This window comes from Streptomyces specialis (genome assembly GCF_001493375.1).
In the GTDB taxonomy this organism is placed as follows: Bacteria; Actinomycetota; Actinomycetes; order Streptomycetales; family Streptomycetaceae; genus Streptomyces; species Streptomyces specialis.
On sequence record NZ_LN929893.1, the window covers coordinates 286482 to 342970 of the forward strand.

The 56489-nt window shown below is 73.1% G+C and carries 49 protein-coding genes and 1 tRNA gene (2 of these 50 cut by a window edge); 19 read left to right on the forward strand and 31 right to left on the reverse strand.

Going from position 1 to position 56489, the window contains the following annotated elements:
* The 5 genes from BN2279_RS11085 to BN2279_RS11105 form a co-directional block, all read right to left on the reverse strand.
* Window positions 1-580, reverse strand: partial view of a helix-turn-helix transcriptional regulator gene (locus tag BN2279_RS11085; protein WP_059008527.1) — the 5' portion only. The gene continues 374 nt to the left of window position 1, outside the view; only the first 580 of its 954 coding nucleotides appear in the window; its start codon is at window positions 578-580; its stop codon lies off the left edge, out of view.
* A 91-nt stretch (window positions 581-671) separates the two neighbouring features.
* On the reverse strand, window positions 672-1046 hold the full coding sequence (locus BN2279_RS11090) for an FKBP-type peptidyl-prolyl cis-trans isomerase (protein ID WP_059008528.1): 375 nt from the start codon (window positions 1044-1046) through the stop codon (window positions 672-674).
* 52 nt (window positions 1047-1098) lie between these two features.
* Entirely contained in the window at window positions 1099-2082 is a 984-nt protein-coding gene (locus tag BN2279_RS11095) for an FKBP-type peptidyl-prolyl cis-trans isomerase (RefSeq protein ID WP_059008529.1), read from the reverse strand.
* Window positions 2083-2189: 107 nt separating this feature from the next.
* On the reverse strand, window positions 2190-3551 hold the full coding sequence (gene pafA / locus BN2279_RS11100; protein WP_059008530.1) for a Pup--protein ligase: 1362 nt from the start codon (window positions 3549-3551) through the stop codon (window positions 2190-2192).
* A 9-nt stretch (window positions 3552-3560) separates the two neighbouring features.
* Window positions 3561-4823, reverse strand: coding sequence for an MFS transporter (locus tag BN2279_RS11105; protein WP_059008531.1), 1263 nt, complete (start codon window positions 4821-4823; stop codon window positions 3561-3563).
* 61 nt (window positions 4824-4884) lie between these two features.
* Between BN2279_RS11105 and BN2279_RS11110 the strand changes: the two genes are divergently transcribed.
* Window positions 4885-5952, forward strand: coding sequence for a LacI family DNA-binding transcriptional regulator (locus tag BN2279_RS11110; RefSeq protein ID WP_079032065.1), 1068 nt, complete (start codon window positions 4885-4887; stop codon window positions 5950-5952).
* 66 nt (window positions 5953-6018) lie between these two features.
* Here BN2279_RS11110 and prcA read toward each other — a convergent pair whose 3' ends face one another.
* From prcA to arc, 5 genes are all read right to left on the reverse strand, one after another.
* Window positions 6019-6753 (reverse strand): proteasome subunit alpha, encoded by a 735-nt coding sequence (prcA, locus tag BN2279_RS11115; RefSeq protein WP_059008533.1) that lies wholly within the window; start codon window positions 6751-6753, stop codon window positions 6019-6021.
* A gap of 55 nt (window positions 6754-6808) precedes the next feature.
* The gene (prcB, locus tag BN2279_RS11120; protein WP_059008534.1) at window positions 6809-7654 is read right to left on the reverse strand and encodes a proteasome subunit beta; all 846 of its coding nucleotides are present in this window, start codon (window positions 7652-7654) and stop codon (window positions 6809-6811) included.
* 140 nt (window positions 7655-7794) lie between these two features.
* Entirely contained in the window at window positions 7795-8013 is a 219-nt protein-coding gene (locus BN2279_RS11125; RefSeq protein ID WP_049567989.1) for a ubiquitin-like protein Pup, read from the reverse strand.
* A gap of 122 nt (window positions 8014-8135) precedes the next feature.
* The gene (dop, locus tag BN2279_RS11130; protein ID WP_059008535.1) at window positions 8136-9647 is read right to left on the reverse strand and encodes a depupylase/deamidase Dop; all 1512 of its coding nucleotides are present in this window, start codon (window positions 9645-9647) and stop codon (window positions 8136-8138) included.
* Window positions 9648-9815: 168 nt separating this feature from the next.
* Window positions 9816-11600: a proteasome ATPase gene (arc, locus tag BN2279_RS11135; protein ID WP_407702226.1), complete on the reverse strand. Its 1785-nt coding sequence runs from the start codon at window positions 11598-11600 to the stop codon at window positions 9816-9818.
* A gap of 226 nt (window positions 11601-11826) precedes the next feature.
* Here arc and BN2279_RS11140 point away from each other — a divergent pair, with 226 nt between their 5' ends.
* Window positions 11827-12138: a ferredoxin gene (locus BN2279_RS11140; RefSeq protein WP_059008537.1), complete on the forward strand. Its 312-nt coding sequence runs from the start codon at window positions 11827-11829 to the stop codon at window positions 12136-12138.
* A gap of 23 nt (window positions 12139-12161) precedes the next feature.
* On the opposite strand, the gene BN2279_RS11145 is transcribed toward BN2279_RS11140, so the two are convergent.
* The 3 genes from BN2279_RS11145 to BN2279_RS11155 all read right to left on the reverse strand — a co-directional run bounded on the left by BN2279_RS11145 (window position 12162) and on the right by BN2279_RS11155 (window position 14993).
* Window positions 12162-12764, reverse strand: coding sequence for a hypothetical protein (locus BN2279_RS11145; protein WP_059008538.1), 603 nt, complete (start codon window positions 12762-12764; stop codon window positions 12162-12164).
* Window positions 12765-12892: 128 nt separating this feature from the next.
* Window positions 12893-13813 carry a tRNA (adenine-N1)-methyltransferase gene (locus BN2279_RS11150; RefSeq protein WP_059008539.1) on the reverse strand — a complete coding sequence of 307 codons (921 nt, stop codon included), beginning with the start codon at window positions 13811-13813 and terminating at the stop codon, window positions 12893-12895.
* 25 nt (window positions 13814-13838) lie between these two features.
* The gene (locus tag BN2279_RS11155; protein ID WP_234347775.1) at window positions 13839-14993 is read right to left on the reverse strand and encodes a site-2 protease family protein; all 1155 of its coding nucleotides are present in this window, start codon (window positions 14991-14993) and stop codon (window positions 13839-13841) included.
* A gap of 159 nt (window positions 14994-15152) precedes the next feature.
* Between BN2279_RS11155 and BN2279_RS11160 the strand changes: the two genes are divergently transcribed.
* On the forward strand, window positions 15153-16088 hold the full coding sequence (locus tag BN2279_RS11160) for a RecB family exonuclease (RefSeq protein WP_059008541.1): 936 nt from the start codon (window positions 15153-15155) through the stop codon (window positions 16086-16088).
* A gap of 59 nt (window positions 16089-16147) precedes the next feature.
* A complete protein-coding gene (locus BN2279_RS11165; RefSeq protein WP_059008542.1) occupies window positions 16148-16816 on the forward strand; it encodes a response regulator in 669 nt (222 codons plus the stop codon).
* Between the two features lie 18 nt (window positions 16817-16834).
* Here the strand turns inward: BN2279_RS11165 and BN2279_RS11170 are convergent, their stop codons facing one another.
* From BN2279_RS11170 to metH, 3 genes are all read right to left on the reverse strand, one after another.
* Window positions 16835-18430, reverse strand: coding sequence for an ABC transporter substrate-binding protein (locus BN2279_RS11170; RefSeq protein WP_059008543.1), 1596 nt, complete (start codon window positions 18428-18430; stop codon window positions 16835-16837).
* A gap of 42 nt (window positions 18431-18472) precedes the next feature.
* Complete coding sequence (locus BN2279_RS11175; RefSeq protein WP_059008544.1) at window positions 18473-19216, reverse strand: HAD family hydrolase; 744 nt, start codon at window positions 19214-19216, stop codon at window positions 18473-18475.
* Between the two features lie 126 nt (window positions 19217-19342).
* The gene (gene metH, locus BN2279_RS11180; RefSeq protein WP_059008545.1) at window positions 19343-22855 is read right to left on the reverse strand and encodes a methionine synthase; all 3513 of its coding nucleotides are present in this window, start codon (window positions 22853-22855) and stop codon (window positions 19343-19345) included.
* A 220-nt stretch (window positions 22856-23075) separates the two neighbouring features.
* On the opposite strand from metH, the gene BN2279_RS11185 reads away from it, so the two are divergent.
* The 5 genes from BN2279_RS11185 to BN2279_RS11205 all read left to right on the forward strand — a co-directional run bounded on the left by BN2279_RS11185 (window position 23076) and on the right by BN2279_RS11205 (window position 29224).
* A complete protein-coding gene (locus tag BN2279_RS11185) occupies window positions 23076-23840 on the forward strand; it encodes an IclR family transcriptional regulator (protein WP_059008546.1) in 765 nt (254 codons plus the stop codon).
* Window positions 23841-23989: 149 nt separating this feature from the next.
* A complete protein-coding gene (locus BN2279_RS11190) occupies window positions 23990-24802 on the forward strand; it encodes an MIP/aquaporin family protein (RefSeq protein ID WP_059008547.1) in 813 nt (270 codons plus the stop codon).
* Window positions 24803-24841: 39 nt separating this feature from the next.
* Window positions 24842-26386 carry a glycerol kinase GlpK gene (glpK, locus tag BN2279_RS11195; RefSeq protein ID WP_059008548.1) on the forward strand — a complete coding sequence of 515 codons (1545 nt, stop codon included), beginning with the start codon at window positions 24842-24844 and terminating at the stop codon, window positions 26384-26386.
* A 46-nt stretch (window positions 26387-26432) separates the two neighbouring features.
* Entirely contained in the window at window positions 26433-28031 is a 1599-nt protein-coding gene (locus tag BN2279_RS11200; RefSeq protein WP_059008737.1) for a glycerol-3-phosphate dehydrogenase/oxidase, read from the forward strand.
* A gap of 194 nt (window positions 28032-28225) precedes the next feature.
* Window positions 28226-29224 carry a PAC2 family protein gene (locus tag BN2279_RS11205; RefSeq protein ID WP_059008549.1) on the forward strand — a complete coding sequence of 333 codons (999 nt, stop codon included), beginning with the start codon at window positions 28226-28228 and terminating at the stop codon, window positions 29222-29224.
* 54 nt (window positions 29225-29278) lie between these two features.
* Here BN2279_RS11205 and mshC read toward each other — a convergent pair whose 3' ends face one another.
* From mshC to BN2279_RS11230, 5 genes are all read right to left on the reverse strand, one after another.
* Entirely contained in the window at window positions 29279-30508 is a 1230-nt protein-coding gene (gene mshC / locus BN2279_RS11210; protein ID WP_059008550.1) for a cysteine--1-D-myo-inosityl 2-amino-2-deoxy-alpha-D-glucopyranoside ligase, read from the reverse strand.
* 63 nt (window positions 30509-30571) lie between these two features.
* A complete protein-coding gene (locus BN2279_RS11215) occupies window positions 30572-31453 on the reverse strand; it encodes an SCO1664 family protein (protein WP_059008551.1) in 882 nt (293 codons plus the stop codon).
* Window positions 31414-32007 carry a DUF3090 domain-containing protein gene (locus tag BN2279_RS11220; protein WP_059008552.1) on the reverse strand — a complete coding sequence of 198 codons (594 nt, stop codon included), beginning with the start codon at window positions 32005-32007 and terminating at the stop codon, window positions 31414-31416. Before BN2279_RS11220 ends, BN2279_RS11215 begins: the two co-directional genes overlap by 40 nt.
* A 73-nt stretch (window positions 32008-32080) precedes the next feature.
* Window positions 32081-32773 (reverse strand): MSMEG_4193 family putative phosphomutase, encoded by a 693-nt coding sequence (locus BN2279_RS11225; protein WP_059008553.1) that lies wholly within the window; start codon window positions 32771-32773, stop codon window positions 32081-32083.
* A gap of 37 nt (window positions 32774-32810) precedes the next feature.
* Window positions 32811-33860, reverse strand: coding sequence for an LLM class F420-dependent oxidoreductase (locus BN2279_RS11230; protein ID WP_059008554.1), 1050 nt, complete (start codon window positions 33858-33860; stop codon window positions 32811-32813).
* Between the two features lie 106 nt (window positions 33861-33966).
* Here BN2279_RS11230 and BN2279_RS11235 point away from each other — a divergent pair, with 106 nt between their 5' ends.
* Complete coding sequence (locus BN2279_RS11235; RefSeq protein ID WP_059008555.1) at window positions 33967-34953, forward strand: aldo/keto reductase; 987 nt, start codon at window positions 33967-33969, stop codon at window positions 34951-34953.
* Window positions 34950-36887, forward strand: a complete 1938-nt coding sequence (locus BN2279_RS11240) for a helix-hairpin-helix domain-containing protein (RefSeq protein ID WP_059008556.1) — start codon at window positions 34950-34952, stop codon at window positions 36885-36887. The genes BN2279_RS11235 and BN2279_RS11240 overlap by 4 nt, the downstream gene beginning before the upstream one ends.
* Here the strand turns inward: BN2279_RS11240 and BN2279_RS11245 are convergent.
* On the reverse strand, window positions 36884-37570 hold the full coding sequence (locus tag BN2279_RS11245; protein WP_059008557.1) for a hypothetical protein: 687 nt from the start codon (window positions 37568-37570) through the stop codon (window positions 36884-36886). The two genes, BN2279_RS11240 and BN2279_RS11245, sit on opposite strands and share 4 nt — an antisense overlap.
* A 47-nt stretch (window positions 37571-37617) precedes the next feature.
* On the opposite strand from BN2279_RS11245, the gene BN2279_RS11250 reads away from it, so the two are divergent.
* Window positions 37618-37806, forward strand: a complete 189-nt coding sequence (locus BN2279_RS11250; protein WP_059008558.1) for a DUF5703 family protein — start codon at window positions 37618-37620, stop codon at window positions 37804-37806.
* Window positions 37807-37873: 67 nt separating this feature from the next.
* Here the strand turns inward: BN2279_RS11250 and BN2279_RS31180 are convergent, their stop codons facing one another.
* The 3 genes from BN2279_RS31180 to BN2279_RS11265 all read right to left on the reverse strand — a co-directional run bounded on the left by BN2279_RS31180 (window position 37874) and on the right by BN2279_RS11265 (window position 40571).
* Window positions 37874-38692, reverse strand: a complete 819-nt coding sequence (locus BN2279_RS31180; protein WP_059008559.1) for a chaplin — start codon at window positions 38690-38692, stop codon at window positions 37874-37876.
* 145 nt (window positions 38693-38837) lie between these two features.
* Window positions 38838-39077: a chaplin gene (locus tag BN2279_RS11260; protein ID WP_059008560.1), complete on the reverse strand. Its 240-nt coding sequence runs from the start codon at window positions 39075-39077 to the stop codon at window positions 38838-38840.
* Window positions 39078-39221: 144 nt separating this feature from the next.
* Window positions 39222-40571 (reverse strand): M20/M25/M40 family metallo-hydrolase, encoded by a 1350-nt coding sequence (locus BN2279_RS11265; RefSeq protein WP_059008561.1) that lies wholly within the window; start codon window positions 40569-40571, stop codon window positions 39222-39224.
* A 127-nt stretch (window positions 40572-40698) separates the two neighbouring features.
* On the opposite strand from BN2279_RS11265, the gene BN2279_RS11270 reads away from it, so the two are divergent.
* Window positions 40699-40783 (forward strand) — tRNA-Leu (locus BN2279_RS11270).
* Window positions 40784-40828: 45 nt separating this feature from the next.
* Here the strand turns inward: BN2279_RS11270 and BN2279_RS11275 are convergent.
* A complete protein-coding gene (locus BN2279_RS11275) occupies window positions 40829-41332 on the reverse strand; it encodes a DUF4188 domain-containing protein (protein ID WP_059008562.1) in 504 nt (167 codons plus the stop codon).
* 88 nt (window positions 41333-41420) lie between these two features.
* On the opposite strand from BN2279_RS11275, the gene BN2279_RS11280 reads away from it, so the two are divergent.
* Window positions 41421-42062, forward strand: coding sequence for a MerR family transcriptional regulator (locus tag BN2279_RS11280; RefSeq protein ID WP_059008563.1), 642 nt, complete (start codon window positions 41421-41423; stop codon window positions 42060-42062).
* Between the two features lie 38 nt (window positions 42063-42100).
* Here the strand turns inward: BN2279_RS11280 and BN2279_RS11285 are convergent, their stop codons facing one another.
* A complete protein-coding gene (locus BN2279_RS11285) occupies window positions 42101-43315 on the reverse strand; it encodes a cytochrome P450 family protein (RefSeq protein ID WP_059008564.1) in 1215 nt (404 codons plus the stop codon).
* Between the two features lie 143 nt (window positions 43316-43458).
* Window positions 43459-44604, reverse strand: a complete 1146-nt coding sequence (locus BN2279_RS11290; RefSeq protein ID WP_199827706.1) for an ROK family transcriptional regulator — start codon at window positions 44602-44604, stop codon at window positions 43459-43461.
* 144 nt (window positions 44605-44748) lie between these two features.
* On the opposite strand from BN2279_RS11290, the gene BN2279_RS11295 reads away from it, so the two are divergent.
* The 4 genes from BN2279_RS11295 (at window position 44749) to metX (ending at window position 49229) form a co-directional block, all read left to right on the forward strand.
* Complete coding sequence (locus BN2279_RS11295; RefSeq protein WP_059008565.1) at window positions 44749-45918, forward strand: Tm-1-like ATP-binding domain-containing protein; 1170 nt, start codon at window positions 44749-44751, stop codon at window positions 45916-45918.
* Between the two features lie 181 nt (window positions 45919-46099).
* Entirely contained in the window at window positions 46100-46588 is a 489-nt protein-coding gene (locus tag BN2279_RS11300) for a beta-class carbonic anhydrase (protein ID WP_059008566.1), read from the forward strand.
* Between the two features lie 188 nt (window positions 46589-46776).
* Window positions 46777-48096: a bifunctional o-acetylhomoserine/o-acetylserine sulfhydrylase gene (locus tag BN2279_RS11305; protein WP_059008567.1), complete on the forward strand. Its 1320-nt coding sequence runs from the start codon at window positions 46777-46779 to the stop codon at window positions 48094-48096.
* The gene (gene metX / locus BN2279_RS11310) at window positions 48093-49229 is read left to right on the forward strand and encodes a homoserine O-acetyltransferase MetX (protein ID WP_079032092.1); all 1137 of its coding nucleotides are present in this window, start codon (window positions 48093-48095) and stop codon (window positions 49227-49229) included. The genes BN2279_RS11305 and metX overlap by 4 nt, the downstream gene beginning before the upstream one ends.
* Window positions 49230-49618: 389 nt before the next feature.
* On the opposite strand, the gene BN2279_RS11315 is transcribed toward metX, so the two are convergent.
* Window positions 49619-52744 (reverse strand): AfsR/SARP family transcriptional regulator, encoded by a 3126-nt coding sequence (locus tag BN2279_RS11315; RefSeq protein WP_159037190.1) that lies wholly within the window; start codon window positions 52742-52744, stop codon window positions 49619-49621.
* 262 nt (window positions 52745-53006) lie between these two features.
* Between BN2279_RS11315 and BN2279_RS11320 the strand changes: the two genes are divergently transcribed.
* Window positions 53007-55361, forward strand: coding sequence for a tetratricopeptide repeat protein (locus BN2279_RS11320; RefSeq protein WP_199827707.1), 2355 nt, complete (start codon window positions 53007-53009; stop codon window positions 55359-55361).
* A 62-nt stretch (window positions 55362-55423) separates the two neighbouring features.
* On the opposite strand, the gene BN2279_RS11325 is transcribed toward BN2279_RS11320, so the two are convergent.
* Window positions 55424-55957 (reverse strand): hypothetical protein, encoded by a 534-nt coding sequence (locus tag BN2279_RS11325; protein WP_159037191.1) that lies wholly within the window; start codon window positions 55955-55957, stop codon window positions 55424-55426.
* Window positions 55954-56489: the 3' portion of a hypothetical protein gene (locus tag BN2279_RS11330; RefSeq protein WP_059008570.1), read on the reverse strand. 604 nt of this gene lie beyond the right edge of the window; the window shows 536 of its 1140 coding nt (coding positions 605-1140); its start codon lies off the right edge, out of view; its stop codon occupies window positions 55954-55956. The genes BN2279_RS11325 and BN2279_RS11330 overlap by 4 nt, the downstream gene beginning before the upstream one ends.

Genomic DNA, 56489 nt, shown 5'->3' on the forward strand with positions numbered 1-56489 from the left:
CCGCCAGGTACCAGTGGCCGCGCCAGCACTCCAGGGCCCACGGCTCGACCTGCCGGGTGTCGGCACGGACCGCGTTGCCCTTGCGGTAGGCGAACGTGACGGGCCGCCGGTCGCGGCAGGCGATCATCAGGGGCTCGAACGCCGCCTCGCCCGCGGGCACCCGCGGCTCCAGCGCGCTGTAGGTCTCCCGCTCCTCCTCGGCCAGCGGCATGCCGGCCGCCCGCAGCTTCTGCAGAGCGCCGCTGGCGGCCCCGGCGAGCCTGGCCTGCTGCCAGACACGGGCGGCCACGCCGAGCGCGGCGGCCTCCTCGGCGTCGAGGGTGACGGGCGGAAGCTGATTGCGGTCACGGCGCGCGACATAGCCGACATCGCCGTCGAGGCTCTCGACGGTCTCGATGATCATGCCCAGCTCGCGCAGGTCGTCCTTGTCGCGCTCGAACATCCGGTTGAACGCGTCCTCGGAGGCGACCTCGATGTACGCCTCGATGGAGGTCCGCAGCTCCCGCTTGCTCAGGGGGCGGCCCGTGCCCAGCAGGCACAGGGCAAGATTCATCAGCCGCTCGGCCTTGGCAATCGCCATCGGCGCGTCGCCCTCCCTCCTCAACTCCCCGCTGCGCGAACGCGGTGGGCCCATCCCGCAGGGGATGGGCCCACCGTACCGCCTGTCCGGATCAGGCCGAGACCAGATCGCAGACGAAGATCAGGGTCTCGCCCGGCTTGATCCGGCCGCCACCGGCTCCCGCGTCCCCGTACGCCAGGTGCGGGGGGATGGTGAGCTGCCGCCGGCCGCCGACCCGCATGCCCTGCACGCCGCGGTCCCAGCCGGGGATGACCTGGCCGGCGCCGAGCTGGAAGCGGAGCGGGGTGCCCCGGTTCCAGCTCGCGTCGAACTCCTCGCCGGTGCTGAAGGCGACGCCGACGTAGTGCACGGAGACCTGGGCGCCCGCCTCGGCGGCCGGGCCCTCGCCCTCCCAGATGTCCTTGATCTCCAGATCGGCCGGGGGCTCGCCACCGGGGAAGTCGATCTCGGGCTTGTCGATGCTCACGGGAAACTCTCCTACGACTGTCGCTGTGTGACGGGCCGCCGAGGGGCGGCCGTTAGACCGTGCCGACGATGTCGACGACGAAGACCAGGGTGGCGTCGCCGGGGATGCCGCTGTTCCCCTCGGCGCCGTAGGCCAGGTCGGGCGGGATGACCATCAGCACCCGGTCGCCCACGTGCTTGCCGACCAGCGCCTGGTCCCAGCCCGCGATGACCGAGCCGGTGCCGATCTGGAAGCCGGAGGCCGCGCCCCGGTCCCACGAGGAGTCGAACTTCTCGCCGCCGTCCCACAGGACGCCGGTGTACTGGGCGACCAGGCCCTGGCCGGCCTCGACCTCGGCGCCGTCGCCCTCGATGAGCACCTGCTCCTGGAGCTCCGCCGGCGGGTCCTGGTCCTCGGGGATGGTGATCGTGGCCGGCTCCTCGGCGGGCGCCGCCCCCTCGGGCAGGCCCTCCTCGGCCGCCGCCTGCTCGCCCTCGGCCGAGCCCTGCGGGTCGATGGCGGCCGTGGCCGCGATGTCGAAGACCCAGATCACGCCGTCGTCCCCGGGGATGCCCGCGTCCTCGGCCCCCGCGCCCAGCATCTCGCTGACCCGGCCCTCGACGAGGATCCGGCTGCCGACCTTCTTGCCGACCAGGGACTCGGTCGCGCTCTGCGGCAGCGACGACTCGACACCCGGCTGCACCACGTACTGCGTGGGCGGGGCGTCGGCGCCCGCGCCCTCGGCGGCCCAGGTGTTGACCAGTTCCAGATCGGCGTTGGCGATACGGCCGACGACGCCGAGGCGGACGAAGTCCCCCTCGGCCACCTTCGCGCCGTCGCCCTCGGTGACGACCTCGGTGACGGTCTCCTCACCGAACTCGGCGTCCTCCTCGACCGTGATCTCCGGCTGCTCGCCGAGTTCACCCGAGACGGAGGCGACCGGCTCGCCGGACGGTGGGGAGGAGGAGTCGTCGGAACCACAGGCGGCGGCCCCCGCGAGGAAGGCGGGTACGGCCAGCACCGCGACGATGCGGCGCGCTCGTTTGGTGAGGATCATCAGTCCAACTTGGCGGTAGGCACGGCCGGGGCGGGACCCCGCTGGTCCCGCCCCACCCTACGGCCTCCGCCGCCCCGCACGGCGGGCGGCTTCACCCGGACCGCCCGTCACATGCCGGCGATCAGCTTCTCCACGCGCTCGTCCACCGACCGGAACGGGTCCTTGCACAGCACGGTGCGCTGCGCCTGGTCGTTCAGCTTCAGGTGCACCCAGTCCACGGTGAAGTCCCGCCGCTGCTCCTGCGCCCGGCGGATGAAGTCGCCCCGGAGCCTGGCCCGCGTGGTCTGGGGCGGGACCGACTTGCCCTGGAAGATCTTCAGGTCGTTGCACACCCGCTGGGCCTGGCCCTTGCGCTCCAGCAGGTAGTACAGCCCCCGGCGGCGGTGGATGTCGTGGTACGCGAGGTCTATCTGCGCGACGCGCGGGTGCGACATCGTCAGGTTGTGCTTGGCCCGGTACCGCTCGATGAGCTGGTACTTCATGACCCAGTCGATCTCGGTGTTGATCTTGTCCAGCTCCTGGGCGCGGATGGACTCCAGCGCCCGGCCCCACAGCTCCAGCACCTGCTCGGTGACCCCGGTGCGCATGCCCCGGCGCTCGCAGAAGTCGAGTGCCTTGTCGAAGTACTCCTGCTGGATCTCCAGCGCCGACGCCTCCCGCCCGGTGGCGAGCCGCACCTTGCGCTGGCCGGTGATGTCGTGGCTGACCTCGCGGATGGCCCGGATCGGGTTCTCCAGGGTGAGGTCGCGCATGACCGTGCCGGCCTCGATCATGCGCAGCACCAGGTCGGTGGCGCCGACCTTGAGCAGCATGGTCGTCTCCGACATGTTCGAGTCGCCGACGATGACGTGCAGCCTGCGGTACCGCTCCGCGTCGGCGTGCGGCTCGTCACGGGTGTTGATGATGGGGCGCGAGCGGGTGGTCGCGGAGCTCACGCCCTCCCAGATGTGCTCGGCGCGCTGGCTGACGCAGAAGACCGCGCCGCGCGGGGTCTGGAGGACCTTTCCGGCGCCGCAGATCATTTGGCGGGTGACGAGGAACGGGATGAGCACATCCGCGAGACGGGAGAATTCGCCGTGCCGGGCCACGAGATAGTTCTCGTGGCAGCCGTACGAGTTGCCCGCGGAGTCGGTGTTGTTCTTGAACAGGTAGACGTCGCCGGCGATGCCCTCCTCGTGGAGCCTGCGCTCGGCGTCGACGAGCAGGCCCTCGAGAATGCGCTCACCAGCCTTGTCGTGGGTGATGAGCTCCGTGACGTTGTCACACTCGGGCGTCGCGTATTCGGGGTGCGAGCCGACGTCCAGATAAAGCCGGGCGCCGTTGCGCAGGAACACGTTGCTGCTGCGACCCCATGACACGACTCGGCGGAAGAGGTACCGCGCCACTTCGTCCGGGGACAGCCGTCGCTGACCGCGGAACGTGCAGGTGACGCCGTACTCGTTCTCCAGCCCGAAGATTCGGCGATCCATGAGTGAACATTACGCCTGATGCCCGGTTCTGAAACCGGGTCCGACCGCGGCGTTTCGATCAATTCGCGATTCCGCCTCCCCGCCGGAGGAGCCCCCCGGAGCGGCGAGAACACGCCGGGTCACGATCAGCACCAGCGCGGCGAGCAGGCCGCCGAGCCCGGCCACGGCGAAACCGGCCGGATCCCGCCCCCACCCCACGGCCGGGCCCACGGCGGCGGTGCCCGCGGCGGCGCCGACCCCGAACGTGGTCACCAGCCAGGAGAACGCCTCGGTGACGGTGCCGACGGGCGCGTGCCGGTCGATGACCACGAAGGCGCACGCCAGGGCGGGCGCCAGGAACAGCCCGGAGACCCAGGCGAGCAGCGACATCACGAGCGGGGAGCCGGGCGTCGTCGCCAGCGGCAGGTAGCAGGCGGCCAGGGCGGCCACCAGCACCCTCAGCCGCCGTTCCGGCTCCCCGCCCCAGTGCCGCGCGCCGTACCAGAGGCCGCCGACCAGGGCTCCGGCGCCCAGCGCGGAGAGCAGATAACTGGCCACGATCTCGTCGCCCCGGCGCTCCGCGTAGGCCACCGAGGCCACGGAGATCGCGCCCAGGGCCGCGCCGACGAAGAAGAAGCAGCCGAGCAGGGCGAGCAGGCCGGGCGAGCGGAGGGCGCCGAGCCAGTGCGCGTCACGGGCGGCGCCGCGCCAGCGGCGGGACGGGCCGGAGACGACGACGGACAGCGCGCCGAACAGGCCGAGCACGTTGATCACCAGCAGGGCGGCGGCCTCCGAGTGGACGGCGACCAGCAGCATCACGACCAGCGGCCCCCCGGCGAACATGACCTCCTGCGCCACCGCGTCCAGCGCGTAGGCGCGGTGCACCCGGTCGGCGCGGTCCAGCACGCCGGGCCACAAGGCCCGCAGACCGCCCTCCAGCGGCGGTGTGGCCACGCCGGCGACCAGGATGGCCCCGGCCGCCAGCGGCAGCGATCCGGTGCCCACGAGGGCGAACAGGGCCATGGCCAGTGCCGAGAGGGCGGCGGCGGGCAGCATCACCGGGAGCTGCCCGTGCCGGTCGACCAGGCGCCCCAGCAGCGGCTGGCCGACTGCGGTGGCCAGCCCGTAGACAGCGGCGAGCGCCCCGGCCAGGGAGTAGCCGCCGCCCTCCGCCCGGGCGAACAGGACGATGGCCAGCGGCGCGGTCGCGTTCGGCAGACGGCCGACCAGCGTGCCGGTCAGCAGCCGCAGCACGTGACGCTCCCGCAGCAGCTCCAGGTACCCCGTGGCCATGCCTCACTCCCCGCCCGTGTTCGAATGAAGTGTTACGTATAACCTGACCAGTGTACGTACGATGGCCGGATCCCGGCAGACTCGTCCAGGCGGCAGGCAGGCAGAAGTGAGCGACGCGATCCCGTCGAGGCCCACCAGCCGGGACGTGGCCCAGCACGCCGGGGTGTCCCAGGCGACGGTCTCGCTCGTGCTCGGCGACCGGTGGCGGGGCCGGGTCTCCCCGGCCCGGGCCGAGGCGGTCCGGGCCGCCGCGCGGGAGCTGGGGTACCGGCCGAACCTGGCCGCCCGCAGCCTGCGGCTCGGCCGCAGCCGCACGGTCCTGGTGGTGGTGCCGTCGCTGACCAACGAGTTCTTCGCCCGGATGCACGCCGGGGCCGTCCGGGTGGCCGCCGGGGAGGACGTCGGGGTGGTGCTCTACCCCTCGCCCGAGGGCGTCGGCCCGGCCCGCGACCCGTTCGCCTCGGCGAGCGCCACGCTCGACGGCGTGCTGGCGTCCTCCATGGCCGTCGAGGCGCTCGCCGCGCTGCGCGAGGGCGGGCTGCCGCTGGTCATGCTGGACAGCGAGCCGCACGGCACCGCGTCCGCCACCGTCAACCCCGACATCGCCGCCGGGATGCGGCTGGTCGCCGCCCATCTGCTCGGTCTCGGACACCGCCGCTTCGCGCACATCGCGGCGGACGTGGACTCCTGGACGTTCCGGGTGCGGGCCCGGGTGCTCGCCGGGGAACTGGCCTCGGTGCCCGGCGCGCGGCTCGTGCGGACCGAACGGGCGCCGATCGCCGTGGCGGGCGGCCTGGCCGCGGCGACCCGCGTCCTGGAGGCGACGGGTCCGCACCGGCCCACGGCCCTGGTGTGCGACGACGACATGCTGGCCGTCGGCGCCTGCAAGGCGGTCCGGCGCCTCGGGCTCCGGGTGCCGGAGGACGTCTCGGTGACGGGCTTCGACGACCTGACCGTGGCGACGGCCGTCGAGCCCGAGCTGACCACGGTGGCGCTCCCCGCCGAGGAGCTCGGCGCCACGGGGATGCGCGCCCTGCTCCCCGCCCTGGCCGGCGGCCCCGCCGGCACGACGGTCCTCCCGGTGACCCTCAGCCGCCGGGGCTCGACGGCGCCGCCCACCGGCCCCTGACGACGGCGGTGGGGGTGCCCGGACCGTGGTCCGGGCACCCCCACCGTCACGCGTCGTGGCGCCGTCTCACTCCTGCTCGTCGGCCGGGGCCGACTCGCCGCCCGCCTCCAGCAGGCGGGCGAGCTGACGGCTCGGCAGCCGCTTGAACTTCCGCTGCTGCGGGCGCGTCCGGTCCAGCACCGCGACCTCCAGCTGGTCGGCCGTCAGCTCCCGCTCGCCGCCGCCGTTGCTGTCCCGGGTCAGGGACTCGACGGCCAGCCGCAGGGCCTCGCCCAGGTCCATGTCGTCGCGGTGACGCTGGCTCAGGTAACTGCCGATCTGGTCGGAGTTGCCGCCCACGGCGACCGAGCCGTGCTCGTCGATGATCGAGCCGTCGTGCGGCAGCCGGTAGATCTCGTCGTCCGCCGGCGTCTCACCGACCTCGGCCACCAGCAGCTCCACCTCGTACGGCTTCTCGGCGGCGCTGGAGAAGATGTTGCCGAGCGTCTGGGCGTAGAGGTTGGCCAGCCCGCGGGCGGTCACGTCCTCGCGGTCATAGGTGTATCCGCGCAGGTCGGCGTAACGGGTGCCGCCGATGCGGAGGCTCTCGTACTCGTTGTACTTGCCCGTCGCCGCGAAGGCGATCCGGTCATAGATCTCGCTCACCTTGTGCAGCGCGCGCGAGGGGTTCTCGGCGACGAACACGATGCCGTCGGCGTACTGCAGCACGACCAGGCTCCGCCCGCGCGCGATGCCCTTGCGGGCGTACTCGGCGCGGTCGGCCATGGCCTGCTGGGGTGAGACATAGAACGGCGTCGACACCGGCTACTCGTCCCTTCCTGTCCGTCAGAAGTCTTCAGCTCTACCGCACCGGAATCTACAGAACCGGGGCCTGCGGCCCGTTGGGCAGTTGGAGACGGCCCTCGTGCACGGTCCTGGCGATCTCGGAGACCTCGGCCTCGGTGAGCCTGCGGAACCCATCCTCGGTGATCACCGTGACGATGGGGAAGATCCGCCGGGCGAGATCGGGTCCGCCGGTGGCGGAGTCGTCGTCGGCCGCGTCGTACAGCGCCTGGACGACGGCCGTGGCCGTCTGCTGCTCGGTGAGGTCGGGGCGGTGCAGCTTCTTCAGCGCGCCGCGCGCGAAGATCGAGCCGGAGCCGACGGCGGCGAAGCCCAGCTCCTCGGAGCGACCGCCGGTCACGTCGTAGGAGAAGATCCGGCCCTTCTCGCGCTCCAGGTCGTACCCCGCGAACATCGGGACCACGGCGAGGCCCTGCATGGCCATCCCCAGGTTCCCCCGGATCATGGTGGAGAGCCGGTTCGCCTTGCCCTCCAGGGAGAGCACGTGGCCCTCGACCTTCTCGAAGTGCTCCAGCTCCAACTGGAACAGCTTCACCAGCTCGACCGCCAGCCCCGCGGTGCCGGCGATGCCGACCGCGGAGAACTCGTCGGCGGGGAAGACCTTCTCCACGTCGCGCTGGGCGATCATGTTGCCCATGGTGGCCCTGCGGTCACCCGCCAGCACGACACCGCCGGCGAAGGTGGCCGCCACGATGGTGGTGCCGTGCACGGTCTCGAACGAGCCCTCGATCGGCGGCAGCGCACGGGCGCCGGGGAGCCGCTCCGGCGCGTAGTCGGACAGGAAGTCGAGGAACGAGGAGGACCCCGGCCGCAGGAAGGCCGCCGGGAGGCGCCCCTGATCGTGCGAGTTGGCTGCCACAGGATTCCTTCCAGGTAGGAGAAACGGTCCGCTGCCCCGGTCCGGTGGTGCGGCCGGGGCAGCGGCGGCGTATGCGAATGGACCCTACCCGTCACATGGCGATGATCCACACGGGTCGCGGAGCGGCCCGACGGCCGGGACTACTGGCCGCCCTTCTGGACGAAGCTGCGGACGAAGTCCTCCGCGTTCGACTCGAGAACCTCGTCGATCTCGTCCAGGACGGAGTCCACATCGTCGGTCAGGGCTTCCTGCCGCTCCTTGAGGTCCTCCGAGACCTCGGCGTCCTGGGTCTGCTCCTCGGTCTCTTCGCTCGTGCGCGACGCCCTCTGCTGGCCGCCGCCGGTGTCCTTGGTCGCCATCTCCCTCACCCCATGCTCAGTTCGACGTGACAAGATCAGACCCTACTAGCCGGGGCTGACATCGGCCTTTCGTGGTTACAACGTCCGGGGACCACCTCCATGATTCCCGGATCGGGGGGAAATCAGCCGCCGGACAGCGCCCGGACCAGCTCCTCCGCGGTGGCGCAGCGGTCCAGCAGGTCCTTGACGTGCTCCCGCGTCCCGCGCAGCGGGTCCATCGTGGGCACCCGCTGGAGCGAGTCGCGGCCCGGCAGGTCGAAGATCACCGAGTCCCAGGACGCGGCGGCCACGTCGTCCGCGTACTGCTCCAGGCAGCGCCCGCGGAAGTAGGCCCTGGTGTCCTCCGGCGGCTCGCTCCGCGCGTGCAGGACGTCCTCCTCGGACAGCAGCCGGACCATCCGGCCCCGGGCCGCGAGACGGTTGTACAGGCCCTTGTCGGGGCGGACGTCGGCGTACTGGAGATCCACCAGGTGGAGGCGCGCGGCGTCCCAGTCCAGGCCGTCCCGGCGGCGGTAGCCCTCCATCAGCTCGCGCTTGGCCACCCAGTCCAGCTCCCGGGACAGGCTCATCGGATCCCGCTCCAGGCGGGTGAGCACGTCCTCCCAGCGGGTGAGCACGTCCACGGTCTGCGGGTCGGCGTCCGCGCCCCAGCGCTCCTCGACGTACTTGTGGGCCAGCTCGTAGTACTCCATCTGGAGCTGGACGGCGGTCAGTGTCCGGCCGCTGCGGAGCGTGACCAGCTCCTTGAGGCCCGGGTCGTGGCTGACCCGGTGCAGGGTGCGCACCGGCTGGTCGACGGCCAGGTCCACGGCGATGAAGCCGTCCTCGATCATCGACAGGACCAGCGCGGTGGTGCCCAGCTTGAGGTAGGTGGAGATCTCGGCGAGGTTGGCGTCGCCGATGATCACATGGAGCCGGCGGTAGCGCTCGGCGTCGGCGTGCGGCTCGTCCCGCGTGTTGATGATGGGCCGCTTGAGGGTCGTCTCCAGGCCGACCTCGACCTCGAAGTAGTCCGCGCGCTGGCTGAGCTGGAAGCCGTGCTCGCCGCCGTCCTGGCCGATCCCGACCCGGCCCGCGCCGCAGACGACCTGGCGGGAGACGAAGAACGGCGTCAGGTGGCGCACGATCTCCGAGAAGGGGGTCTCCCGCTTCATCAGGTAGTTCTCGTGCGTGCCGTAGGAGGCGCCCTTGTTGTCGGTGTTGTTCTTGTAGAGGTGGATCGGCTGCGCGCCCGGGACCTCGGCGGCCCGCCGGGCGGCCTCGGCCATGATCCGCTCGCCGGCCTTGTCCCACAGCAGGGCGTCCATCGGACTGGTCGTCTCGGGGGCGCTGTACTCGGGGTGCGCGTGGTCGACGTAGAGCCGGGCGCCGTTGGTCAGGATGACGTTCGCCAGGCCGATGTCCTCGTCCGTGAGCTGGCTGGCGTCGGCGTTGTCCCGGGCCAGGTCGAAGCCGCGGGCGTCGCGGCGCGGGTTCTCCTCCTCGAAGTCCCACCGGGCGCGCCTGGCACGGTGCATGGCCGCCGCGTACGCGTTCACGACCTGGGAGGAGGTGAGCATGGCGTTGGCGTTCGGGTGGCCCGGAACGGAGACGCCGTACTCGGTCTCGATGCCCATCACTCGCCGTACAGTCATGAAGCCCTCCTTGGCCGGCGGCGACCCTCCACCGTGCCGCCGCCGGTTACGAGCCTAGGGGACACGGGCTGCGCTGCGGAGGTCACTGCGGGTTTCCTTTGGGACTGTCAGGGAAAACGCCCGGCTGCGGGGCCGCCTCGCGGGCCCCGCAGCCGGACGCTGTGTGCGCTACAGGTACTGTCCGGTGTTCGCCACCGTGTCGATGGACCGTCCGGTGTCGCCGCCCTGCTTGCCGGTGACGAGCGTGCGGATGAAGACGATCCGCTCGCCCTTCTTGCCGGAGATGCGGGCCCAGTCGTCCGGGTTGGTCGTGTTGGGCAGGTCCTCGTTCTCCTTGAACTCGTCGACGCACGCGGCGAGCAGGTGGGAGACGCGCAGACCCTTCTGGTCGTGGTCCAGGAAATCCTTGATGGCCATCTTCTTGGCCCGGTCCACGATGTTCTGGATCATGGCGCCGGAGTTGAAGTCCTTGAAGTACAGGATCTCCTTGTCACCGTTGGCGTAGGTGACCTCCAGGAAGCGGTTCTCCTCCGTCTCGGCGTACATCTGCTCCACGACGGTCTGGATCATGCCCCCGACCGTCGCGTCACGGTTGCCGTTGTGCTCCGACAGGTCTTCCGCGTGGAGGGGGAGCGTCGGGGTGAGGTACTTGGAGAAGATGTCGCGCGCGGCCTCCGCGTCCGGGCGCTCGATCTTGATCTTCACGTCGAGCCGGCCCGGGCGCAGGATCGCCGGGTCGATCATGTCCTCGCGGTTCGAGGCACCGATGACGATGACGTTCTCCAGGCCCTCCACGCCGTCGATCTCGGAGAGGAGCTGCGGGACGATGGTGTTCTCCACGTCCGAGCTGACGCCCGAGCCGCGGGTGCGGAAGAGGGAGTCCATCTCGTCGAAGAAGACGATGACGGGTGTGCCCTCGCTGGCCTTCTCACGGGCCCGCTGGAAGACCAGACGGATGTGCCGCTCGGTCTCGCCGACGTACTTGTTCAGCAGCTCGGGGCCCTTGATGTTGAGGAAGAAGCTCTTCCCCGCGGGCTTGCCGGTGACCTCCGCGACCTTCTTGGCCAGCGAATTGGCGACGGCCTTGGCGATCAGCGTCTTGCCGCAGCCGGGCGGGCCGTAGAGGAGGACGCCCTTGGGCGGGCGCAGCTCGTGCTCGCGGAACAGGTCGGGGTGCAGATACGGGAGCTCGACGGCGTCCCGGATCAGCTCGATCTGGCCGCCGAGGCCGCCGATCTGCGTGTAGTCGATGTCGGGGACCTCTTCGAGGACGAGCTCCTCGACCTCGCTCTTGGGCACGACCTCGTAGACATACCCGGAGCGGGGCTCCAGCAGGAGCGCGTCACCGGCCCGCAGCGTGACGTCCATGAGCGGATCGGCGAGCTTGACCACCCGCTCCTCGTCGGTGTGGCCGACCACCAGGGCGCGCTCGCCGTCCTCCAGGACTTCCTTGAGGGTGACGATGTCCCCGGCGCTCTCGAACTCCATCGCGGCGACCACGTTGAGCGCCTCGTTGAGCATGACTTCCTGGCCGCGCCGGAGCTCGTCCGTCTCGATGCCGGGACTGACGTTCACCCGGAGCTTGCGGCCACCGGTGAAGATGTCGGCCGTGCCGTCCTCGTTGGCACACAGGAAAACACCGAAGCCTGAAGGCGGCTGGGCGAGCCGGTCGACTTCCTCCTTCAGGGCGACGATCTGGTCACGCGCCTCGCGCAGCGTGCTGGCCAGTCGCTCGTTCTGCGCCGAGACGCCCGCCAGATTGGTCTGCAGCTCGACGATCCGCTCCTCGAGAATCCGAGTGTGGCGCGGAGAGTCGGCCAGCTTTCGCCGCAGGACGGTGATCTCCTGCTCAAGGTCGGCAATCTGCCGGGCCGGGTCGTCGGAACCCCGACCGGGCCGGATGCCGCGGTTGCTGTCGTCATTCTGGGATACCACGGTCCTCACCTCCTCCAAGGGGAGCTGGACGCTTCCAGACCCTACCTGGACCGGTGCAGTTCGAAACCCCTAGATCACAAAGACGGTCGGGGGTGTGTCCGATCTTCACCCTTGCGCACTCCCTCACGCCAGGGGAATACCCACGCTTTCCCGTCGGAAAGCTGACCGCTGTATGGTCGTAACCGGTCAACACCCGCCAGGGATGGCTCTCTTTGGTTCACACCCACGAGGAACGGTAGGCCGTATGACCGCGCAGGGCGAAGCCGCCGAGGAGCTTGAGGTCTGGATCGATCAGGATCTCTGCACGGGGGACGGGATCTGTGCCCAGTATGCCCCGGAAGTGTTCGAGCTGGACATCGACGGGCTCGCCTATGTGAAGCCGCCGGCCGCGCCCGGCACCGAGGCCGACCTGCTGACGGCGCCGGGTGCGACCGCCCCGGTCCCGCTGCCGCTGCTGGCCGACGTGACCGCCTCGGTCAAGGAGTGCCCCGGGGAGTGCATCCACGTCCGGCGAGTCTCCGACCGGGTCGAGGTCTACGGGCCGGACGCCGATTAGCCCGTCCGGCCCGGCCGGTGGGGTCAGACGCTGTTGGGGGTCGGGGCGGGGCGCAGTTCCAGGCGGCCGTCCTGCCAGACCCAGCTCACGTCGCGGCGCAGATCGGGGCAGCACCGGGGCACGTCGGGCGAGGAGTAGCCGACGAGCCGCGCGCTGATCGTGCCGTCGCCAGCCGTCTCCAGCCCGTCGACGGTCATCCCCTCGGCCGGGTCCACCAGGGTTTCCGCGAGGACCGCCGCGTCCTCGGCGCCGCCACCGTCCTCGCCGGACCCCGTGAGCAGATACAGGCCGTGCGGCGGCGTGCCCGAGCCGGCGTCGCAGCGGACCGCCGCGACGGTCTCGGGCCATCCGTCCCCGCCGAGGTCCAGGGTGGCCCGGTCGGTGACGACGACGCCCAGCGATCCGCAGTCCAGCGGGAAGTCGACGGTCCCGGGATCGGGTGCCGGACGGGGCTCCCCGCGCGGGTCGGCGGCGGGCGCGGCCACCGTGCCCGGTTCCGCGGTCGCGTCGGACGGCTGGCAGAGGGCGGCGACCGCGGTCACGGTGGCGAGGAAGGCCGCGGTGACGAGCCAGTGGACGGTACGGGTGCGGGTGTGCGGAAGGTCGTGACCTGCCGGGAGCTGCACGCGAGTGTCTCCAGGGAAGGGTGGGGTGTGAGAAATGACACGGTGCGGGACCTGCGCGACAGCAGGTGTCGGCATCGTGCCATATCTCACAACGCCCCGGAACGGCGGGGGTCCCTTCGGACCGGCCCTCAGTCCTCAGCCGCGTCGCCGCTCCCGGCGCCTGAGCCCGAGCCGGGCCCGGTGTAGTCCGCGCCGTAGGCGCCGGGCGCCGGGCGCCTGCGGCGCAGCGGCGGGGTGACCCCGTCGGCCAGGCGGCGGGCGGTGAGGAGGAAGCCCGTGTGGCCGATCATCCGGTGGTCGGGGCGGACGGCGAGGCCCTCCACGTGCCAGGTGCGGACCATGGTCTCCCAGGCCCTCGGCTCGTTGAACGTGCCGTGCTCGCGGATCGACTCCACCGTGCGGGCGAGCTGCGTGGTGGTGGCGACGTAGGCGCAGACGATGCCGCCGGGTACGAGGGCCTTGGAGACGGCGTCCAGGCACTCCCAGGGCGCCAGCATGTCGAGGATGACGCGGTCGACGTCGGTGTCCGAGAGCTGGTCCTGGAGGTCCCCGACGGTCAGCGACCAGGCCGGGTGCGGGCCGCCGAAGTACCGGGTGACGTTCTCCCGGGCGATGTCGGCGAAGTCAGCGCGGCGTTCGTAGGAGTGGAGCATGCCCTGGTCGCCGATGGCGCGCAGCAGGAAGGTGCTGAGGGAGCCGGAGCCGACTCCGGCCTCCACCACGCGGGCGCCGGGGAAGATGTCGGCCATGGCCAGGATCTGCCCCGCGTCCTTGGGGTAGACCACGGCGGCGCCGCGTGGCATGGACAGGACGTAGTCGGGGAGCAGGGGGCGCAGCGCGAGGTAGGCGACGTTTCCGGTGGTGCGGACGACGGTGCCCTCGGGCGCGCCGATCAGCTCGTCGTGCGGGAAGGCTCCCTTGTGGGTGTGGAAGCTCTTCCCCGCTTCGAGCGTGAACGTGTAGTGGCGACCCTTGGGATCGGTGAGCTGGACCTGGTCCCCGACCTGGAAGGGCCCGCGACGGCGGGCTGCACCGGTCGGTTCGGACATGGACGACAGCCTAGTCCAGGCCGGGTCACCCGGTTGACCGCGGTCCCGCCGGGGGGCTGTGACGGGCCATCGCGTCGATGAAGGCGCGTTCCACGTCGCTGGTGGACAGCACGCCGTAGATCTCGCCGCCCTCCTCGACCACCAAGTACTCACTGGCGGGGGTGGTCCGCAGGTGCTCCAGGAGCCCTTCGCCGCCGAGGTCGGCGGGGACGCGCATGCCGTCGGTGAGGTCCTGGGCGAGGGTGCCGACCGCGACCCAGGGGCGGCGGTGCTGGGGGATGCCGGCGATGCCGGACTCGCGCACGACCGAGACCGGGCTGCCGTCGGCGTCGACGACGACCAGGGCGCGTGCCCCGGCGTCGTTGGCGCGGCGCAGCGCCTCCGACAGCGGGGTCTCGCCGGTGACGGGGACGGCCCTGCGGGTCAGGGACCGGGCGTTGAGCCGGGGCAGGCGCTCCCGGAGGCGGGCCATGCGCAGGCTGTTGCCCGCCCCGGTCCAGATGATGGCGGCGAGGATCGCGGCCAGCAGCGCGTCCGTGAGGGATTCCAGGCCGGCGAACGACTGGCGCTCCCCGACCGAGCCCAGGTGGGTGGCGAGCGGGAAGCCGATCAGGACGACGATGGCCAGCGCCCGGCCGGTCCAGGCGGCGGCGACCGTGCCGGTCATGGGGTTGCCGGACAGCCGCCACACCACGGCGCGCAGCATCCGGCCGCCGTCCAGGGGAAGGCCGGGCAGGAGGTTGAAGACGGCGACGATGAGGTTGGAGACCATCAGGCCGGCCAGCAGCACCCCGGGGACGGTGTCGGACTCGACGGCCAGCAGCCCGGCGTAGAAGACGCCGGAGAGGACGAGCGAGAGCAGGGGGCCGGCGCCGGCGAGCACGAACTCCCGGCCGGGGGTCTGGGACTCCTTCTCGATCTCCGACACGCCGCCGAAGAACTGGAGCTGGATGCGGCGCACCGGCAGGTCGAAGCGGAGCGCGGCGAGGGTGTGGGCGAGTTCATGGACGAGCACGGAGGCGTAGAAGGCGACGGCGAAGAAGAGCGAGACGAGATACCGGCCGCCGCCGAGGCCGGGCAGCACGCGGTCGAGCTGGTTGCCGAAGAACCAGGTGATGAGCGCCGCGACCAGGAACCAGCTCGGCGCGACATAGACGGGGACGCCGAAGAGGCGGCCCATCAGGAACCCGCCGCCGGCCCCCGCGGGGCGCCGCGGCCTGTCGCTCTCGGAGTCTCCCACCGGTTCCCCTCGTCGCGTCGCGCCCGCGCGTGCCGTGCGTGCGGGCTCGGAGTCGATGGTATGCGGCTGCCTGTCAGTGACGCGCCGTAGGGTTCGCGCATGACCGGTTCCTCCGCGACGCCTCCCGACTCGCTTTCCCCTTCCCGGGCCGCCGACTTCATGCAATGTCCGCTGCTCTACCGCTTCCGGGTGATCGACAGGCTCCCCGAGGAGCCGAGCGCGGCGGCGACGAGGGGGACGGTCGTGCACGCCGTTCTTGAGCGTGTGTTCGACGCCCCGGCCGGTGAGCGCGACGCGCGGCGGGCCCGTTCGCTGGTGGCCGGCGAGTGGGAGCGGCTGCTGGCGAAGCGTCCGGAGCTGGCGCGGCTGTTCACCGAGGAGAAGACCGAGGGGGACGAGGGGGCCGGGGCGGACGAGGGCGCGCCGGACGCGGCCCGGCTGGCCAAGTGGCTGACCGAGGCGGAGGAGTTGGTCGAGCGGTGGTTCTCCCTGGAGGACCCGGCCCGGCTGGAGCCCGCCGAGCGGGAGCTGTTCGTGGAGACGCGGCTGGACTCGGGGCTGCGGCTGCGCGGGGTGATCGACCGGGTGGACATCGCCCCGACCGGGGAGATCCGCATCGTCGACTACAAGACGGGCAAGGCGCCCCGGGCGGAGTACGCGGCGGAGGCCCTGTTCCAGATGAAGTTCTACGCCCTGGTGCTGTGGCGGCTGCGGGGCGCGATCCCGCGGCGGCTCCAGCTCGTCTATCTGGGCAGCGGCGACGTCCTGACGTACGACCCGGTCGAGGCCGATCTGCGGAGCGTGGAGCGGAAGCTGCTGGCGCTGTGGGACGCCATCCGGCGGGCGACGGAGACCGGTGACTGGCGGCCGAGGCCGGGCCGGCTGTGCGACTGGTGCGATCACCGGTCGCGCTGCCCGGAGTTCGGCGGCACTCCCCCGCCCTATCCGCTGATGATCCAGCCGCGGCTGCCGCTCGACGAGGCGGCCGGCACGGACGCCGGGGCGGCGGCCGGGTCCGCCGGGGCGCTGCCGTGAGCCAGAATGGGCGACGGCCGCCGGAGATTTCGCCGTCCCACCGATCGAGGGGTGCCCCCATGCCCGTCCGCGTTCTGCTCGTCGACGACCAGCCGCTGCTGCGCACCGGGTTCCGGATGATCCTGGAGGCCGAGCAGGACATCGCGGTGGTCGGTGAGGCCGGGGACGGCCTGCAGGCGCTGGAGCAGGTGCGGGCGCTCCAGCCGGACGTGGTGCTGATGGACATCCGGATGCCGCGGATGGACGGGGTGGAGGCGACGCGGCAGATCACCGGCCCGGAGAAGGACGGCCCGGCGAAGGCGCTGGTGCTGACGACCTTCGACCTCGACGAGTATGTGGTGGAGGCGCTGCGGGCGGGCGCGAGCGGGTTCCTGCTCAAGGACGCCCCGGCGGCGGAGCTGGTGCAGGCGATCCGGGTGGTGGCGGCGGGCGAGGCGATGCTGGCCCCCAGCGTCACGCGGCGGCTGCTGGACATGTACGCGGGGAAGCTGCCCTCGGGCGAGGAGCAGGTCCCGGACGCGCTGAGCACGCTGACGGACCGCGAGGTCGAGGTGCTGAAGCTGGTGGCGCGCGGCCTGTCGAACGCGGAGATCGCGGCGGACCTGTTCGTCAGCGAGACGACCGTCAAGACCCATGTGGGGCATGTGCTGACCAAGCTGGAGCTGCGGGACCGGGTGCAGGCGGCCGTGTTCGCCTACGAGAGCGGCCTGGTCCGGCCGGGCAGCTAGGGTCGTTCCGTCCCCGCTCTATCCCTTCTTGGCGATCTCCCCGAAGCGGAAGACGCCGGCGGCGTCCAGGGTCCACTGGAGGCCGTCGATGTCCGCGGCGGCGACGGCGTACTGCCGGCTCTGCGAGATCGGGATGAGCGGGAGTTCCTCGGCGACGATGTCCTGGAGCTCCGCGAAGTCGGCGGCGGTGCGGCTCCGGTCGGTCTCGGCGGCGGTGCCGGGGAGCAGTTCGTCGGTGATGCGCGGGGACTCGTAGTGGTTCGCCAGCACGCTGTCCTCGCCGAAGAAGGGCGCCGTGAAGTTCTCCGGGTCGGGGTAGTCGGGCACCCAGCCGCGGGCGTGGACGGCGTAGTCGCCCTCGGCCAGGCCCTGTTCGAAATTCTCGGCGCCGACCGTGCGGACCGTCGTGTCGAACAGGCCGCTCGCGTCGAGCTGGGCGGCGATGTGCTCGAACGCGGCGAGGGTGTCGGCGCCGAAGCGGGCCGGGCTGACCCACAGGGTCAGTTCGACCGGTTCGGTGATGCCGGACGCGCGCAGGGCCTCCTCGGCGGCACCGGGGTCGGGCCGGTCGCCGTAGCGGTCGAAGAAGGACGCGGTGTGGCCGGTGATCCCGGCCGGGACGACCGAGTACAGCGGCTCGGCGGTGCGCCGGTGGACGTCGCGGACGAGCGCGGTCCGGTCGATCAGGTGGGCCACGGCCCGCCGTACGCCGATGTCGCCCGCCACCGGGTCGTCCAGGTCGAACACGAGGTACCGCGCCTCGGGGCCGGTGCCGTCGACGACCTGGAGGGAGCTGTCGCCGCTGAGGGCGGCGGTCTCCAGCCCGGCGATGTCCCCGGCGGCGAGCCCGCGGTGGGCGACGTCCACGGCGCCGTCCCGGACGGCCTCGCCGAGCGCCTCCTGGTCGCCGTGGAAGAACCGCAGGGTCACTCCGGAGTTCCGCACCTCGGCGGGGCCGCGGTAGTCGCCGTTGACGCCGAAGACGGCCTCGTGGTCCTCGAAGCCCTCCAGGGTGTACGGACCGGAGCCGACGGCCTCGCCGTCGGTGCGCGGGGCGTCCGCCGGGTAGGCGCGGTGGTCGACGATCGCCCCGGCGCCGGAGGCGATCTTCTGCGGGAAGGTGGCGTCGGGGCGGGTGAGGTGGAAGGTGACGGTGTGGTCGTCCGGGGTCTCGATCCGCGCGATGGTGGACAGCAGCGCCGCCGGGCCGTCGGGGTCGGCGATGCGCAGCGTCCGGTCGAAGGAGAACTTGACGTCCTGCGCGGTGAGTTCGTTGCCGTTGCTGAACGTCAGGTCGTCGCGGAGGGCGCAGGTGTAGCGGCGGCTGACGCGGTCGGTGAAGCCGCACTGCTCGGCGGCCTCGGGGCGCGGTTCGGTGCCGCCGGGCGGGAAGCTCAGCAGGGACTGGAAGACGTTGCCGAAGAGCAGCCAGGACCCGGGGTCGTAGCCCGACGCCGGGTCCGTGGCGGGCACGTCGTCGGTCGTTCCGACGACGATCGGCGCGCCCTCGCCGGGGTCGCCGTCCCCGCCGATCAGGCCGCAGCCGCTCGCCAGCAGCGCGACGGCGAGTCCCACGGCGAGGGGGAGGGAGGTCCCCGGGGCGCGTTTCCTCACGTGGCTTCCTCGTGGTCCGCTGCGGATGGGCCGGGACGAACCCTAGACGGGCCGCACCGCCGGCCCGCGGCGAGATGGGTCGCGGACGGCGGGCCCGGCGGCCACCGCGCGCAGGAACGCCAGGGCGACGTCCGCCAGCGACGGGGCGACGACCCGGCCCTCGGCGGCGGGGTTCGGGGCCACGGAGGGCACCGCGATCACCCGGCAGCCGGCCGCCTCGGCGGAGGCGACACCGGTCGCGGTGTCCTCGACGGCGACGCAGCGCTCCGGGTCGGCGCCCAGGCGGGCGGCGGCGATCAGATACGGGTCGGGGTGCGGCTTGGTACGGGTCAGCTCGTCGCCGGCGACGGTGAGCGTGAAGTGCTCCGGGCCGAGCGAGAGGAGCATGCGGTCGATGACGGTCCGGTGGGAGGCGGAGACCAGGGCCGTGGGCAGCCCGTGGGCGGCCAGCTCGGTGAGCAGCCGCCGGGCGCCCGGCATCAGCGGCACGCCGCTCTCCAGGCGCCGCAGGAACGCGGCGTTCAGCAGGTCGCGCACCTGGTCCAGGCCGATGTCGGCGCCGGTCACCTCGATCAGGTATCCGGCGCTGCGGGTCATCGGGCCGCCGACCACGACCTCGCGGTGCTCGTCCGCCAGCTCGTGGCCGAGGGCGCGGAACACCTCCACCTCGGCGTCCCACCAGAAGCCCTCGGTGTCGACCAGGGTGCCGTCCATGTCGAGGAGCACGGCCTGCGGGTCGGGGCCGAGGGGCATCGTGGTGTCGATGGCGGGCAGGGAACTCGTCATCCGCACGCACCTCCGTAAGGAGCAAGCAGGCCGGCCGCCTCCGTTCGGGAGGCGACCGGCCTGTACCGGACCGATCAGTCTACGTCGGCTGGGGGAAAGTCGCCTCCGTCATGACAGCGGTCCGATCTAGCGCGCGTTGAAATAGTTGGCTTCGGGATGGTGAAGGATGATCGCGTCCGTGGACTGCTCGGGGTGGAGCTGGAACTCCTCGGAGAGCGTCACCCCGATGCGCTCGGGCTCCAGCAGCGCGGCGATCTTGGCGCGGTCCTCCAGGTCGGGGCAGGCGGGGTAGCCCAGCGAGTAGCGGCAGCCCTGGTACTCGGTGCGGAACATCCCGGTCAGCTCGGCCGGGTCCTGGCCGGCGATGCCCAGCTCGTCCCTGACGCGGGCGTGCCAGTACTCGGCGAGCGCCTCGGCGAGCTGGACGGACAGGCCGTGCAGCTCCATGTAGTCGCGGTAGGCGTTGGCCTCGAACAGCTCGGCGGTGGCCTCGCTGACGCGGGGGCCGACGGTGACCGTCTGGAGGGCCACCACGTCGGTCTCGCCGCTCTCCGCCGGGCGGAAGAAGTCGGCCAGGCACAGGTACCGGCCGCGCCGCTGGCGGGGGAAGGTGAAGCGGGTCCGTTCCTTGCCGTCGTCGTCGAGGATGACCAGGTCGTCGCCCTCGGCGTGACAGGGGAAGTACCCGTAGACGACGGCGGCCTGGAGCAGGTTCTCGGTGTGCAGCCGGTCCAGCCAGCCGCGCAGCCGGGGGCGCCCCTCGGTCTCGACCAGCTCGGCGTAGTCGGGCCCCTCGCCGGTCCTGGCGGCCTTCAGGCCCCACTGCCCCTTGAACAGGGCGTCCTCGTCGAGCCAGTCCGCGTAGTCCTTCAGGGGGATGCCCTTGACGACGCGGGTCCCGGTGAACGGCGCCGCCGGCAGCGGCACGTCGGTGGCCGTGGCGGAACGGGCCGGGACGTCGGTCTCCTCGCCCTCGGGGAGCCGCGGGGTGCGGGAGGTGACGCGGCGCTGCTTCAGCTCCGGGAGCGTGGCGCCGGGGACGCCGCGCTTGACCGCGATCAGGGCGTCCATCAGCCGCAGGCCCTCGAAGGCGTCGCGGGCGTAGCGGACCTCGCCCTGGTAGACCTCGTGGAGGTCCTGCTCGACGTAGGCGCGGGTGAGGGCGGCGCCGCCGAGGATGACGGGGTAGTCGGCCGCCATGCCGCGCCGGTTCAGCTCCTCCAGGTTCTCCTTCATGATCACCGTGGACTTCACCAGCAGCCCGGACATGCCGATCACGTCGGCGCGGTGCTCGGCCGCCGCGTCGAGGATGGCGGAGACCGGCTGCTTGATGCCGAGGTTGACCACGTTGTAGCCGTTGTTGGTCAGGATGATGTCGACCAGGTTCTTGCCGATGTCGTGGACGTCGCCGCGCACGGTGGCCAGGACGATGGTGCCCTTGCCGTCGTCGTCGGTCTTCTCCATGTGCGGTTCGAGGTGGGCGACGGCCGCCTTCATGACCTCGGCCGACTGGAGGACGAACGGGAGCTGCATCTGTCCCGAGCCGAACAGCTCGCCGACGACCTTCATCCCGGCGAGCAGGGTCTCGTTGACGATCTCCAGGGCGGGCCGCTCGGCCAGCGCCTCGTCGAGGTCGGCCTCCAGGCCGTTGCGCTCGCCGTCGATGATGCGCCGCTGGAGGCGCTCCTCGAGGGGCAGCGCCAGCAGCTCCTCGGCCTTGCCGGCCCGCATGGACTTCGCGTCCACGCCCTCGAACAGCTCCAGGAACCGTTGCAGCGGGTCGTAGCCCTCGCGGCGCCGGTCGTAGATCAGGTCGCGGGCGACCTCGACGTGCGCGGGGTCGATACGGGCGATGGGCAGGATCTTCGCGGCGTGCACGATGGCCGAGTCCAGACCGGCCTGGACGCACTCGTCGAGGAAGACGGAGTTGAGGACCAGACGGGCGGCCGGGTTGAGGCCGAAGGAGATGTTGGACAGGCCGAGCGTGGTCTGCACGTCGGGGTGGCGGCGCTTCAGCTCGCGGATCGCCTCGATGGTGCTGAGGCCGTCCTTGCGGGACTCCTCCTGACCCGTGCAGATGGTGAAGGTCAGGCAGTCGATGATGATGTCGGAGACGTGCACGCCCCAGTTGCCGGTGAGGTCGGCGATCAGCCGCTCGGCGATGGCGACCTTGTGCTCGGGGGTGCGGGCCTGGCCCTGCTCGTCGATGGTGAGGGCCATCAGGGCGGCGCCGTGCTCGGTGGCGAGGCGGGTCACGCGGGTGAAGCGGGAGTCGGGGCCGTCGCCGTCCTCGTAGTTCACCGAGTTGATGACGGCCCGGCCGCCGAGCTTCTCCAGACCGGCCTCCAGCACGGCGGGCTCGGTGGAGTCCAGCACGATGGGCAGCGTGGAGGCGGTGGCGAGACGGCCCGCCAGCTCGGCCATGTCCGCGACACCGTCCCGGCCCACGTAGTCCACGCACAGGTCGAGCATGTGGGCGCCCTCGCGGATCTGTTCGCGGGCCAGCTCCACGCAGTCGTCCCAGCGGCCTTCGAGCATCGCCTCGCGGAACTTCTTGGACCCGTTGGCGTTGGTGCGCTCGCCGATGGCCAGGTACGAGGTGTCCTGCCGGAAGGGCACGGTCTGGTAGAGCGACGAGGCGCCGGGCTCGGGCCGCGGGTCGCGGGGGGCGGGGCTCACGTCCCGCACCCGCTCCACGACCTGCCGCAGGTGCTCGGGGGTGGTGCCGCAGCAGCCGCCGATCAGGGAGAGGCCGAACTCGCCGATGAACGATTCGTGCGCGTCGGCCAGTTCGGCGGCGGAGAGCGGGTAGTGGGCGCCGTCCTTGCCGAGGACGGGCAGTCCGGCGTTGGGCATGCAGGACAACGGCACGCGGGCGTGCCGGGCCAGGTACCGCAGGTGCTCGCTCATCTCGGCGGGGCCGGTGGCGCAGTTCAGCCCGATCATGTCGATGCCGAGGGGTTCCAGCGCGGTGAGTGCGGCGCCGATCTCGGAGCCCAGGAGCATGGTGCCGGTGGTCTCGACGGTGACCTGGACGATCAGCGGCAGGTCGGCGCCGGCGGCGGTCAGGGCGCGCCGGGCGCCGAGCACCGCGGCCTTGGTCTGGAGCAGGTCCTGGCTGGTCTCCACCAGCAGCGCGTCGGCGCCGCCGGCGATCAGGCCCTCGGCGTTCTGCTGGTAGGCGTCGCGCAGGGGCGCGTAGGTGACGTGGCCGAGGGAGGGCAGCTTCGTGCCGGGCCCCATGGAGCCCAGGACCCAGCGCTGGCGTCCGTCGGCGGCGGTGTACCCGTCGGCGGCCTCGCGGGCGATCGCGGCGCCCGCCCGGGACAGCTCGAACACGCGGTGGGGGATGTCGTACTCCCCCAGGGCGGCGAGGTTGGCACCGAAGGTGTTGGTCTCCACGCAGTCGACGCCGGCGTCGAAGTAGGCGCGGTGCACGGTGGCGACGATGTCGGGGCGGGTGACGTTGAGCACCTCGTTGCAGCCTTCGAGCTGCTCGAAGTCCTCCAGCGTCGGGTCCTGCGCCTGCAGCATGGTGCCCATCCCGCCGTCGGCGACCACGACGCGGGAGGCGAAGGCCGCGCGGAGGGCGGCGGCCCGCTGGGACTGGGGGACGGACGGTGAACTGGAAGAGACCATGGAAGTGCTCCCGGGAGGTGCGACGGCTGTCGGCTATGCGCGTTCCCGCGGAAAGCGCACCAGGTCAGACTAACTGCCGGGAGCCCGCGCCGAGGAGTCCTTCCGGAGCGTGGGCCGCCGTAGACTCGTGCCCGCTACAAGGGGTATCGACATAACCCGCTACCGTTCGACATTGTCGAACGCCGCAGAGGCATGACGCCGGAGACCAGGAGGCTGCCCCATGGCCCGCACCATCCAGTCACTCGAGCGAGCCGCGGCGGTGCTGCGGCTGCTGGCCGGGGGCGAGCGACGGCTGGGGCTGTCCGACATCGCCTCGGCCATCGGACTGGCCAAGGCGACCACCCACGGCCTGCTGCGCACCCTCCAGCAGGAGGGATTCGTCGAGCAGGACGTCCACTCGGGCAAGTACCAGCTCGGGGCCGAGCTGCTGCGGCTGGGCAACAGCTACCTCGACGTGCACGAGCTGCGGGCCCGCGCCCTGGTCTGGACGGACGACCTGGCCAGGTCGAGCGGGGAGAGCGCCTATCTGGGGGTGCTGCACCAGCGGGGCGTGCTCATCGTCCACCACGTCTTCCGGCCGGACGACAGCCGGCAGGTGCTGGAGGTCGGCGCGATGCAGCCGCTGCACAGCACCGCGCTGGGCAAGGTGCTGGCCGCCTACGACCCGGTGGCGCACAACGAGGTCATGGAGGACGCGTTCCCGGCGATCACGGAGCGGACCGTGACGGACCCGGCCGAGTTCGAGAAGGGGCTCGAAGAGGTCAGATCCCGGGGCTGGGCGAGCGACCTCGGCGAGACCTGGGACGGGGTGGCGTCGATCGCCGCGCCGATCCTGGACCGCCGCAAGATGCCGGTCGGCGCGGTGGGCATCACCGGGGCGGTGGAGCGCATGCAGCAGGGCGGCACGCTCCACGCGCGCCTCGTGGCGGCGGTGCGCGACTGCGCCCGCTCCGTCTCGCGCGATCTGGGCGCCGGGCGCTTCTAGGACAAAGCAGGCATCATGGGTCATCTGTGACCTGCCCCTTGACGGGGGCTGTTCCGAGGAGAAAACTGCCGGTCAACGGTCGACAATGCCGAACAACGGACGAGAGTCGGCCCGGCAGATCCCTGGGCGAAGGACAAAGGAGTCACCGGTTGTCCAGTTCTGACATCTTCTTCGGCGAGGTCCTCGGCACCACCGTGCTGATCCTGCTCGGCGGCGGCGTGGTCGCCGGGGTGGTCCTCAAGAGATCCAAGGCGTTCGGCGCCGGCTGGGTGGCGATCACCCTCGGGTGGGGCATCGCCGTGCTCTCCGGTGTGTACGTCTCCACGCAGCTCTCGGGCGCGCATCTCAACCCCGCCGTCACCCTCGGCATCGCCATCGACAGTGGCGAGTGGGGCGATGTCCCGACCTATGTCGCCGGCCAGATGGCCGGCGCCATGCTGGGAGCCGTGCTGGTGTGGCTGGCCTACTACGGACACTTCCAGGCCCATCTGACCGACCGCGAGATCGTCGGCGGATCGGAGACCCCGGGACCGGCGGCCGTCGAGGAGACGCGCACGGCCGAGGAGCGCCCGCCGTCCCGGCGTGGCGAGCCGGGACCGGTGCTCGGGATCTTCTCGACCGCCCCGGAGATCCGGAACACCGTGCAGAACCTGGCGACCGAGATCATCGGCACCGCCGTCCTGGTCCTGCTGGTCCTGGGCATCGGCCTGAACGAAGGACTCACCGTCTCCGGCACCGGCGGCCTGATGGTCGCCCTGGTCGTGGTCGGCATCGGCCTGTCCCTCGGCGGTCCGACCGGGTACGCCATCAACCCGGCCCGTGACCTCGGGCCGCGCATCGTGCACGCGCTCCTGCCCCTGCCCAACAAGGGCGGCTCCGACTGGAGCTACGCCTGGATCCCGGTCGTCGGCCCGCTCATCGGCGGCGCCCTCGCGGCCGGCGTCCACACCTTGCTTTTCTGACCCACGAGCCGCCCGGACACCGATCAGGAGCCGCGACCCATGACCGACAGACACGACGCCGACCTCTCCTCCGCCCCGCGCCAGTACGTCGCCGCCATCGACCAGGGCACCACGTCCAGCCGCTGCATCGTCTTCGACCACGACGGGCGCATCGTCTCGGTGGACCAGAAGGAACACGAGCAGATCTTTCCCAAGCCCGGCTGGGTCGAACACAATGCCGCGGAGATCTGGACGAACGTCCAGGAGGTGGTCGCCGGCGCCCTGGAGAAGGCGCAGATCACCAAGGAGCAGGTCCAGGCGATCGGCATCACCAACCAGCGCGAGACCACTCTGCTGTGGGACCGGACGACCGGCGAGCCGGTGCACAACGCCATCGTCTGGCAGGACACCCGCACCGACGCCCTCTGCCGCGAACTGGGCCGCAACGTCGGCCAGGACCGCTTCCGCCGCGAGACCGGCCTGCCGCTGTCGTCCTACTTCGCCGGCCCGAAGATCCGCTGGCTCCTGGACAACGTCGAGGGCCTGCGGGAGCGCGCCGAACGCGGCGACATCCTCTTCGGCACCATGGACTCCTGGGTCATCTGGAACCTCACCGGCGGCCCCGACGGCGGCGTGCACGTCACCGACGTCACCAACGCCTCCCGGACGCTGCTGATGAGCCTGCGCTCCATGGAGTGGGACGAGCGCATCTGCGCCTCGATCGGCGTCCCGACCGCCGTCCTGCCCGAGATCCGTTCCTCCGCCGAGGTCTACGGCACCGCCAAGGGCGGCGCGCTGGACGGCGTCCCGGTCGCCTCCGCCCTCGGTGACCAGCAGGCCGCGCTCTTCGGCCAGACCTGCTTCGAGGTCGGCGAGGCCAAGTCCACCTACGGCACGGGCACGTTCCTGCTGATGAACACCGGAAACGAGGCGATCAACTCCTACGCCGGCCTCATCACCACCGTCGGCTACCGCATCGGCGACCAGGCGCCGGTCTACGCGCTGGAGGGCTCCATCGCCGTCACCGGCGCCCTCGTCCAGTGGATGCGCGACCAGATGGGCCTGATCAACAGCGCGGCCGAGATCGAGACCCTCGCCCTGACGGTCGAGGACAACGGCGGCGCGTACTTCGTGCCCGCCTTCTCCGGCCTGTTCGCGCCGTACTGGCGCTCCGACGCCCGCGGCGTCATCGCCGGCCTGACCCGTTACGTCACCAAGGCGCACATCGCCCGTGCCGTGCTGGAGGCCACCGCCTGGCAGACCCGCGAGATCGTGGACGCCATGAAGAAGGACTCCGGCGTCGAGCTGACCGCGCTGAAGGTCGACGGCGGCATGACGTCCAACAACCTGCTGATGCAGAACATCTCGGACTTCCTCGACGCGCCCGTCGTCCGCCCGATGGTCTCGGAGACCACCTGCCTCGGCGCCGCCTACGCCGCCGGCCTCGCGGTGGGCTTCTGGTCCGGCACCGACGAGCTGCGCGCCAACTGGCGCCGGGCCGCCGAGTGGAACCCGCAGATGGACCCGGCCGCACGCGACCGCGAGTACCAGTTCTGGCTGAAGGCCGTCCAGCGCACCATGGGCTGGCTGGACGAGACCGACTGACAGGACGCAGACCCACAGCACCGACCGACGTGGAGAGATGACCGACATGAACACGCTGCACCCGACCGCCGCTCCCGGCATGACCAGCCAGGCGGACCGGCGCGCCGAGACCAAGGAGCGGCTCGCCGCTGCCACCTACGATCTGCTGGTCATCGGCGGCGGCATCCTGGGCACCTCGGTCGCCTGGCACGCCGCGCAGTCGGGGCTGCGGGTGGCAATGGTGGACGCCGGCGACTTCGCCGGCGCCACCTCGTCCGCCTCCTCCAAGCTCGTCCACGGCGGCCTGCGCTACCTCCAGACCGGCGCGGTCAAGCTGGTCGCCGAGAACCACCACGAGCGGCGGGTCCTGGCCAGGGACGTCGCCCCGCACCTGGTCAACCCGCTCACCTTCTACCTGCCCGTCTACAAGGGCGGCCCGCACGGCGCCGTCAAGCTCGGCGCCGGCGTCTTCGCCTACTCCGCGCTGTCCGCCTTCGGCGACGGCGTCGGCCGCGTCATATCCCCGGCCAAGGCCGCCGCCGCCAACCCGGCGCTGCGCACCGAGAACCTCAAGGCCGTCGCCGTCTACGGTGACCACCAGATGAACGACGCCCGCGTCGCCGTGATGACCGTCCGGGCCGCCGTCCAGTCCGGGGCCGTCGTCCTCAACCACGCCGAGGTCACCGGCCTGCGCTTCACCGGCGGCCGGGTCACCGGCGCCGACCTCAAGGACCGCCTCGACGGCAGCGAGTTCGGCGTCGACGCCCGCCTGGTGCTCAACGCCACCGGCCCCTGGGTGGACCACCTGCGCCGCATGGAGAACCCGGACGCCGCGCCCAGCATCCGCCTCTCCAAGGGCGCCCATCTGGTGCTGCGCCGCACCCAGCCCTGGGGCGCCGCGATGGCCACCCCGGTCGACAAGTACCGCATCACCTTCGCCCTCCCCTGGGAGGACATGCTGCTGCTGGGCACCACCGACGAGCAGTACGAGGGTGACCCGGCGGACGTGCGCGCCACCGAGGCCGACATCCAGCAGATCCTCGACGAGGCCGCGTTCTCCGTCCGCGACGAGGCGCTGGACCGGTCGCTGATGACGTACGCCTTCGCCGGGCTGCGGGTGCTGCCCGGCGGGCCGGGGGGTGTGGAGTCCGCCAAGCGCGAGACGGTCGTCTCCGAGGGCCGCGGCGGCATGCTGTCGGTGGCCGGCGGCAAGTGGACCACCTACCGGCACATCGGCCGCACCGTGCTGGACAAGCTGGCCAAGCTGCCGAACGTCTCCCTCGGCCGCGACATGGAGCCCGTCTCCGACCTCGTCCGCCACGTGCCGCTGCCCGGTGTCGCCAACCCCAACGCCGTCGCCCACCGGCTGCTGGTGGACCGCGAGCCGGGCGTCCCCATCGACGCGACGACGGCCCGTCCCCTCGCCACCCACTACGGCTCGCTGGCCCTCGACATCGCCGACCTCGTCCACCAGGACCCGTCCCTGGGCGAACGCGTCCACCCCGACGGCCCCGAGATCTGGGCGCAGGTCGTCTACGCCCGCGACCACGAGTGGGCCGAGACCGCCGACGACGTGCTGCGCCGCCGCACGACGCTGACGATCCGCGGCCTGGACACCGACGAGGTCCGCACCCGTGTCGAGGAGGTCCTGCACCGGAAGTCCTGACCCGGTCCCGTCGCCGCGCGCACGGTGATCGGGGTGGACCGGCGGTGAGCGGCCGGTCACCCCTGATCACCGTGCGCAGGCGTATGAGGGCTGCGGGCTGGGCACGGTGACGCCGTAGGCTGGGGCCGCACGGAACACTTATGGCAGCCGGGCCGTGAGCACCCCGCTCCGCCCCGGCCGGGAGGAGGCGCTGGGTGATCGAGCTCGAAGGAGTTCCCGAGCTGGTCGACCCGGTCATGGTGGCCGCGTTCGAGGGCTGGAACGATGCGGGTGACGCCGCCTCCGCCGCGGTCGCCCATCTGGAGCGGGAGTGGAAGGGCGAGGTGTTCGCCGCCCTGGACGCCGAGGACTACTACGACTTCCAGGTCAACCGGCCGCACATCTGGCTGGACGGCGGCGTGCGCCGCGTCACCTGGCCGACGACCCGGCTGTCGGTGGTCCGCATCGGCTCGGAGAACGGGCCGGTCAAGCGGCGGGACCTGGTGCTGGTGCGCGGCATCGAGCCCAGCATGCGCTGGCGTTCGTTCTGCAACGAGATCCTGGGCTTCGCCCACGAGTTGGGCGTGGAGATGGTGGTGGTGCTCGGCGCGCTGCTGGGCGACACCCCGCACACCCGGCCGGTGCCCGTCACCAGCGTGACGTCGGACGAGGACCTGGCCCGCACCCTGGACCTGGAGGAGTCGCGGTACGAGGGCCCCACCGGCATCGTCGGCATCCTCCAGGAGGCGTGCACCCACGCCGGGGTCCCGGCCGTCACGCTGTGGGCGGCCGTCCCGCACTACGTGGCCCAGCCTCCCAACCCGAAGGCGTCGCTCGCCCTGTTGCACGCCCTGGAGGACCTGCTCGACGTCAACGTCCCGCTGGGCGACCTCCCGGAGGACGCCCGTGCCTGGCAGATCGGCGTGGACCAACTGGCCGCCGAGGACAGCGAGGTGGCGGAGTACGTGAAGTCGCTGGAGGAGGCCAGGGACACCGCCGAGCTGCCGGAGGCGTCCGGCGAGGCCATCGCCAAGGAGTTCGAGCGCTACCTGCGCCGCCGCGACGGCCAGGCGCCCGCCGCCGACCCCGGCTCGTATCTGCGCGACCCGGGCAGCGGCCGGCCCAGGCCCCGCCGCCGCCCGCCGGAGGGCGGCGAGGGCCAGGGCCCGCAGGAGCCGGGACCGCCCCCGGGCGGGCCCGACTCCGACGACTGACACTCCCCGGCCGGCGCGGACGCGCCGGCCGGAGCCGTCAGGGCTCCGTCAGGGTCAGAGCGCGACGCCCAGCAGCGCGTCCACCGCGCGGGACACCACCCCGGTGGCTCCCGTGTCGTCACCGCCCGCGCCGTGCTGCGCGTCGGCCCAGCGGTCCACGGCGGCCAGCGCGGCCGGGGCGTCGAGGTCGTCGGCCAGGGCCGCGCGGATCTCCTCGACCACCGCTCCGGCCGGCGGCCCGTCGGGCCGGGAGACCGCGGCCCGCCAGTGCGCCAGCCGCCGCTCCGCGCCCGCCAGGTCCGCGTCCGTCCACTCCCAGTCCGAGCGGTAGTGGTGGGCCAGCAGCGCCAGCCGGATCGCCGCCGGGTCGGTGCCCGCGGCGCGCAGCCGTGAGACGAAGACCAGGTTCCCCTTGGACTTCGACATCTTCTCGCCCTCGTACGCCACCATCCCGGCATGCACGTAGGACGCCGCGTACGGGTGCTCACCGGTCAGGACCTGGGCGTGCGCGGCGCCCATCTCGTGGTGCGGGAAGGCGAGATCGGAGCCGCCGCCCTGCATGTCGAAGCCCATGCCGAGCTTGTCGAGGGCGATGGCGACGCACTCGATGTGCCAGCCGGGCCGCCCCGGGCCGAGCGAGGCGCCGTCCCACGAGGGCTCACCGGGGCGGGCCGCCCGCCACAGCAGCGGGTCGACCGGGTTCTTCTTGCCGGGCCGCTCCGGGTCGCCGCCGCGCTCGGCCGACAGCGTCCGCATCGCGGCGGCGTCCAGCCGCGACACCTCCCCGAAGTGCCGGGCGGAGTCGACCGAGAAGTACACGTCGCCGTCCACGTCGTAGGCGGCGCCCATGGTCCGCAGCCGCTCGATGAGGGGAACGATGTCCGGTATCGCCTCCACGGCCCCGATGTAGTGGCGCGGCGGCAGGAGCCGCAGGGCCGTCATGTCCTCGCGGAACAGGGCCGTCTCGCGCTCGGCCAGCGCCGTCCACTCCACGCCCGTCGCGGCGGCGCGCTCCAGCAGCGGATCGTCCACGTCGGTGACGTTCTGCACGTAGTGCACCTCGCGCCCGGCGTCGAGCCAGACCCGCTGCGCGAGGTCGAACGCGACATACGTCGCCGCGTGCCCCATGTGGGTCGCGTCGTAGGGGGTGATCCCGCACACGTAGAGCCGCGCGACGGGACCGGGGCCGAGCGTCACCCGGCCGTCCGTCGAGGTGTCGTGAACCGTGAGATCACGGCCCTGACCGGGCAGGACGGGGACCTTGGGAGCGGGCCAGGCATACATGCTCCCGAGCCTATCCGCCCCTTCCGCACCGGGACGACGGCACCCCGGCACGGCCCGCCGCCGCTACACCAGGGGCCAGGGGATGGCGGGCCACTCGCCGCCGGGGCGCGGGTGGTGGCCGTCGGCCAGCAGGGCCGCCGTCCGGTCGCGCAGCGCCTCGCACTCGGCCGGGGTGAGCAGCTCGCCCAGCCGGGCCATCAGCGGTCCCGGCGCGGCGAGTTGGTCCAGCAGCCCGGCGAGCGCGGTCCGTACGCCGGCGGGCAGCGGCTCGCCGGCCCAACCCCACAGCAGGGTGCGGAGCTTGTTCTCGGTGTGGAACGTGACGCCGTGGTCGATCCCGAAGAGTCTGCCGTCGGGGAGCGGCAGCAGATGGCCGCCCTTGCGGTCGCCGTTGTTGATGACCGCGTCCAGGGCCGCGACGCGGCGCAGCCGTTCGTCGTCGGCGTGCACCAGCAGGGCGGTCCGGCCGCCCCCGACGTCCGCGAAGCCCACGGCCTTCCAGCCCGGCTCGGGCGCGTCGGCCTCGACGAGGGCCAGCAGCCCGCCGGGGCCCTGCTCCCCGCCGTCCCCGCGGTCCGGGCCGTCCGGGTCGTCCGCCTCCGGCTCGTCCGGCGCCGGGCCCACCCAGAGCTGGCACATGCCCTCGCCGAGCGGCCCGTCGCGCAGCACCGTGGGCGGCACGATGTCCCAGCCCAGCGCCCGGGACACCTCGTAGGCCGCGACCTCGCGGGCGGCGAGCGTGCCGTCGGGGAAGTCCCACAACGGGCGCTCCCCCGCGACCGGTTTGTAGACGCACGGCAGGCGCCGGCCGTCGAGGTCGGCGGTGGCGAACAGGACGGCGTTGGACGCCTCCGCGATGCGACCGCGCACGGTCAGTTCGCCGCGGGCCAGCACCGCTTCCGCCGTCACACCCGGCTTCGGCGGTATCCGTTCTGGCGCGGACATACGTGTCCTTCCGGGTCGAGCGGCAGGCTGCACAGCGGGCAGGGCGGCCGTCCGGCGTTGACGACTTCCAGGGCGCGCTTGGCGAACGCGCGGGCCATGGTGCCGCTGAGCCGGACGCGCAGCATGGGCGGGCCGTTCTCGTCGTCCCGCAGCAGCCGCTCCTCGGCCTCCGCGAAGTCCTCCTCGGACTCCGCCTCCAGCTCGACCAGCGCCTGGGCCTCCACGATCATGCGCTCGTTCTCGCTGTCCCAGGCCAGCGCCATGGTGCCGACGCGGAACTCCTCCTCGACGGGCGTCTGGAGGGGTTCGGTGTCGGAGAGTTCGGCGGGCGCGACGGCCGGCACGGTCGTATTGCCGCCGGAGCGCCGCACCACCTCGTCCAGCAGCTCGTCGATCCGCTCGGCGAGCGCCTCGACCTGGGCCTTCTCCAGGGCGACACTGGTGGTGCGGCCCGCCGCCGTTGCCTGGAGGAAGAAGGTACGGCGGCCAGGGAGCCCGACCGTGCCCGCGACAAAGCGTTCGGGAGGGTCGTAGAGGAACACCTGACGGGACACGTACTGCTCCGTGGGGTCGACTGCTTGCTGCTTCGGGACACTGGCACCCTACTGCGCTTCGCGATCTACGTGCCTAGGCACCGCCGCCCACCGGCGCCTCGGTGGCCTCGGCGGCGTCACGGTCGGCCTCGGCCGTGTGCGGGACGAACTCGGCCAGGTCACCGGTGTCGCCGAAACGCAGCAGCAACGGCGGCTCGCCGTACCGGATCGCCGTCACCGAGGCCGGGTGCGGCAGGATCCGCTGGAACAGGTCGAGATGGAGCCCGAGGGCGTCGGCGACGACGGCCTTGATGTTGTCGCCGTGGGTGCACATCAGCCAGACGGCGTCGGCGCCGTGCTCCCGGCCGACCCTGGCGTCCCACTCCCGGGCCGCCGCCACCACCCGGGCGCTCATGGCCCGCAGCGCCTCGCCGCCGGGGAAGACGACGGCGGACGGCTGGCGCCGGACGGTCGTCATCAGCGGCTCCTCGGCCAGCTCCTTGAGCGAGCGGTTCGTCCACTCGCCGTAGTCGCACTCGACGATCCGCTCCTCCTCGTGCACCGGCAGCTCGGGCCGGGCCTCCCGCAGCGGCGCCAGGGTCTCGGCGCACCGCTGGAGCGGACTGTGCACGGCGACGGCCAGCGGCACGCCGGCCAGCCGCCCCGGCAGCGCGGCGGCCTGCGCGGCGCCGTGGTCGTCGAGACCGACGCCGGGCGTGCGACCGGCGAGCAGCCCCGAGGAGTTGGCGGTGGTGCGGCCGTGGCGGAGGAGCAGCAGGGTGGGCATGGCGTCAGCCTAGGCGAGGCCCGCGGGGTCCGGCCGGTCAGGCCAGACCGGCGCGTTCCAGGGCCTCGGCCCCGGCCCGCAGCGAGGCGAGCCGCTCGTCGAGGGTGAAGCCGGCGGGGGCGAGGGAGAGGGTCGTGACACCGGCCTCGGCGTAGGCCACCATCCGGTCCGCGACGCGTTCCACGGGCCCGATGAGGGTCGTGGAGTCGATGAGCCGGTGCGGAACGGCCGCGGCGGCGCCCTGCTTGTCGCCGGCCAGGTACCGGTCCTGGATCTCGGCTGCCTCCTTCTCGTACCCCATGCGCCGGGCGAGCCGGTTGTAGAAGTTCTGCTCGCGGCTGCCCATGCCGCCGACGTACAGCGCGGTGTACGGGCGGAAGTGGTCGGCGAGCGCCTCGATGTCGTCGCCGAGCGCCATCGGCACGGTCGGCACGACGTCGAAGCCGTCGAGGGTCTGCCCGGCCTTCTCCCGCCCGGCGCGCAGGGCGCCGAGCGTGGTCTCCTCGGCGTGCTCGGGGGCGAAGAAGATCAGCAGGGCGCCGTCCGCGATCTCGCCCGTCAGGGCCAGGTTCTTCGGCCCGATGGCGGCGATGTAGAGCGGGATCCGCTCGCGCACCGGGTGGACCGTGAGCTTGATGGGCTTGCCGGGGCCGCCGGGCAGCGGCAGCGTCCAGTGCTCGCCCTGGTGGGTCAGGCGCTCGCGGGCCATGGCCTTGCGGACGATCTCCACGTACTCCCGGGTGCGGGCCAGCGGGCGGTCGAACTTCACCCCGTACCAGCCCTCGGAGACCTGCGGTCCCGAGACGCCGAGGCCGAGGCGAAACCGCCCGCCGGAGAGGGAGTCGAGGGTCGCGGCGGTCATCGCCGTCATGGCGGGGGGGGGGGCCGGGATCTGGAAGATGCCCGAGCCGACGTCGATGCGCCGGGTCTGGGCGGCGACCCACGACAGCACGGTCGCGCCGTCCGAGCCGTACGCCTCGGCGGCCCAGCAGACGGCGTAGCCGAGCCGGTCCGCCTCCTGGGCGACCGCGAGGTTGTCCGCGTCCATCCCGGCACCCCAGTAGCCGAGGTTGATCCCGAGGCGCATCGTCGCTCTCCTTAACAGCCGATCCGGCCGCTCAAGCCGCTCTACCGGGCGGTAACACACCGGTCCCCCGGACTGTACTGCCTCGCCGCAAGTACGCTCAACGGCCATGGATCACCGGCACCTGGGCCGCACCGGCCTGCGCGTCTCCCGGCTCGGCCTCGGCACCCTCACCTGGGCCCGGGACACCGGCGAGGAGGACGCCTCGGCACTGCTCAAGACGTTCTGGGAGGCGGGCGGCACCCTGGTGGACACGGCGGACGTCTACGCGGACGGCGGCGCCGAGTATCTGCTGGGCCGGCTCATCGGCGGGCTGGTGCCGCGCGGGGACCTCGTCATCGCGACCAAGGCGGGCAGCGTGCCGGACGCGGACCGGCGTTTCGACACCTCGCGCGGCCATCTGCTGGCCGCGCTCGACGCCTCGCTGGAACGGCTCGGCGTGGATCACGTGGACCTGTGGCAGGTGCACGCCTTCGACGCGGCGACGCCGCTGGAGGAGACGCTCCAGGCGCTGGACATCGCGGTCGCCAGCGGCCGGGCCCGGTACGCCGGGGTGTCCAACTTCTGCGGCTGGCAGCTCGCCAAGGCCGCGACCTGGCAACTGGCCGCGCCGGGCACCCGGTTCCCGCTGGCCAGCACCCAGATGGAGTACTCGCTGCTCCAGCGCGGTGTGGAACGGGAGGTGCTTCCGGCCGCACGCGATCTGGGCCTGGGGCTGCTGCCGTCCTCCCCGCTGGGACGCGGCGTGCTCACCGGCAAGTACCGCCAGGGCGCCCGGCCGGCGGGCTCGCGCGGGGCGTCCGGGCTGCTCGGGGCGTTCGTCGCGCCGTACCTGGACGAGGCGGCGAGCCGGATCGTGGACGCGGTGACGATAGCGGCGGACGGGCTGGCGGTCACCCCGCTCCAGGTGGCCCTGGCGTGGGTGCGCGACCGGCCGGGGGTGACGGCGCCGATCGTCGGCGCGCGGACGGCGCGCCAGCTCGCCGAGGCGCTGTCAGTGGAGGCCCTTAACCTTCCGGAGGAGATCCGCCGAGCGCTGGACGACGTCTCGGCGCCCCTGCACCGTTACCCCGACCAGGACTGGAGCGAGCTGTGACCGACGGGAACGACGTGCCGCCCCCGGACGCGGCGGCCCTGCTGAGGGCCGCGGTGCGGGCCGTGGAGAGCGGTGAGCGGCCGGCCGCCTCGTTCTTCACCAGGCCCGCGCCCCCGCCGCCGCGCCCGGCCGCCGCGCGGCCCGCGGCCGGTGGTCCCGAGCGGGCCGCGCGGCCGGTCGCCGTGCCGGACGGGCTGCCCGCGCTGCTGGCCGGCGGCGGGGCGCCGGAGGCGCTCGCGCCCCGGGTCGCGGCGGCCCTCGGCGAGGGCGCGGCGGGCGAGCTGACCGCCGATCCGTGGCGGCTGCTCGCGGTGGACGGGGTGCGCCCCGAGCAGGCGGACGGCTTCGCGCGGGCGCTCCTGGGCGACGGGTGCGCCCCCGGGGACGAGCGCAGGTCCCGCGCGCTGACGGTGTGGCTGCTGGAGCGGGCCGCCCTGGCCGGGCACACGGCCCTGGCGCCGGCGGCGGTGGCCGAGGGTCTGTCCCGGCACGGCGTTCCCGATCCGGACGGGGCGGTGCGGGACGCGATCGAGGCGGGCGGGGTGCGCGTCTTCCACGACCGGGACCCGGAGGCGGCGACCGCCACCCCGGAGCACGCCGGTGACGACGGCGCCGACGACGGGGACGGCGGCGCGGCCGTCCGCGTGCTGCTGGGCCTGGACCGGTGCGCGCTGGCCGAGGAGAGCGTGGCGGACGGGCTGGCCCGGCTGCGCGGCACGTTCGGCGCGACGGACGGGGACGCCGCCGACTGGGCGCCCGCCGCCGCGGCGGCGCCGTCCCCGTCCGCCGCGGAGCTGATCCGCGCCGTGGCGGGCAGTCCCCTGGTGACGCACACCGGCGGCGAGGCCGCGCGGGCGGAGCCGGCCGCGCTGGTCGCGGCGGCCCGGTCGCTCGGCCTGCGGGCCGTCGTCGCGGCGCACGGGCCGGCCGCCCGGCGCCGGCTTGCGGCGCTGCTGCCGGAGGCGGAGGCCGGGGCCGCCGTCACGGTCACCGGCCTGCTGACCGGCCGGGAGGGGCCGGGGCGGGACGACGAAGGGCTGTGGGAGCTGGACCTGCTCGCCGTCACGGACGCCGACCGGCTCGGCACCGAGGCCGCCGCCGCGCTGGTGGAGTCGCTGCCGGACGGCGCGCGGCTGGTGCTCAGCGGCGACCCGATGCTGCTCGGCCCGGCCGGGGCGGGGCAGGTCTTCGCGGATGTCCTGGCCGCCGGGACCGCGCCCCGCGTGGTGTCGCGGACGCCCGACCCCGGCCCGGTGGGCGAGCTGGTGTCGTGCGTCGGCGCCGGGGAGTTGCAGCAGGTGGCGGCGCCGGGCAAGGAGGTCGTGATCGTGCCCGTGCGGGACGCGGGCGAGGCCGTGCACCGGGCGGTCCAACTCGTCGCGGACTCGATCCCGCGCGCCTTCGGCCGGTCCGCCGGCGAGGTGCAGGTGATCACGCCGGGGCACGGCGGCGCGGCCGGGACCCGCGCGCTCAACGCGGCGCTGAAGGCGCGGCTCAACCCGGGCCCCGGCCGGTTCGCCGGGTTCGACCCGGGCGACCGGGTGGCGCACTCCCCCGCGCCGGGACAGACCCGGCTGGCGACGGTGGCCGACGCCGACGCGGACGGGCTGTGGCTGGAGGACGCGGACGGCCGGTTCGCCGTGCCCAGGGATCTGGTGGCGGAGACCGTGCGGCACGGGTGGGCGGTCACCGCCCACCAGGCGGCGGGCAGCCGCTGGCCGGCGGCCGTGGTGGTGCTGCCGGGCGACGCGGTCCGCGATCTCGACCGGGCCTGGATCTACACGGCGTTCGGCCGCGGCGCGGAGCACCTGTCGGTGGTGCAGGGCGTCGGGCCCGAGCTCGCCCGGGCGGTGGCGGCGCCGCCTGCCCACGGGCGCACCACCCGCCTGCGCGCGCTGCTGCGCGAGCAGGCGGCGGTCGCCGCGGCCGGTTAGTCGACGGCGTCGAGGTCGTCCTCTTCTTCTTCCTCTTCCTCGAAGTCCTCCTCGAACGCCTCGCTGATGTCGAAGCGGCAGATGACCCGCTCGGGGTCGACGGAGTCGAAGGGGGCGGCCAGCCACTCCCCCGGCTCGGCGGGCTCGTCGGCGGCGAGCACCCAGAGGGTGGCGTCGCCCTCCTCCAGGCCGAACTCCTTGTGGCGGGAGGCGATCTCGTCGGCGTCGAACTCGCCGAACAGGACGCCGAGCGCGGCGTGCGTGCTGCGCCCGGCCGTCTCGGGGCCGCCCGGCTCCTCCTCGTCGGCCGCCTCCGGATCCAGCTCCGCGATCCGCTGGGCCTGGGCCAGCAGCCGCCTGGGCTCGACCACGTTGTAATCCCTGCGGATGAACACGCTCAGGGCGTCCGGCTCGGTGGGCCCCGTATAGGGCGCGCCACCGTCCGTGTCCGGGACTTCGAAGGGAGTGACCTCGTCGTAGACGTCGTACAGCAACTCGTCGTAAGCCTCGCCCGCGGCGGCCATCTCGTTGAACGCGGCGAAGACCGAGGCGTCCGCCTCGGGCCCCGCGGTGGGCGACGCCGCCCGGCGTTCGATCGCGGCCAGATGCCGGTCGATCGCCTCTTTCAGCGCGTCGGCGGCGGCGCGGACTTCGGCAGCCTGGGGCTGCACAGCATCAGACATGGTGCAGACGGTATCGGCATCCAGGGCTTGCCCGCACAATAGATTCGATGCCGGAATACGAGTTTCGCGATGTGTACGTGCCGCGGGGGGTCTCTCGCGCGGCAGCCACCCGTCTGCTGACGGAGCACGCCGAGTACGGCCACTGGGAGCTGGCCCGGCTCCGGCTGTACCCGGACGGCAGCCGCAGAGTGCGCCTGCGGCGCCGGATCATCCGTCAGCTCCGCCCCACATGGTGACGCGTGGACCCCGCCCGGGGGGCGGAGTCCACGCGTCGTTCGGAACGGCGGGCGCTGGGCCCGTGGCTCAGCGGCGGGCCAGACGGCCGCGCTGGTAGAGGACCACGCCACCGACGAGGAGCCCGGCGCCGATCGGCAGGGCGCCGTTCAGAGCCAGGTCGTCGCCGGTCTCGGCGAGCTGTCCGCCCTGCGGCTCGGTCTCGGCCGGGGCGTCGGCCGGCTCGTCCTCGCGCTCCTCGGAGTCGGACGGCTCCTCGGAAGGAGCGTCCCCTTCGTCGGGCTCGCCGCCGGGGCCGGGCTCGGGAGCCTCGGGCTCCTCCGGGGTCTCGGGACCCTCCGGCTGCTCCGGGTGCTCCGGGTGGCCGCCGTCGACGTTGGCGCACTCGTTGCCGAAGGCCGGGTTCAGCACGCCGACGACGTCGACGGTGTTGCCGCAGGCGTTGATCGGCACACCGACCGGAACCTGCACGTTGTTGCCCGACGCGACGCCGGGCGAACCGACCGCCGCGCCCTGGGCGTCGGCACCGGTGGTCCCGGAGCCCGAGCCCGAACCGGCTTCGGAGCCGGAGCCGGACTCGGACCCGGAGCCGCCCTGGCCCTCTTCCGGACCGGGCTGCTCGCTGCCGCTGTGGCCGCCGCCGTCGGCGTTGACGCATTCGTTGCCGAACGACGGGTTCAGCGCGCCGACCACGTTCACGGTGTTGCCGCAGGCGTTGATCGGCACACCGACCGGAACCTGCACGTTGTTGCCCGACGCGACGCCGGGCGAACCGACCGCCGCGCCGTCCGCGTCCGCGCCCGCCGCCTGCGGGGCGCCGGTCGCGAACGCCAGCAAGCCACCGGCGGCGGCGACGGTGATCAGGCCCTTTTTCGTGACCTGTCGCATGGTTGTTTTCCCTGCCTCGTCATGTATGGGACGCGGGGTGGGGGGATGAGGGCTCCCGCGCCCGCTGTGGAACCGGAAACGGCCCCGGAGTGCGGAGTTCGCACCCCGGGACCGCGGTTCAAGCCCTCGTGGAGTGGGGCCAGGCTCAGGCGTTGACGCAGGTGTTGCCGAAGGCGGGGTTCAGCAGGGCGATGATGTTGATCGTGTTGCCGCACAGGTTGATCGGGATACCGATCGGGACCTGGACGTTGTTGCCGGAGATCACACCCGGGGAACCCACGGCGGCGGCCTTCGCGTCAGCGCCGGAGTCGGCCACGGCGAGGCCCGCGCCCGCCATCATGAGGCTGCCGGTAACGGCCGCGGTGGCGACGACCTTCTTGATCATTGTTCCTCCTCGTTGACAATGCGGCCCCAGCCGGGGACTGCACTGGTTGCAACGAGGTGGCCGAAAGCAGGGCACGAACCGTCGCGATCTTTCACCCACTCTGAGGAATCTCGTACGCCCGATCGATTATTTGAGCGCTTGTGTTCAGCACTGATCGAGAAAGCGATCGAGCACCCGCGCGCCGAACTTGAGCCCGTCAACGGGCACCCGCTCGTCCACGCCGTGGAACATTCCCGCGAAGTCCAGCTCCGGCGGCAGCTTGAGCGGCGCGAAGCCGAAGCAGCGGATGCCCAGGTCGTCGAAGGACTTGGCGTCGGTGCCCCCGGACAGCATGTACGGCACGGCGCGCGCGATCGGGTCCTCGGCCACCAGCGCGGACTGCATCGCCTCGACGAGGGCCCCGTCGAACGTCGTCTCCAGCGCCTTGTCCGTGTGCACGTCCTCGCGCCGCACGCGCGGGCCGAGGACGCGGTCGAGGTCGGCGAGGAACTCCTCCTCGAAGCCGGGCAGGAACCGCCCGTCCACGTGCGCGGTCGCGGTGCCGGGGATGACGTTGACCTTGTACCCCGCGCCGAGCTGGGTGGGGGCTGCGGTGTTCTGGAGGGTCGCGCCGATGATCTTGGCGATGCCGCCGAGCTTGGCGAGCGTCTCCTCCATGTTCTCCGGGTCGAGTTCGGTGCCCAGAGCGTCGGACAGCTCGTCGAGGAACGCCTTGACGGTCTTGGTCACCCGGACCGGGAACCGGTGGCGGCCGAGGCGGGCGACGGCCTCGCACAGCTCGGTGATGGCGTTGTCGTTGTTCGTCATGGACCCGTGGCCCGCGGTGCCCTCCACGGTGAGCCGCATCCAGTGCATGCCCTTCTGCGCGGTCTCGATCAGGTACAGGCGCAGATTCTCGTTGACGGTGAACGAGAAGCCGCCGACCTCGCTGATCGCCTCCGTCACGCCCTCGAACAGCTCGGGGTGACGGTCCACCAGATGGCGCGCGCCGTGGACGCCGCCCGCCTCCTCGTCGGCGAGGAAGGCGACGACGACGTCCCGCGGCGGCTTGCGCCCCGAGCGGAGCCGGTCGCGGACGACGGCCAGGGTCATGGCGTCCATGTCCTTCATGTCGACGGCGCCGCGGCCCCAGACGCAGCCGTCGGCGATCTCGCCGGAGAAGGGGTGGTGGGTCCAGTCGGCGGCGTCGGCCGGGACGACGTCGGTGTGCCCGTGGATGAGCAGCGCGGGCCGCGACGGGTCCTCGCCCTCGATGCGCGCCACGGTGGAGGCGCGCCCCGGGTGCGACTCGAAGATCCGCGGTTCCAGGCCCACCTCGGCGAGCCGCTCCGCGACGTACTCGGCGGCGGCCCGCTCGCCGGGGCCGGAATGGTCGCCGTAGTTGCTGGTGTCGATGCGGATGAGGTCCTGGCACAGCCCGACGACCTCGTCCTCGGCGGACGTCGCGCTCTGGCTGCCCCGGGCACGCTCCGGGCTCGGGCTCGACTGGCTCACGCTGCACTCCTCCTGCGATGGGGTCCGCCCCCCATCCTCCCCCGCCCGGCGGAGATCGCGTAGGCCAGGACTTTGCTATGGTTTCCCGCGTCGCCGCGACACCTCGACCGTCACGGCGTCACATCCTGTCCGGGTGGCGGAATGGCAGACGCGCTAGCTTGAGGTGCTAGTGCCCGTTTAAGGGCGTGGGGGTTCAAGTCCCCCCTCGGACACCGGGGAAAACCCCAGCCTGGCTGGGGTTTTTCCGCGTTCGGGGGTTACGTGGCCGCCGTTCCGTGGGCGAAGCGGGCGGCGGCGGTGCGGCCTCGGCGTTCCACGGGGAGGACGCCGGTGGCCGCGGCGAGGCCGGAGGGCGGCATGTCGAAGTAGATCGACTCGTACGAGCCCCGGGGGGCGATGTAGGTCTCGTGCCACAGGCCGACGTGGCCGCGGGTCCCGCCGGCGCGCTGTGCGCGGTTGAGGCGCGCCCACATCGTGTGGTGGAACGTGCCGGGCGCGGAGGCGTACGCGTAGAGCTTCTCCTTGGACTCCCAGTACTGGACCAGGTAGTAGGTGCGGGGCGAGGCGGTCAGCAGCACGCGGCCCAGGAGGCCGCTGCCGGGGTCCGCGTCCAGTTCGCGCAGCATGCGCGGCATGGCCAGGAACACCGGCAGCCACTGGCGCACGGCCCAGAAGTGGTTGATGCGCATCCCGATCAGGAGCACCACGGCGTCCCCTTCGAGGGCGGCCGTGGTGTGTCCCGGTATCGGCTTGGCGGCCATACGGTCCTCCGGATCATCTCACTCGGATAATGCTGTTATCCAACTGCTGGGTGAGATAGTGGCACTCTTCGAGGAGGGTGGGAAGAGCGTGCGGCTGGCGGAGTTGAGCCAACGGAGCGGGGTCTCGGCGGCCTCGATCAAGTACTACCTGCGCGCGGGGCTGCTCCCGCCGGGCCGCCGGGTGGGCACCACCACCGCCGACTACGACGAGAGTCACATCCGCCGGCTGCGGCTGATCCGGGCGCTGATCCAGGTGGGCCGCGTTCCCGTCGCGACCGTCCAGGAGGTCCTGCGGCATGTGGACGACGACTCGCTGGGCCGGACCATGCGGCTGGGCGCCGCCCTGTGGGCTCTGCCCCAGGTGCCCGAGCCGGACCCGGAGGACGAGGCCGTCATCACCGCGCGCCGGGAGATCGACCGGCTGCTGGAGACCGCGGGCTGGACGACGGCGCGCGAGCTGAGCACGCTCTCCCCCAGCCACCGGGCCCTGGTCGTCGCGGTCGCCACGCTCCTGCGGCTGGGCTACCGCTGGGACGCCGAGCGCCTGGCGCCGTACGCCGAACTCATGCGGCAGACCGCCCTGCTCGACCTCGACTACCTGGAGACCCACCCGTCCGAGTCGGAGAAGGCCGAGACCGTGGTCGCCGCCGCCCTGCTCTTCGAACCGGTCCTCTCGGCGCTCCACCGCCTCGCACAGGAGGAGGAGTCCGCCCGGCGCTACGGCCTGTGACCGCCGCCACGGCGGTCAGGTCGTCAGGTGGCCGGTGGTCAGGTCCAGCGGACCGGGAGGTGGTGCGGGCCGCGGATCAGCAGGCCGCTCCGCCAGCTCAGGAGGGCCGGGTGGGTGTCGAGCGCGAGGCCGGGGCAGCGTTCCAGGAGCGCGCCCAGCGCGATCCGCGCCTCCAGCCGGGCGAGCGGGGCTCCGAGGCAGAAGTGCGGGCCGTGGCCGAACGCCAGATGGCCGTGGGCCTCGCGGGTGATGTCGAAACGGCCGGGCTCGGGGAACCGTTCGGGGGCGCGTCCGGTGTCGCTGATCACGGGGAGCACGATCTCGCCGCCGCCGGGGATGAGGGTGCCCGCGATCTCGATCGGGTCGAGGGTGAACCGGAAGCTGGAGGTCTCCACCGGCCCGTCGTACCGCAGCATCTCCTCGACCGCGTTCTCCATGAGGGAGGGGTCGGCGCGCAGCAGGGCGAGCTGGTCGGGGTGGGTGAGGAGGGCGAGGACGCCGTTGGCGATGAGGTTCGCGGTGGTCTCGAAGCCGGCGACCAGCAACAACTGGCACATGCCGAGGAGTTCGTCCTGGCTGAGCCGGTCGCCGTCCTCGTCGCCGACCGCGACCAGATCGCTGAGCAGGTCGTCGCCCGGCCGGTCGCGCTTGGCCCGCACCAGGCCGTCGAGGTAGTCGGCCATGGCGGTCACGGCCTGCCGGGTCTCGGCGGGCGGCGCGCTGGAGACGAGGGGTTCCGACCAGCGGCGGAACGCGTCGCGTTCCGGGGCCGGCACGCCCAGCAGGTCGCAGATGACGGTGATCGGGAGCGGGAACGCCAGCGCCTCGACCAGATCGGCGCGGCGGTCGGGCGCGGCGAGCATCGCGTCCAGCAGGGCGTCCGTCGTCTCCCGCACGCGCGGTTCGAGGCTCGCCACCCGGCGGGGGGGGAAGGCGCGGTTGACGAACCTGCGCAGACGGGTGTGGCGCGGCCCGTCGGAGCGGAACATCGACACGCCGATGGTCACCGGCTGCACGGGCTGCTCGGGCGAGGCGTTCCGCCAGTCCTTGGACAGGCGGGGGTCGGCGAGGACCGCGCGCACCTCGTCGTAGCCGAGGACCAGCCAGACGACCACGCCGCTGGGGGTGCGGACGCGGTGCACGGGGCCGCGCTCGCGCAACCGCGCGTACACCTCGTGGGAGTCGCGGGCGAGGTCGGGCCCCACCGAGGCGAGATCGATGATCGGGTCCGTGGCGCGGGATGTGGGGGCCACCTGTCCTCCTGTCACGGACCTCGAGATCGCGGGTGGGACGCGGCGGGCCGCCGCGTCGGATCTGCCGTGAGGCTATCTCCCCCGGCGCGGCGTACGCAGGTGCGAATCCGGCCACATCGGGGGCGCGGGGCGCGCGGGGGCGGTCAGACGCCGATCGGCGGGGCCACCAGTCCGTCGACGGCCTCGGGGGTCAGGGCGTGCTCCACGACGGTCAGGGCGGCGCCTTTGATCCCGGCGTCGGCGCCGAGCCGGGCGGAGGTGAGGACCAGACCGCGGACGGACGCGGGCAGCGCGGCGCCGTGGACCGACTCCCGCATGCCGTCGAGGAACTCGTCGCCCGCGTCCACGAGACGGCCGCGCACGGTGACAACGTCCGGGTTCAGGAGATTGACGGCGGCGGCCAGGACGTCGCCGGTCCTGCGGCCCGCGCGGCGCAGGGCCGCGCCGGCCGGGAGGGCCGCCGCCTCGGCCGCGGTGGCGTCGAGGCAGCCGCGGCCCCCGCAGCGGCACGGGGCGTCGCTGTCGCGCACCTTGGTGTGCCCGATCTCGCCGGACAGGCCGGTCGCGCCGCGCACCACCCTGCCGTCGACGACGAGGCCGCAGGAGATCGTCGCCCCCGCCTTCAGGCAGAGCAGGACGGCCGCCCGCGGCCAGGCGGCCCGGTGCTCGGCCAGCGCCATGAAGTGAACGTCCCGGTCGACGAAGACCGGTCCCCGGTACGACCGCGCCAGGTGCCCGGCGAGCGGGAAACGGGCCCAGGCGCCGGGCGGCGCGGCGGACTCCAGGCCGGCGGGCAGCCCGACGCCCACGCCGAAGACGCGGTCCCGTGACTCGCCGGCCCCGGCCAGGGCGGTGGCGAACTCCCGGTCCAGCAGGCGGGACAGGGCCCGCGGCCCCTCGCCGACGCCGAAGGCGGCCCGGCTGCTCCACAGCGCCTCGCCCGCCAGGTCGGTCACCGCGACCAGGACCTCGCCGTCCGTGCCGACCTGGGCGGCGAGGGTGACGCCGGCCCGCTCGTTGAACGCGAGGATCCCGGCGGGGCGGCCCCGGCCCCGGCCGGGGCCGGTCTCGCCCGCGGGCACCACCAGGCCGTGGTGGAGCAGGAGTTCGAGCCGTTCGGTGACCGTGGAGCGGGCCACGCCCATGGTGGCGGCGAGGTCGGCCGTCGTGACGGCCACGCCGCGGCGCAGGAGGTCGAGCACCTCGCCGGTGCGCGCCGGTGGCTTGCGCCCGGCGCGGGCCGGGGCGGGCCGGTGGCGCGCGTGGCCCGGCGCGGATTCCGTTCTCACACCGACGATGGTACGTCGGCTTACGCCCTCTATCTGCGTATTGCTGTGGGTAGTTGACCTAGTTATGTTGATTCCCGGCTTAATTCAGGAGTCGAAGGATCGACGAGTCGCCGGGAGTTGGGAATCGTGGAGTTAGGACCTGTCATGCCGGAACCGGGCGCGTCGCCGGTCGCGTTGCTGGCCGCGCTGGAGGCCGAGGCGGACGACGCCGCGCTGATCCGGGCCCGGCTGCGGGCGAACGGTCATGAGGTGACGCTCGTGGACATCGGTGTCACGGGCGAGCCGCACATCGAGGCGGACATCGGCCGCTCGGAGACGGCCGCCGCGGGCGGGCCCGCCGGGGTGGTCCGGGCGCTGGTGACGTCGGGCCGGGCGCGGGGTGTGCTGGCCGTCGGGGGCGCCGCCGCGGCGGCGGTCGGCCGGGTGATGACCCGGCCGCTGCCGCCCGGGGTCCCGGTGGTCGTCGTCTCCGCTCCGGCGCGGAAGGCCGTGCGCGGCCGGGGCGTCCGGGCCTGCACCAGGGCCGCGGACGCTCTCTCGGGCATGGTCGCCGGGTTCCGGGGCGGCGCGGACGGCGGCGCCGGACGGCACCGGCCGCTGGTGGTGGCGACGGTCGCGGACGAGACGGCCGTCTGCGTGGCGGCGGCGCGGGAGCATCTGGCGGGGGCCGGTTGCGAGGTGCTGCTGTTCCGCGCGGCGGTGGCCGGCGGGCGGGCGATGGAGCGGCTGGTCGCGGAGGGGTACGCCGACGCCGTGCTCGATCTGACCACGCGGGGGCTGGTGGACGAGGTGGTCGGCGGGGCGGGCGGCAGCGGAACGGGTCCGCGCCGGCTGGAGGCCGCCGCCGCCCGGGGCGTGCCGCAGGTGGTGTCGCCCGGCGGGACGGACGCCGTCGCGTTCGGGCCGGACGGTGTCCCCGAGCGGTTCGCCGGGCGGCTGTCGCACCGGCGCGGCGAGGGGGCGCGGACCACCCTGGTCCGGGTGACGGCCGAGGAGGCGATGCGCGTGGGCGCCGTGCTGGCGGCCCGGCTCAACGGCTCGCACGCCCCGGCCACCCTGCTGCTGCCGCTGCGCGGCGTCTCCGCGCTGGACGCGCCGGGGCGTCCGTTCCACGAACCGGTGGCCGGCAGGTCGTTCGCCGCGGCCGTGCGCCGGCACGTCGACCGGCGGCGGGTGCGGGTGGCGGAGCTGGATCTGCACCTGAACGACGAGGAGTTCGCGCGGGCGGCGGCGGATCATCTGCTCGGGCTGCTGACGGACGCGGGCCGCCTGCCCCGGACGGAACGGGCGGGGGCGGGGGCCGCCGACCGCTGACCCGGCGGGGCAGGGGCCGCGTGTTGCCGTGGATGACCACGATGTTGCGGCGGATGGCCACGGCTTACGGTCCTGTGGCCATCCGGCGTCCGGCCTCCCGCGCCGCCCCGGCGAGTGCCTAGCGTGATCGGTGCCGACACCGGCCGCCGACGAGAGACCAGCCGCGAGGAAGGGGACCGCCGTGTCCGTCACCGACGAGTACCTGGCGAACAACGAAGCCTACGCGGCCTCCTTCACCGGACCGCTGCCGCTGCCGCCCGCCCGGCAGGTCGCCGTCGTCGCGTGCATGGACGCCCGGCTGAACGTGTACGGCGCCCTCGGACTGCGGGAGGGCGAGGCCCACGTGATCCGCAACGCCGGCGGTGTGATCACCGACGACGAGATCCGGTCGCTGGCGATCAGCCAGCGGCTGCTGGGCACGCGGGAGATCATCCTCGTCCACCACACCGACTGCGGCATGACCACCTTCTCGGACGACGCGTTCAAGCGGTCCATCGAGGAGGAGACCGGGATCCGGCCCGGGTGGGCCGCGGAGTCCTTCCCGGACGTCGAGGAGGACGTGCGGCAGTCGGTGCGGCGGATCAAGGCCAGCCCGTTCGTCCCGCACACCGGCTCGGTGCGCGGCTTCGTCCTCGACGTGGCCACCGGCCGGCTGAAGGAGATCGTGTGAGCGGCGCCGCGACGCTCGCGCGGCGACGCGCCGCGAGCTGTACCCGGGGCGTCCCGGGGCGCTGAGACCGCCGCCCCGCCGACCGCCCGTCCCCCCTCACCGCGCCGTCCGCGCGTTTCCTCACGCCGCCCGCTCACCGAGCCGAGCCGTGCCGTGCCGTTCTTTCCGTTCCAAGGGGTAACACAGTCATGAGTCAGTCCGCCGAATCCCCCACGCCCGCCTGGTCGTTCGAGACCAAGCAGATCCACGCCGGGGCCGTGCCCGACCCGGCCACCGGGGCGCGGGCGGTGCCGGTCTACCAGACGACGTCGTTCGTCTTCCGCGACACCGAGCACGCCGCGAACCTGTTCTCGCTCGCCGAGCCGGGCAACATCTACACCCGCATCCACAACCCCACGACCGATGTCTTCGAGCAGCGGATCGCCGCGCTGGAGGGCGGCGTCGGGGCGGTGGCCCTCGCCTCGGGGCAGGCCGCGGAGACGCTGGCGATCCTCAACCTGGCGGGCGCCGGGGACCACGTCGTGTCCAGCACGTCGCTGTACGGCGGGACGCACAACCTCTTCCGGCACACGCTTCCCCGGTTCGGCATCGAGGTGTCCTTCGTGGACGACCCGGACGACATCGACGCCTGGCGGGCCGCGGTCCGGCCCAACACGAAGGCGTTCTTCGGCGAGTCGCTGGGGAACCCGCGCGGCAACGTGCTCGACGTCCGGGCCGTCGCGGACGCCGCGCACGAGGCGGGCGTGCCGCTGATCGTCGACAACACGGTGCCGACGCCCTACCTGCTGCGGCCGATCGAGCACGGGGCCGACGTGGTCGTGCACTCGGCGACGAAGTTCCTCGGGGGGCACGGCACCACCATCGGCGGTGTCGTCGTGGACGGCGGCACGTTCGACTTCGGCGCGCGGGCCGACCGTTTCCCCGGCTTCACCGAGCCGGACCCCAGCTACCACGGCCTGCGGTACTGGGAGGCCCTGGGTCCCGGCGCCTACGGGATCAAGCTGCGCGTCCAGCTCCTGCGCGACCTCGGCCCGGCGCTGTCGCCGCACTCGGCGTTCCTGCTGCTCCAGGGCGTCGAGACGCTGAGCCTGCGGATCGAGCGGCACTCGTCCAACGCGCTGGCGCTGGCCGAGTGGCTGGAGCAGCGCGACGAGGTGCGCGCCGTGCACTATCCGGAGCTGCCGTCCAACCGCTGGTACGAGGCGGCCGGGCGCTACCTGCCGAACGGCGCGGGCGCGGTGCTGTCGTTCGAGCTGCGGGACGGGACCGAGGCGGGCAAGCGGTTCGTGGACGCGGTGGAGTTGTTCAGCCACCTCGCCAACATCGGGGACGTGCGCAGCCTGATCATCCACCCGGCCTCCACCACGCACAGCCAGCTCGACCCGGAGCAGCTCGCCGCCACCGGCACCGCCCCGGGCCTGGTGCGGCTGTCGGTCGGTCTGGAGAACGTCGCGGATCTCAAGGCGGACCTGGAGGCCGGGTTCCGCGCGGCGAAGGGCGCGTCCTGACCGCGTCCGCGCCCCCGTCCCCCCTCCTGCCGGCGTCAGGCGCCTGGCGGGAGGGGGTCACGCCGCCGGGCCGCCGCCGCTGGGTGGCGGCCCGGAAGCCGCTTCCGCTGGAGTCCGGCGGTGAACTGCCGGGCGTCAAGCTGGCGTTCGAGACCTGGGGGCGGCTCGCGCCCGACGGGTCGAACGCGGTGCTGGTGCTGCACGCGCTGACCGGCGACAGCCATGTCGCGGGCCCGGCCGGTCCGGGCCACCCGACACCGGGCTGGTGGGACGGGCTCGTCGGCCCGGGGCGGGCGCTGGACCCGGACCGCTGGTTCGTGGTGGCGCCCAATGTGCTGGGCGGCTGCCAGGGCAGTACCGGCCCGGCGTCGCCGCGGCCGGACGGCGGCCGGCCGTGGGGTGGCGCGTTCCCGCGGCTGACGCAACGCGATCAGGTGGCCGCCGAGGCGGAGTTGGCCGACGCGCTGGGCATCGGCGCGTGGGCGCTGGTGATCGGCGGGTCGATGGGCGGGATGCGCGCCCTGGAGTGGGCGGTGTCCCTGCCGCACCGGGTGCGTTCCCTGCTGCTGCTCGCCTGCCCGGCGGCGGCGAGCGCGGAGCAGATCGCGTGGGCCCGGATCCAGGTGGGGGCGATCCGCGCCGACCCGGGCTGGCGCGGCGGCGACTACCACGACGCGCCGCCTGGCCAGGGTCCGCACACCGGCCTGGGCCTGGCGCGGCGGCTGGCGCAGGTGACGTACCGGGCGGAGGCCGAACTCCAGGCCCGGTTCGGCCGTTCACCGCGCGGCGACGGCCGCTTCGAGGTGGAGTCGTATCTGGACCACCACGCCGAGAAGCTCGTCCGCCGCTTCGACGCGGGCAGTTACGTGACGCTGACGGAGGCGATGAACGCCCACGACGTCGCCCGGGGCCGGGGCGGCACGGCCGCCGCCCTGCGCCGCGTGACGGCCCGCACCCTCGTCGCGGGCATCGACTCCGACCGCCTGTATCCCCTGTCCCAGCAGGCGGAACTGGCCAACGGCATCCCGTCCGCCGACCGCCTGCGGGTGGTCGAGTCCCCGCACGGCCACGACGGCTTCCTGATCGAGACCGACCAGGTCGCCGCGCTGGTACGCGAGTTGACCGGCGACTGAGAAGCGGCCGAGGATGGGGAGCCGATGGTCAGAGAAAGGTTTCACCGTCAACCGGTGGGCCGAGCCGCCTCGCCGGACCCCGACCCGTAGGTGATGCATCGCGCCGAGGCCGCGGGGGCGAGGATCGCGGTGGTCCCGAAGAGAGCGACCGTCACGATCAAGAGGATGGCGGCCCTACGCATCGTCATCACCTGCTGAATCCATTGACTGGCGAACGGGGCATGCCGACGCCGACCAGTCCGTCGGATGCGCGACCTTGCCCTCGACTGGAGTCTAGTCGATCAACTCTTAGCTAAAATCGCAAATCAACAGTCACGCAGCTATCAGAAGTTGATAAGCAGATGCGAGAGGCCAGCAACTACCGGGAGTGAGCGGGAGCGTTCACCGGTTCACGGACGGGCCTCGTCCGGCCGGTCCGGGTCCAGTCGCCGGGCGAGCGACGACGCCCGCGAGCGGAGCGCCGTCGCCTCGTCGAGGAGTCCCTGACGCTGACGCACGTCGGCGAGGACCCTCATCGCCTCCGCCTCCTCGGCGGGCGCGTGCAGATCGCGGGCGAGGGTGAGGGCCTCCGTCACGTGCGCGGTCGCGTGGCGGAGCCGGCCCGTCTCCAGCTCCGACCGTCCGAGGTCCCGCAGCGCCTGGACCTTCTCGGTGGCCGCGTTGATCCGGCGCGCCAGGGCCAGGGCGGCCACCTGGTGGGCGACGGCCTCCTCGCCGCGCCCCACGGCCCGCAGCACATTGCCGAGGCTGTTGAGCGCCGCGCTCTCGTTCCGCTTGTCCCCCGTGGCGCGGAAGGCGAGCAGTGAGGAGTGGATCAGCGTACGGGCCTCGTCGAGGTGGCCCAGGAGGACGAGGACGTCGGCCAGGTTCATCTGCACTTCGGCGAGTTGGGCCCGGGTGCCCGTCGCGCGCACGACGTCGACGGCCTCACCGTAGGCGCGGCGCGCCGCTTCGACGTTGCCGGTCTTCAGTTGCAGCTCACCGAGGTTGTTCAGCGTCGTGTAGACGCCGCGGCGGTCGTCCAGGTCGCGGAACCGGCGCAGCGCGGCGGAGAAGCGCTGGTGGGCCTCGGCGAATTCGCCGAGGTGCAGCAGGACGACCCCGAGGTGGTTGAGTGCTCGCGCCTGCTGCCGGGCGTCCGCGTGCGTCTCGCCCAGGGCCAGGGCCCGGCGCTGGTGCGGCAGCGCGTCGAGGTAGCGGCCCATGTGCCAGTAGGCGATGCCCAGGTGGTGGTACGCGCCCATCTCGGCGTCGATGTCCCCGAGCGCGCGGGCCAGTTCGAGGACTCTGCCGGCGGCGACCGCGGCCTCCTCGTACTCCCCGGCGTGGACGTGGACGGCGCACAGGTCGAGCCATGCCCGTGCCTCCGCCGCCTCGTCGGCCGCCTCGCGCCAGTGGGCGACCGCGCCCACGAGATGGGCGCGTGCCGTGGCGAGATAGCCCTCGGCGTCCATGAAACCGGCGAGGACGTGAGCCAGGAGGGCCCATCGGCGGGCCGGGCCGCGCGTCCGGGTGTACTCCAGCAGGGCGAGGAGGTTGGCGCCCTCGGTGGTGAACCACTGCCGCGCGGTGCTCCCGTCCGGGAACGGCGACGCCGCGGGCAAGCCGGCGTCGATGCGGAGGCGGTGCGGGTAGACGCGCCGGTCCGCCTGGTCCGCGAGCCCCAGTTGGCTGTCCGTGAAACGGTCCAGCGCGGCCCGTGCCTCGTCCTCCGACACGAGGGTGCGCGCGTACTCGCGCAGGAGGTCGTGCATGGCCAGCCGGTGGGGCGACGGTTCCAGCACCAGGTGGACCTGGATCAGCTCCTCCACCGCGCGCTCCGTGGCGTGCGGAGCGAGGCCGGCCAGCGCCGCCGCGGCGTGTGTGCCGATGTCGGATCCGATGTACAGCCCCAGCGCGCGGAAGACCCATCGCTGCCGTGCGGTGAGGGCGCGATAGGACATCTGGAAGGCGTCGGTCACGCCGCGCGAGTCGTGGTAGATCTCGTTCAGCCGCCCGCTCGGGGAGACCGCGAGCCGGTGCGCGAGGTCGGCGACGCTCCAGACGGGCCGGGACAGGAACCGCCTCGCCGTCAGGTCGATGGCCAGCGGGAGGTAGCCGCACAGGCGGACGATGTCCGCGATCCGGGCGCGCTCCGTGGCCCGTTCGGGACCGACCCGGTCCCGGAAGAGCGCGATCGCCTCCTCCTCGGGCAGCGCGTCCAGGGAGACGGGCCGAACGCCGGTCAGACCGGTGAGGCGCCGGCGGCTCGTGATCAGGATCAGCGACGGCGAGACGGCGGGGATGAGGGGCCTCACCTGATCGGGGCCGGCCGCGTCGTCGAGGATGACCACGGCCCGCCGATCGCTCATCTCGGCGCGCCACACGGTGATCAACTGGTCGAGATCCCGCGGTATCTCCAGCGGCGGGACACCGAGCAGACGCAGCAGTTCGCCGAGGGCCGCGGCCGGGGTGGCCGGCTGCTGGACCGGGTCGTGCCCCAGCAGCCTGACGAGGATCCGCCCGTCCGGGAACCGGTCGCGCAACCGGTTCGCGACGTGAACGGCCAGCGACGTCTTGCCGATTCCGCCCATGCCGTCGATCGCCTCCAGGGCGACCACCGCGGGCCGGGGGGCGTCGGCCTCGCCGAGAAGGGCGGTGAGCTGCCGGACCTCCTTCTCCCGCCCCACCCACGGCACGTCCCGCGGCAGATTGTCCGGCACCGGGGCGCGTCGCCCGACCGTCCGGGGCTCCAGGCCGATGTGCCGCAGGAGCCGGGGCACGGGAGCGCGTTCCAGGAGGCCCTCGTGGATCTTGCGCAGTTCCGTTCCGAGGCCGTCGCCGATCTCCGCGATCAGCGCCTGTCGCGTGCGGAGCAGCAGGCGGGTGGCGTCGGTGATCCGTCCCGCGCCGTACAGGGCGAGGACGAGATGCGCGACGAGCGATTCGTTGGTGGGGTGCTGCTCGGCCAGGGGCCGCAGCCGGGACACCGCGTCCTGGTACTGGGCGAGCCGCAGGGCGATGCCCGCGCGGACCGTCGCGGCCAGGAGTTCCCCCTCGGTGATCTCGGCGCGCACCTGCTCGACCCAGGCGCCGGAGAGTCCGGCCAGCGGTTCGCCGCGTCTGAGCCCGGCGACCGTGTCGAGGAGGGTCAGGGATTCGCCGTGACTGCCGCTGTCGGCCAGGGCCCGCGCCTGGTGGGTGAGGGTCAGGCAGCGGCGCGCGTCGACGATGTCGGGATCCGCGTCCAGGCGGTAGGCACGCCGGGATCCGGCCACCCGGGGCGCCGCTCCGGCACCGGCGACCTCGCCCATGAGCGCGCGGAGGCGCGAGATGTTCGCGTGCAGCGTGGCCTGCGCGCTGGGCGGTGGCGCGTCGTCCCAGACGCGGCGGATGAGCGTATCGGTGGTGACGGTCCGGCCGGTGTCCCAGGCGAGTGCCGCGAGGGTCAATTGCAGTTTCGGCGTGCCCGCGGGACAGGTGCGACCGGCGGCCCGTAACTCGACGGGTCCCAGAAGCAGGATTCGGAATTCCATCCAGCGCCCTCTCCTCGCCGGTATGCGTTTCCGTCCGGCAAGCATGACACGCGGGCGAGCGGGTCAGCCAGACCGCGCACTTCCGCGTTCGAACACGCCTCGCCGCGGACCTTCTTCTTGGCCACAAACGGGCGTCGGCAGGGTTTCGCCGCGCTTCGTCCAGGAGGTTGGATGGGTATTCCACGCAACACCGGGAGTAACGCGGCTTGTCGTGTCATGCCCTCACGGCGCCCGTTTTCCCGGTATGAGGGGAAGGGGGAGCATGCGGGAACAGGAGCACATCGACGCGGTGACGGCGGCCCTGCTGTCGGTCGGCGCCGATCGGGAGTCCGCCGCCCACCTCGAGTTCGGTGACGTTCTCCGGGTGTACCCGGAGCTGGCCGCCGGGTGGGCGGCCGTACGGTCCGGTGGTGACCCGGCGCGGGCCCGGGAGCTGGCCGGTGCCCTGGTGGGGCGGGCCGGGAGCAGTGGCTCGCTGCGGGACGCGCTGGACGGTTGGTTGCGGGAGCGGGCGGCCCACGTCAACTCCGTCAGCGGCTCGGTGCGGATCCTCGGGTCGAGCGTGCAGGCCCGGGACGTCCACGGCGGCATCCATGTCCAGCAGGTGCAGGCTCCGCCGCCCGCGCCGCCCGTGCCCCGCCAGATCCCGCCGGTGTCGCCGCACTTCGTGGGCAGGGACACCGATCTGGCGGAACTCCGGGAGTGCAGAAGCACCCATCCGGGATCGGCGCCTCAGCTCATCGTGGTGAGCGGCCCGGCCGGGATCGGGAAGTCGGCCCTGGTGTGTCGCTGGATGGGGGGAATCGCCGACGAGTTCCCGGGCGGCCAGCTCTACGCCGACCTCGGCGGTTACTCGCCTTCGGGCCCCATGGAGCCGGGGGACGTCCTGGACGGCTTCCTCCGCGCGCTGGGTGCGTCGGAAGTTCCGGCGCAGACCGCTGAGAAGGCCGCGCTGTGGCGGACGTTCACCGCCGATCTCCGGGTGGCGGTGGTGCTGGACAACGCGTTCACGGCGGCTCAGGTGCGCCCCCTGGTGCCCAGTGGCCCGGGAAGCCTGGTCGTGGTCACCAGCCGTAAACAGTTGACCGGGCTGGTGGTCGACGGCGCGTATCTGCACCAGGTGAGCGCACTGGAGCCGCAGGCGGCGATGGAGTTGCTGCACCGGGGCGGTGGCGGGCAGCGCGTCGTGAGGGAGCCGGACGCGGCGCGCACCATCCTCGCGCTGTGCGCGTACGTGCCGCTCGCCGTCTGTCTGGCCGCCGCGCGGCTGGCCGCCCGGCCACGGCAGTCGGTTTCGGTGATGGCCGACTCCCTCGCCCGGGGCCGTGGTCCGCTGGAGGAGCTGCGGGTGGAGGGGGAGGCGGCGATCGGCGCCGCTCTGGACGAGTCGTACCGGTCGTTACCGGGTGACGTGGCCGCCGTCTACCGCTGTCTGGGGACGCTGCCCGTCAAACGGTTCGACCAGGACATGGTCGCGGCCGTGTCCCAGGTGTCGCTGCTCGACGCCGACCGGTTGCTGGACGCCTTGGTGGAGACGAACCTCCTGGAGGAGCTGCAACCCGGGGTCTTCCGGTTCCACGATCTGGTCGCGGCCCACGCCCGTCAGCGCGGCGAGGACGAGGGAACGGCGACCGCGCGGACGCGGATGCGGCGGTTCGTCGACTGGTGCCTGTACACCGCGACAGCGGCCGAGGCGATCCTCTCCCCCAGCCACCGGACCCTGCCGCGCTGGTACGACTTCGAGCCGACCGAACCCGTGCCGTTCGGGGACGACGCCGGACAGGCCCTGGCGTGGCTGGCCGCCCATCGCGAAACACTCACGGCCGCCGTCAGGCACTGCGCGGAGGCGGGGTGGGACGCGGCCTGCTGGCAGTTGGTCGACGCGAGCTGGCCCCTGTTCCTCCGGTTGCGGCCCGCCGAGTGGTGGATCGAGGCCCATCAGCTCGGGCTCGTCGCCGCTCGGCGCGTCGGGGACCGCAGGGCGGTCAGCCGGCTGCTGACCTCCGGGGGGAACGGGCTGCGCAACGCCGGGCGGCACGAGGAAGCCGCGGAGTGGTACGAGCAGGCGCTGCGGCTCGCCGTGGAGGACGGCGATCTCCGGGAACAGGCCCAAGCCCTCAACGGGCTGGGGGTCGCCGGCATGCGCGCCGGGCGGCTGGAGCAGGCCGAGGGCTTCCTGCACCGGGCTCTGGAGCTGCGCGAGGCCATCGGCTACCGGCGCGGCGTGGCGCTCACCCGCCTGGTGCTGGGTGAAGTCGCCCTGGAGCGCGGGCACCACGGCGAGGCGGTGCGCCAACTGGCTCTGGCCCGCGAGGGCCTGCTCGCCGTGTCCGATCCGTACGACGCCGCGCGGGCCCTGGCGCTGCTCGGGCACGCCACCTCCCTGGGAGGTGACACCCGGCGGGGTGAGGAGCGACTGGTCCACGCGCTCGGCGAGCTGGAACGGACCGGCTCCCCGCACTGGCAGGCCCGCACGGCGGAGATGCTGGGGCAGGCGGCGGAGCGGCGGGGCGACGAACCGGCCGCCCGGGAGTGGTACGAGCGGGCCGCGGCCGTCTTCCGCGGTCTCAGCCCGAGGGACGCGAGGCGCGTGGACAGCCGCCTGCGGGTTCTGTGAGCGCTGCTCCGGCCGAGGGCCGGCCGCGGGCGGGGTCACCGCTCCGCGGCCGGCCCCCGCCCTCACTCGCGCAGTTCGAACGGGCGGACGTCCGCGTGGAGCAGCACGTCGAGCGGCCGGCCGGCGACGACCCACGCGTGCAGGAACGACACGAACGCCTCCCAGCGGGGTCCTGACTCCGGGACCGAGGGCAGGGTGGCGAAGCGGTCGTCGCCGCCACGGACCGCGATGGCGCAGGCACCGCCTCCGGTCACCGGGACGGCCGCCACCAGGCACCCGGAGAACCGTGCGCGCAGGGCGGCGGCGCGCTGCTCCGCCTCTCGGGCGGAACCGGCCGGTGCCGCGGTCAGGACGTCCGCGATGTCCGCCCACCGGGTCCCGAGGGGAGCGCGTACGTGCGTGTCCCGCGCCGGCACGTCGGACCGGCCGGTCTCCGGGTCGTCCGGCGGCGGCCACCGCAGGTCGCAGGAGCGGACGAACCCCAGGTGGACAGCGGTCCGGCAGGCCGCGAAGACGACGGCCGACGCGGCGCTCCCGGTCGGCCACCGGCCCCGGTCGATCCGGGCCAGCCGGACGTCGACCACGTGGGCGGTCATGGGCACACCCCCGGCCCCCACGCCGTCAGCCGCGGCGGGAGCGGCGCGGGGTCGGTGTCCGGGGCGAACGCCGGCTCGCCGAGCCCCAGCAGCCGGTACATCAGGGACCGCATCAGCTCGTTGAACCGTCCCGGCTCCGACGTCAGCAGCGAGCCGACGCGCCGGTAGTCCTCGTAGCGGTACCGCTCGGCCGCGTAGCGGAGCTGGTCCGGCAGCGGATGGGCCGGGGACAGGGCGGGGGCGAGGGCCGCCAGGGCGGCGGCCGGGGAGTCGGAGGCGATGTCACGACCCGGATGGCGGGCCATCAATATCGGCACGCCGGTCAGACTGCCATACGCCGTGCCCGATCCGTGGTCCCCGATGATGCCGTCGCTCCCCAGCAGCCACGATTCCCAGTCGGCGTCGGGCGGGATCAGCGTCACGCCGCGGCGGCGGCACTCGGCCAGCCAGCCCCGGACCTGCCAGCCCCCGTGTCCGGCCCACACGTTGGGGTGGACGAGCACGGCGGTGCGGTAGCGGTCGGCGGGCAGTT

What these genes read in the sequence shown, in the direction of transcription:
- BN2279_RS11095 (WP_059008529.1), bottom strand. Translation starts at nt 2,082, where the DNA reads ATGATCCTCACCAAACGAGCGCGCCGCATCGTCGCGGTGCTGGCCGTA.
- pafA (WP_059008530.1), bottom strand. Translation starts at nt 3,551, where the DNA reads ATGGATCGCCGAATCTTCGGGCTGGAGAACGAGTACGGCGTCACCTGC.
- BN2279_RS11105 (WP_059008531.1), bottom strand. Translation starts at nt 4,823, where the DNA reads ATGGCCACGGGGTACCTGGAGCTGCTGCGGGAGCGTCACGTGCTGCGG.
- BN2279_RS11110 (WP_079032065.1), top strand. Translation starts at nt 4,885, where the DNA reads ATGGCCGGATCCCGGCAGACTCGTCCAGGCGGCAGGCAGGCAGAAGTG.
- BN2279_RS11125 (WP_049567989.1), bottom strand. Translation starts at nt 8,013, where the DNA reads ATGGCGACCAAGGACACCGGCGGCGGCCAGCAGAGGGCGTCGCGCACG.
- dop (WP_059008535.1), bottom strand. Translation starts at nt 9,647, where the DNA reads ATGACTGTACGGCGAGTGATGGGCATCGAGACCGAGTACGGCGTCTCC.
- BN2279_RS11140 (WP_059008537.1), top strand. Translation starts at nt 11,827, where the DNA reads ATGACCGCGCAGGGCGAAGCCGCCGAGGAGCTTGAGGTCTGGATCGAT.
- BN2279_RS11150 (WP_059008539.1), bottom strand. Translation starts at nt 13,813, where the DNA reads ATGTCCGAACCGACCGGTGCAGCCCGCCGTCGCGGGCCCTTCCAGGTC.
- BN2279_RS11155 (WP_234347775.1), bottom strand. Translation starts at nt 14,993, where the DNA reads ATGGGCCGCCTCTTCGGCGTCCCCGTCTATGTCGCGCCGAGCTGGTTC.
- BN2279_RS11160 (WP_059008541.1), top strand. Translation starts at nt 15,153, where the DNA reads ATGACCGGTTCCTCCGCGACGCCTCCCGACTCGCTTTCCCCTTCCCGG.
- BN2279_RS11165 (WP_059008542.1), top strand. Translation starts at nt 16,148, where the DNA reads ATGCCCGTCCGCGTTCTGCTCGTCGACGACCAGCCGCTGCTGCGCACC.
- BN2279_RS11175 (WP_059008544.1), bottom strand. Translation starts at nt 19,216, where the DNA reads ATGACGAGTTCCCTGCCCGCCATCGACACCACGATGCCCCTCGGCCCC.
- metH (WP_059008545.1), bottom strand. Translation starts at nt 22,855, where the DNA reads ATGGTCTCTTCCAGTTCACCGTCCGTCCCCCAGTCCCAGCGGGCCGCC.
- BN2279_RS11185 (WP_059008546.1), top strand. Translation starts at nt 23,076, where the DNA reads ATGGCCCGCACCATCCAGTCACTCGAGCGAGCCGCGGCGGTGCTGCGG.
- glpK (WP_059008548.1), top strand. Translation starts at nt 24,842, where the DNA reads ATGACCGACAGACACGACGCCGACCTCTCCTCCGCCCCGCGCCAGTAC.
- BN2279_RS11200 (WP_059008737.1), top strand. Translation starts at nt 26,433, where the DNA reads ATGAACACGCTGCACCCGACCGCCGCTCCCGGCATGACCAGCCAGGCG.
- mshC (WP_059008550.1), bottom strand. Translation starts at nt 30,508, where the DNA reads ATGTATGCCTGGCCCGCTCCCAAGGTCCCCGTCCTGCCCGGTCAGGGC.
- BN2279_RS11215 (WP_059008551.1), bottom strand. Translation starts at nt 31,453, where the DNA reads ATGTCCGCGCCAGAACGGATACCGCCGAAGCCGGGTGTGACGGCGGAA.
- BN2279_RS11225 (WP_059008553.1), bottom strand. Translation starts at nt 32,773, where the DNA reads ATGCCCACCCTGCTGCTCCTCCGCCACGGCCGCACCACCGCCAACTCC.
- BN2279_RS11230 (WP_059008554.1), bottom strand. Translation starts at nt 33,860, where the DNA reads ATGCGCCTCGGGATCAACCTCGGCTACTGGGGTGCCGGGATGGACGCG.
- BN2279_RS11235 (WP_059008555.1), top strand. Translation starts at nt 33,967, where the DNA reads ATGGATCACCGGCACCTGGGCCGCACCGGCCTGCGCGTCTCCCGGCTC.
- BN2279_RS11245 (WP_059008557.1), bottom strand. Translation starts at nt 37,570, where the DNA reads ATGTCTGATGCTGTGCAGCCCCAGGCTGCCGAAGTCCGCGCCGCCGCC.
- BN2279_RS11250 (WP_059008558.1), top strand. Translation starts at nt 37,618, where the DNA reads ATGCCGGAATACGAGTTTCGCGATGTGTACGTGCCGCGGGGGGTCTCT.
- BN2279_RS31180 (WP_059008559.1), bottom strand. Translation starts at nt 38,692, where the DNA reads ATGCGACAGGTCACGAAAAAGGGCCTGATCACCGTCGCCGCCGCCGGT.
- BN2279_RS11260 (WP_059008560.1), bottom strand. Translation starts at nt 39,077, where the DNA reads ATGATCAAGAAGGTCGTCGCCACCGCGGCCGTTACCGGCAGCCTCATG.
- BN2279_RS11275 (WP_059008562.1), bottom strand. Translation starts at nt 41,332, where the DNA reads ATGGCCGCCAAGCCGATACCGGGACACACCACGGCCGCCCTCGAAGGG.
- BN2279_RS11295 (WP_059008565.1), top strand. Translation starts at nt 44,749, where the DNA reads ATGCCGGAACCGGGCGCGTCGCCGGTCGCGTTGCTGGCCGCGCTGGAG.
- BN2279_RS11305 (WP_059008567.1), top strand. Translation starts at nt 46,777, where the DNA reads ATGAGTCAGTCCGCCGAATCCCCCACGCCCGCCTGGTCGTTCGAGACC.
- BN2279_RS11315 (WP_159037190.1), bottom strand. Translation starts at nt 52,744, where the DNA reads ATGGAATTCCGAATCCTGCTTCTGGGACCCGTCGAGTTACGGGCCGCC.
- BN2279_RS11320 (WP_199827707.1), top strand. Translation starts at nt 53,007, where the DNA reads ATGCGGGAACAGGAGCACATCGACGCGGTGACGGCGGCCCTGCTGTCG.
- BN2279_RS11325 (WP_159037191.1), bottom strand. Translation starts at nt 55,957, where the DNA reads ATGACCGCCCACGTGGTCGACGTCCGGCTGGCCCGGATCGACCGGGGC.